The sequence below is a fragment of the Streptomyces netropsis genome (genome assembly GCF_014203545.1).
Taxonomy (GTDB): domain Bacteria; phylum Actinomycetota; class Actinomycetes; order Streptomycetales; family Streptomycetaceae; genus Streptomyces; species Streptomyces netropsis.
Genome location: NZ_JACHJG010000003.1, coordinates 737,115 through 793,806, shown reverse-complemented (window position 1 = coordinate 793,806; position 56,692 = coordinate 737,115). Strand labels below are relative to the sequence as shown.

Below are 56,692 nucleotides of genomic sequence, written 5' to 3'. Positions count from 1 at the left end.
CACAAATGGGCAGGGACACCCAACCCCAGTTCGCAGCAGGAGATCGCCATGACCCGCACTCCCGTCAATGTCACCATTACCGGCGCGGCCGGTCAGATCGGCTACGCGCTGCTCTTCCGCATCGCCTCCGGTCACCTCCTCGGCGCGGACGTGCCGGTCAAGCTGCGGCTGCTGGAGATCCCGCAGGGCCTCAAGGCCGCCGAGGGCACCGCCATGGAGCTCGACGACTGCGCCTTCCCGCTCCTCCAGGGCATCGAGATCACCGACGACCCGAACGTCGGCTTCGACGGTGCGAACGTGGCCCTCCTCGTCGGCGCCCGCCCCCGCACCAAGGGCATGGAGCGCGGCGACCTGCTCGAGGCCAACGGCGGCATCTTCAAGCCCCAGGGCAAGGCCATCAACGACCACGCCGCGGACGACATCAAGGTCCTCGTCGTCGGCAACCCGGCCAACACCAACGCGCTCATCGCGCAGGCCGCCGCCCCGGACGTACCGGCCGAGCGCTTCACCGCGATGACCCGCCTGGACCACAACCGCGCGCTCTCGCAGCTCTCGAAGAAGACCGGTGTCCCGGTCTCCGAGATCAAGAAGCTGACGATCTGGGGCAACCACTCCGCCACCCAGTACCCGGACATCTTCCACGCCGAGGTCGCGGGCAAGAACGCCGCCGAGGTCGTGAACGACGAGAAGTGGCTGGCCGACACCTTCATCCCGACCGTCGCCAAGCGCGGCGCCGCGATCATCGAGGCCCGTGGCGCGTCCTCGGCCGCCTCCGCCGCCAACGCCGCCATCGACCACGTCCACACCTGGGTCAACGGCACCGCCGCCGGTGACTGGACCTCCATGGGCATCCCCTCGGACGGTTCCTACGGCGTGCCCGAGGGCCTCATCTCCTCCTTCCCGGTCACCTGCAAGGACGGCAAGTACGAGATCGTCCAGGGCCTGGACGTCAACGAGTTCTCCCGCACCCGCATCGACGCCTCGGTGCAGGAGCTCTCGGAGGAGCGCGACGCGGTCCGCGGTCTCGGCCTGCTCTGACGCGTTCCGCGGTCCTGGTCTGCTCTGAGCTGAGCCTCATCTGATCAACCCGCTTTTCGTACGGGCGTACTGACGTACGTCCGTACGGGGTGCTTTTCGGCCCGTCATTTGCCTCCGGCAGGGGGTCGATGGCGGGCCTTCTGGCTTATTCTGGATTCTCCGAAAATCCGTCAACTCCTGCATATTCGTAGGTGAGTTCGACGATCGGGGGACGCATGACCCAGTCCGGTCCACATGACTCCCGCACGGAGGCCACGAGGCTGCTGTGCGCGGGTGTCTATCTCGACGCGGACTTCCGCCGCCGCGTCATCGAAGAGCTGGTGGAACACGAGGAAAGACCCATCGCGCCGTCGCTCGGCATCGACGTCGTGCCGGTGCTCGCCCACGCCTTAAGAGCCCGCGGGCAGGAGGTGCTGACCGCGCTCCTCCTGCTCGCTCTGTGGGTCGCCTTCTTCGCCGTCGACCTGACCACCGGCACCGGCGGGGTGCTGGGGGTGCCGGGGATGTGGGCGGCCATGTACGCCGTGGTCTGCCTGGGCGCCTGGGGCGCGCGGGCCGCCGCCGGGCGCGGGACGGCGGTGTACGTCGTCGACAAGTCGACCCTCCGCCAGGCCCTCAAGGGCAGCGGCGGCCTCAAGAGGCTGCTGCCGGTCGCCCCGCCCGTGCTCATGATCGGCTATTGGCTGCTCGCCGTCGTCGTGCTGTTCCAGGGCGGCGACGACTGGACGGCCGTGCTCTTCCCGCTGCTGCTGGTCCTTCCGGTGTGGCTGCACCGCTCGCGGGTCGCGGCCGTCATGCGGATGGAGCTGGGCCGTGAGGCCTTCCTGCACCGGCCCCGGGCCGTGCCGGCCGGACGCTACCGGCGCATCGGGGCCTCCATCGACCGCGAGCAGTACGCGGGGCTGACGATCTACGACCCCTTCCGGCCCTTCATCGGCATGGGCAGGCCGTACGAGCCGTGGTCGTTCGCCCTGGAGCTCAAGCGCAAGGGGCTCGCCAAGACCGACGACGACGAACCGTTCACGGGCCGCACGGTCGTGGAGCTGATCCGGCCCCGGCTGGAGGCGCTGCGCGACTCGGCCGCCGAGACCAGCCGCGACCGGCTCAAGGACCTGGAGGTCGAGGAGTTCGTCTATCTGCCCGTCGGCCCGCAGCGGCCCGCCGTGCGGTACGACGAGCCGACCGTCCAGGCGCACTTGCGGGAATCCGTCGACGAGGGCGGCGAGGCGCGGCGGCACTTCCTGCGGGTGCGGGTCGGTGCGTGGGACGAGCAGATCGTGGTGTCCGTGCTGGTCAGGGTGCACACCCAGGGCGGGATGCTGGTGCTGGAAGTGGTGCCGCACGTCCTGACGCCGATCAGTCCGGAGTTCCGCGCGGTCGATGTGATCGCGGCGCGCGGCGAGGAGGACATCCTGCGCGACGGCGCGCGGGCGCTGCTGACCGGGCCCGCCGCCGGCTTCGCCGCGGCCGTCTCGGCGGTCCGCACGGGCATCACGCTCTTCCGGACGTGGCTGGCCGACCCGCGGCGCGCGGTGCCGGACGGCCCGGCGGGGTCGGTGCGGGAGCTGGCCGGGGTGCGCAGCGTCTCGCTGTTCCAGGAGATGGACATCAGCCGCTACGTGAAGACGGTCCAGGACCGGATCGCGAGCGGTGTGCGGGACGCGCTGCGTTCCAAGGGGTATGAGACCGATCAGTTCGAGCAGCAGATCGTGCAGGTCAGCGAGGGCGGTGTCTTCATCGGCTCGATGAGCGGCGGTGCGGTGGCCACGGGCAGTGGCGCGCAGGCCAAGCACGCGACGGGAGGCGTCGGGGGATGACGGACGAACAGCGCGAGCAGCGTGCGCGCGAGGGACGCGGGAAGGCCGGCGGGGTGGCTGTGGGGCGGTTCTCCGGTGGCGCCATCGCCACCGGTGACGGCTCCCGTGCCGAGGACCGGTCGGAGCGTGTCGGGCAGGGCGCCGAGCGCGGGACGGGCCCTGTGGCCGTACCGCTGTCGGTGCCGGAGGACGGCGGGGTGGCCGTCGGGGAGATGACGGGCGGCGCGGTCGCCACGGGACCCGACGCCGAAGCGGTGGACTCCTCCCGGCAGTTGCTGTCCGCGTCACCGGAACTGCTGGCGGCCGTCCGGCTGCTGCGGCAGCAGTTGCCGCTGCTCGCACGGGCGGAGGGCGACGGGCTCGACGGCTGCGACGGGCAGTTGGCGGAGTTGGAGGAGGAGGTGGTGCGGACCGGCCGGGCCGAGCGCGGGCGGCTGGTCCGGCTGCGAGCGCTGCTGACCGGCGGAGCCACGACCGCCGGGGGACTGGCGTCGGCCATAGCCGTCGTCCAGGCGATCAGCGGGCTGCTCGGGTGAGGGGGCGGGGAACATGAGTTATTGGGACGCGGACCGGCAGCAATGGGTCGAGGGCTTACCGCCCACGCCGCTGCCGGCCCGCCCTGCGCGCCGGCCTTCGCCGGAGGCGGAGACCGAGACCGGGATGGGGCCGGTCCCCCCGGACGGGCTGCCCCCGGAGGAGCCGTACTACCCGGACGAGCCGGACGACCTGCCCAGAGGCCCCTCGCACGCGTCGATCCTGGCCGGGGTGATGGCCGGGGTGCTGCTGGCGGGCGGGATCGGCATCGGGGCCTGGGCGCTGCTGCGGGACGACGACGGCGACGATTCCCCGTCCGGTGATCCCGTGCCCAGCCTGAGCGCCCCGGAGACGCCGGGCCCGACGCCCTACGGTTCGAGCGTGACCGGGGGCACCACTACGGGGGGCACCACGACGGGCGGCACCGGTGGCTATCCGTACACCCCGTCGCCGACGACGCCCGGCACCCTGTCGGGCAGCGGAGCACCGCCCGGGTATCTGCGCACCGACGACCCGGCCGGGTTCCGCCTCGACGTGCCCCGGGACTGGCGGCGCAGCACGGAGGGCGCCAGCGTCTTCTACAAGACCCCGGACAACAAGAGCCTGATCCAGGTCTTCACGCTGAACGGCCCGGAGGGCACCCCGTACGAATCGCTGGTGGCGACCGAGAAGACGGTCTCCAAGAACAAGGACTACCGACGGCTGAGCCTGGCAAGGGTCAGCGGGAGGGTGGGTGACACGGCGGAGCTGGAGTACTCCTACGAGCGGGACGACGGCACCGTGCGGCACATCATCATCCACGCCTTCACCGGGCCCGACCGGCGGCAGTACGCGCTGCTGGTCGCCGGGCCCGTGTACGCCTGGGACGCGCACCTGGAGATCTTCAAGGTGCTCCTGGGGTCGTTCTGTCCGGCCGGGTACTGCCCGGCGTAGCTCACGGAGTGACCCGGGGCGGTGACGCAGCGTCCCTGCTCACGTGACTCGGGTCACTCTTTGTGAAAGAAGTGGCATAGGTTTTGCCCTTCCGGTTAGGGGCGTCCCGTTGCCGAGTCCGACTTTGCTCGGCCGGTAACGGGACGTTTCGGAAATCGGAAGGCAGAAGAGACATGTCGTCAGTCGAGACCATCCATGTGGACGGGGCGTGGCGCGCCGCCGCGTCCGGCGCGCAGCGGGAGGTCCTCGACCCCGCAGACGCCAAGACACTCGCCGTGGTGTCCGAGGGCGGCGCCGAGGACACCGACGCGGCCGTCGCCGCGGCCCGGCGCGCGTTCGACTCCGGCCCCTGGCCGCACACGCCCGTCGCCGAGCGCGCCGCGCTGCTGCGACGCGTGGCCGACCTCCTCCAGCGCGACCGCGAGACCATCGCGCTGACCGAGAGCCGTGACACCGGCAAGACCCTCGAAGAGGGCCGCACCGACGTCGACTGTGTCGCCGACGCCTTCCGCTACTTCGCCGACCTCGTCGTGGGCGAGGGCCCCGGGCGCGTCGTCGACGCGGGCACCGCCGACGTCCACAGCGTCGTCGTGCACGAGCCGGTCGGTGTCTGCGCGCTGATCACCCCCTGGAACTACCCGCTCCTCCAGGCCAGTTGGAAGATCGCCCCGGCGCTCGCCGCGGGCAACACCTTCGTCATCAAGCCCAGCGAGGTCACCCCGCTGACCACCGTGCAGCTGATCCGGCTGCTGGTCGAGGCGGGCCTGCCCGCCGGCGTCGCGAACCTCGTCACCGGCGCGGGCGACCCGGTCGGTGCCCGTCTCTCCGAGCACCCGGACGTCGACCTCGTCTCCTTCACCGGCGGACTGGCCAGCGGCACCAAGGTCATGCAGGCCGCCGCGCCGACCGTGAAGAAGGTCGCCCTCGAACTCGGCGGCAAGAACCCCAACGTCGTCTTCGCCGACGCCTGCGCCACCGACGAGGACTTCGACACCGCCGTCGACCAGGCCCTCAACGCCGCGTTCATCCACAGCGGCCAGGTCTGCTCGGCCGGCTCCCGCCTCATCGTCGAGGAGTCCGTCAGCGAGCGCTTCGTCGCCGAACTCGCCCGCCGCGCCGAGAAGATCAAGCTCGGCCGGGGCACCGCGGACGGCGTCGAGTGCGGCCCGCTCGTCTCCGCGCAGCAGCTCGACAAGACCGAGGCGTACGTCGCCTCCGCGCTGGCCGAGGGCGCCGCGCTGCGCTGCGGCGGGGCCCAGCCCGAGCCGAACGCCGTCCGCCCGGCGGCCGGTTACTTCTACTCGCCGACCGTCCTGGACCGCTGCGACCGCACGATGAAGGTCGTCCGCGAGGAGACCTTCGGCCCCATCCTCACCGTGGAGACCTTCCGCACCGAGGACGAGGCCGTCGCGCTCGCCAACGACACCGAGTACGGGCTCGCGGGCGCCGTCTGGACGAAGGACGCGGGCCGCGCGCGCCGCGTCGCCGGCCGGCTGCGCCACGGCACCGTATGGATCAACGACTTCCACCCCTACCTGCCGCAGGCGGAGTGGGGCGGCTTCGGCAAGTCCGGCATCGGGCGCGAGCTGGGGCCGTCCGGACTGGCCGAGTACCGCGAGGCCAAGCACATCTACCAGAACCTCGCACCGAAGCCGGTGCGCTGGTTCGGAGGCTGAGCCCCCGCGCAGCCGGTCGGTGACACCGACGGCCGACGACCGAAGCCACCGCCCGACCGGGCCGGTGCCGTACGAGCGAAGAACTTTCCCGCCCCCGAGGAGTACCCCCCATGCCCCCCGCAGTTGAGAAGATCACCGCCGACTACGTCGTCGTCGGTGGTGGCACCGCCGGATCGGTGATCGCCTCCCGGCTCGCCGAGGACCCGGGCCTCTCCGTGGTCGTGATCGAAGGCGGCCCGTCCGACGTCGACCGTCCCGAGGTGCTGACCCTGCGCCGCTGGCTCGGTCTGCTCGGCGGCGAGCTGGACTACGACTATCCGACGACCGAGCAGCCGCGCGGCAACTCCCACATCCGGCACAGCCGGGCGCGGGTGCTCGGCGGGTGCTCCTCGCACAACACCCTGATCTCCTTCAAGCCGCTGCCCGGCGACTGGGACGAGTGGGCCACCGCCGGGGCCGAGGGCTGGGACGCGGAGTCGATGGACCCGTACTTCGCCCGGCTGCGCAACAACATCGTGCCGGTGGACGAGAAGGACCGTAATGCCATCGCCCGCGACTTCGTCGAGGCCGCCCAGGCGGCGGTCGACGTGCCGCGCGTGGAGGGCTTCAACAAGAAGCCCTTCCACGAGGGCGTCGGCTTCTTCGACCTCGCGTACCACCCGGAGAACAACAAGCGTTCCTCCGCGTCCGTCGCCTACCTCCACCCCCACATGGAGGCCGGTGACCGCCCCAACCTCCGCATCCTGCTGGAGACCTGGGCGTACGAGCTGGTCCTGGACGGCACCCGGGCCACCGGCGTGCGGGTCCGCACCGCGGACGGCACCGAGATGATCGTCGAGGCGGACCGGGAGGTCCTGCTGTGCGCCGGCGCGGTGGACACCCCGCGACTGCTGCTGCACTCCGGCATCGGCCCCCAGGCCGACCTGGAGGCGCTGGGCATCCCCGTGAAGCACGACCTGCCGGGCGTGGGCGAGAACCTGCTCGACCACCCCGAGTCCGTCATCGTCTGGGAGACCGACGGGCCGATCCCCGAGAACTCGGCGATGGACTCCGACGCGGGCCTCTTCATCCGCCGCGACCCGGCGGCCGACGGACCCGACCTGATGTTCCACTTCTATCAAATCCCGTTCACCGACAACCCCGAGCGGCTCGGCTACGAGAAGCCCGAGCACGGCGTGTCGATGACCCCGAACATCCCCAAGCCGCACAGCCGCGGCCGGCTGTACCTGACCAGCGCCGACCCGGCCGTCAAGCCCGCCCTCGACTTCCGCTACTTCACGGACGAGGACGACTACGACGCCCGTACGCTCGTCGACGGCATCAAGATCGCCCGGGAGATCGCCAAGGCCGAGCCGCTCGCGAAGTGGCTCAAGCGCGAGGTGTGCCCCGGTCCGGAGATCACCTCGGACGAGGAGATCAGTGAGTACGCGCGGAAGGTCGCGCACACGGTCTACCACCCGGCGGGCACCTGCCGCATGGGCGCTGTCACCGACGAACTCGCCGTGGTAGACCCCCAGTTGAGGATTCGCGGCCTCGACGGCGTACGCATAGCCGACGCGTCCGTCTTCCCGACGATGCCCGCGGTGAACCCGATGATCGGAGTACTGATGGTGGGGGAGAAGTGCGCCGAACTGCTCGGTGCGGCCACGAGCCTAGGTGGTGATGCGTGATGAGCGCTGACGGTACACAGACCATGGAGGCCGGCAGCAGCACCGAGGCCCCGCCCGTCTTCTCCGTGCGCAACCTGTGGAAGGTCTTCGGTCCGAAGGCCGACCGCGTCCCGGACGGCCCGCTGGCCGAACTGTCGCCCGACGACCTGCGCAAGGAAGCCGGCTGCACGGTCGCCGTCCGCGACGTCTCCTTCGACGTCCGGCAGGGCGAGGTGTTCGTCGTCATGGGCCTGTCCGGCTCGGGCAAGTCCACCCTCGTCCGCTGTCTGACCCGGCTCATCGAGCCGACCTCCGGCGCCATCGCCATCGACGGCGAGGACGTCGTCGGCATGGACCGCGGCCGACTGCGCGACCTGCGCCGGCACCGCGCCGCCATGGTCTTCCAGCACTTCGGGCTCCTCCCGCACCGCACGGTCCTCGACAACGTCGCCTACGGCCTGGAGATCCAGGGCGTGGGCAAGGCCGAACGCCGCGCCAAGGCCATGGAGATGGTCGAGAAGGTCGGCCTCGCCGGCCTGGAGGGCCGCCGCCCCACCCAGCTCTCCGGCGGACAGCAGCAGCGCGTCGGCCTGGCCCGCGCACTGGCCGCCGACCCCGAAGTCCTGCTGTTCGACGAGCCGTTCAGCGCGCTCGACCCGATGATCCGCCGGGACATGCAGGAAGAGGTCGTCCGCCTGCACGAGGACGAGGGCCGCACGATGGTCTTCATCACCCACGACCTGTCGGAGGCGCTGCGCGTCGGCGACCGCATCGCGCTGATGCGCGGCGGCCGGATCGTGCAGTGCGGCACCCCCGAGGAGATCGTCGGCTCCCCGGCCGACGACTACGTCCGCGAGTTCGTCCGGGACGTCCCCCGCGAGCAGGTCATCACCGTCCGCCGCGCGATGCGCCCCGCCACCGGCGGCGAGGCCGAGTCGGGCCCCGCCCTGGCCCCCGCCACGACGGTCGCCGACGCGATCGAGGCCGTGGCCCGCACCGGCTCCCCGGCCCGCGTGGTGGACGAGGGCCGCTGCCTGGGCGTCGTCGACCACAAGAGCCTGCTGCGCGTCGTCGCCGGGCTGGACCGAGTGGAGAGGGCGGCGGCATGAGCGTAGGTACGTATCGCACGACGGCCCCGGCGGCCCCGCTCGCGGTGGCGCGCCCCACGGCCCGTCCCGCCCGACCGGACGGGAGGCTCGCATGAGTGCCGCCACGTCTCCGGCGAAGCCGACCCCGTCGGCCAAGCCCGCAAAGCCCGCCATGCCCGCCCGTCCCGGCAAGACCGCCGCGCCCGCGCCCGGTAGAGCCACCGACGCCGATGCGTCGGCGGCCACGGACGGCCGCAGCCTCCTGACCCTTCTGAACCGCTACCGCGGCCTTCGCAAGCTCCTGCTGCTCGCGGTCGCCGCGGCGGTGCTCGTGCCGCTCGCCGACGCCCGTTGGGGCAGCGGCAGCTGGCCGGGCGCGCTGACGGTGGGCCTGGACGAGCCGCTCGGCAAGGTCAGCGACTGGATCATCGACAACCGGGACAGCCACTGGGTGTTCCTGTACTTCTTCGGCCACATCAGCAACGCCATCGTCACCTCCGTGCACGCCGTCTACGTCGTGCTGCTCGCCCTCGGCTGGGCGGGTGTGACGGCGGCCGCGACGCTCCTCGCCTGGCGGGTCGCCGGGGTCAAGGTCGCCGCGACCACCCTGGCGTCGCTCGCCGTGTGCGGGCTGCTGGACATGTGGGTGCCGACGATGCGGACGCTCGCGCTGATGGCCGTGGCCGTCGCCGCGTCCGTCGTCCTCGGCGCGCTGCTCGGCCTCGCCGGCGGCCTGTCGGACCGGATGTTCCGCGTACTGCGGCCCGTCCTCGACACCATGCAGGCGCTGCCCGCCTTCGCGTACCTGCTGCCCATCGTGCTGGTCTTCGGCATCGGCGTGGCCCCGGCCGTGCTGGCCACGGTCGTCTACGCGGCCCCGCCGATGGCGCGGCTCACCGCGCTGGGACTGCGCGGCACCGACAAGGGGGTGCTGGAGGCCGTGGCGTCGCTCGGCGCCACCGGGCGGCAGCGGCTGCTGACCGCACGGCTGCCGCTGGCCCGACGCGAGCTGCTGCTCGGCGTCAACCAGACCATCATGATGGCCCTGTCGATGGCCGTCATCGCCTCCGTCATCGGCGCCGACGGCCTCGGTGACCGCGTCTACCAGGCCCTGTCGACCGTGGACGTCGGCAGCGCCCTGGCCGCCGGCGTCCCGATCGTGCTGCTGGCGATCGTGCTGGACCGGACGACCGCCGCGGCCGGCGAGCGCGTGGGCACCGAGACCCAGGGGAAGGGCGGGCAGCGCTGGGCGCTGGTGGCGGTGGTCACCGCGGCCGTCGCCGTCCTCAGCCGTGCCATGGGCGCCCTCAGCTGGCCGGACGGCTGGACCGTGGCCATCGCGGCGCCGGTCAACGACGCCAAGGACTGGATGGTCGACCACCTCTACTCCGGCGTCCCCGGCATCGGCGGCACCGCCGACTGGGCCGCGCACTACACCGGCTGGGTCCTCGACCCGCTGCGCGACGGCCTCCAGGGCCTCCCCTGGTGGGGCGCGCTGCTGATCGTCGCCGCCCTCGCTTGGCTGATCGGCACTTGGCGCACCGCCCTGACCGCCGTTCTCGCGCTGGGCGCGATCGGTGTGCTCGGCCGCTGGGAAAGCTCCATGGACACCCTGTCGCAGGTGCTCGCGGCCGTCGCCGTGACGCTCGTCCTCGGCTTCGCCATCGCCGTCGGCGCCGCGCGCAGCCGCCGCACGGAGCGGGTGCTGCGCCCGGTCCTGGACGTCTTCCAGACGATGCCGCAGTTCGTGTACCTGATCCCCGTCGTCGCCCTGTTCGGCGTCGGCCGGGCACCGGCGGCGGCCGCCGCGATCGTCTACGCGCTGCCGGCCGTCGTCCGCATCACCAGCCAGGGCCTGCGCCAGGTGAACCCGGGCGCCATGGAGTCCGCCCGCTCGCTCGGCGCGACCAGCGGCCAGCAGTTGCGGCAGGTGCAGTTCCCGCTGGCCCGCCCGGAGCTGCTGCTCGCGGTCAACCAGGCCGTGGTGCTGGTGCTGTCCGTCGTCATCATCGGCGGTCTCGTCGGTGGCGGCGCCCTCGGCTACGAGGTCGTCTTCGGCCTCGCCCAGGGCGACCTGGCCACCGGGCTCATGGCGGGTGTCGCGATCGCCTGCCTGGGCCTGATGCTCGACAGGGTCACCCAGCCGACGAAGGCCCGCGCCGGAAAGGGGGCCTGACATGGCTCGTAAGCGCATCATCACCATCGGGGCCGCCCTCGCGGGCACCCTCGGACTCCTCGCCGCCACCGGCTGCGGGGCGGCCGACATGACCAAGCAGGCCTCGCCCTACGCCAACGCGGCCGGTGCGAAGACCGTGACCCTGTCCGTCCAGTCGTGGGTGGGCGCCCGCGCCAACACCGCCGTCGCCCAGTACCTGCTGGAGCACGAGCTGGGCTACCGCGTCGACACCGTCCAGGTCGACGAGGTGCCCGCCTGGGACGCGCTCAGCCAGGGCCGCGTCGACGCGATCATGGAGGACTGGGGCCACCCGGACCAGGAGCAGCGGTACGTCAAGGACAAGAAGACGATCGCGCCCGGCGGCGACCTCGGGGTCACCGGGCACATCGGCTGGTTCGTCCCCAAGTACTTCGCCGACGCCCACCCGGACGTCCTGGACTGGAGGAACCTCAACAAGTACGCGTCGCAGCTGCGCACGGGCGAGAGCGGCGGCAAGGGCCAGCTGCTCGACGGCTCCCCGTCGTACGTCACCAACGACAAGGCGCTCGTGAAGAACCTGAACCTGGACTACCAGGTCGTCTTCGCGGGCTCCGAGGCGGCGCAGATCACACAGATCAAGCAGTTCGCCAAGAAGAAGCAGCCGTTCCTCACCTATTGGTACGAGCCGCAGTGGCTCTTCAACGAGGTGCCCATGGTCGAGGTGAAGCTGCCGAAGTACACGGACGCGTGCGCGGAGAAGGGCACGGCCGATCCGGAGACGATCGACTGCGCCTATCCGACGTCGTCGCTGAAGAAGTACTTCAACGCGGAGTTCACGGAGAAGGGCGGCAAGGCGGCCCGTTTCCTGAAGAACTTCAGCTGGTCGAAGAAGGACCAGAACGAGGTCTCGCAGATGATCGCCGAGGACAAGCTCCCGGCGGAGGAGGCCGCGAAGCGGTGGGTGCAGCGGCACCCGGACGTGTGGAAGGCGTGGATTCCTTAAGGCTCTGGAATCTCTAGGGCTTGAGGAAGACCGAGGTGTCGAGGTCGAGGCTGAAGGGTTCGGGGAGGTGCAGTTTCTCCCCGAACGCCACGCGGTGCACGTCCCGGTAGCGGCCTTCACCGTCCGGGTTCGAGTGCACCGTGGTGTTCCCGTCACCGTCGTGCGGGTCCACGAGAAGGTAGATCGGCACCTGGGAGTGGGCGTAGCCCCAGACCTTGGGCCCGCGGTCGCGCCGGGCGGTCGACGGCGAGGTGATCTCGGCGGCGAGCAGCACGTCCTCGGCGGCGAACCGCCACTCGTCGGGGTCCCGGAGCAGCGCGTCCACGGGGCAGACGAGGAGGTCGGGGATGTACCTCTCGTCGGTGGCGGGGAGGAAGACGGTGGCGGTGTTGGTGACCGCCCAGTCATCCGGCGTGCCCTGGCCGATCAGGTGGTGCAGGCCGCTGTACAGCCAGTTGTGGAAGTTCGTGGGTGACGGTGAGATGACGATCTCCCCCCCGATGAGTTCCGCTCGATGGCCTTCGGGCACCTCCAGGTGCTCGTAGGCCTCGAGCAGGTGTGCCAGCTCGTGGTCGGGCAGCGGCGCCGTCATCGCGAGACCTCCCATGTCGGGCCCCCTTCTCTGGCCGTGGATACATGTGCCGGACTGCCATGAGGGGCTTGCCACCATGATGCGCCACGGGCCGGTGCCGGACATGAGAAATCGCCCCCCGCACGGGACAACGAGCGGGGAGGCGATCGGTCACACTATGCGTTTGTCGTTCGGCTGTGCCCGCCGTCAGGCCTCGTACAGCCCCGGCGTCATGCGGGTGGTGACGCCGATGCGGTTCCAGGCGTTGATGGTGGTGATGAGGGCGATGAGCTGGGCCAGTTCCTGCTCCTCGAACTGCGCGGCGGCCCGGTCGTAGACCGCGTCCGGGACGAAGCCGTCGGTGAGGACCGTGACGGCCTCGGTGAGGGCGATGGCCGCCTGCTCCTTCTCCGTGTAGTAGCCGGCCGCCTCCTCCCAGGCGTTGAGGAGGTAGATGCGCTCCTCCGTCATGCCCGCCTTCCGGGCGTCCTTGATGTGCATGTCGATGCAGAAGGCGCAGTGGTTGAGCTGCGATGCGCGGATCTTGACCAGCTCGATCAGGGTGGGGTCGAGGCCCTTGCGAGCGGCCATTTCCAGGCCGTACATCGCCTTCTGGACCTCGGGGGCCAGCTTGTGGAAGTGCATCCGGGGACCGTGGCTGTGGGGGGTGGCGTCGTTCGTCATACCCATGACACTACGGTCGGGTTAGCCCACGGGTATGGTCCATTTCCATGCGGGAATCATGGGCCACTTCTCAGGACGCCACACCGCCCCCCGGCGGCGCCGATCTGCATCTGGACCTCACCGGGCCGGGTGGCGTACGGGCCAATCTGATCCGTGCCCTGCGCGACGCCGTCCGTACGGGCCGCCTCGTGCCCGGCACCCGGTTGCCCTCCTCCCGCTCGCTCGCCGTCGACCTGGGGCTGGCCCGCAACACCGTCGCCGACGCGTACGGCGAGCTCGTCGCCGAGGGCTGGCTCACCGCCCGGCAGGGCTCCGGCACCCGCGTCGCCCGGCGCGCCGCGCCCCGCGCCCCGGAGCGCCGCCCCGCCCGGCCCCGGCCGCCCGCCCGCCCCACGTACGACCTGCGCACCAACTCGGCCGACGTCTCCGCCTTCCCCCGCGCAGCCTGGCTCTCCGCCGCCCGCCGCGCCTTGGCCAAGGCGCCGAACGAGGCGCTCGGCTACAGCGACGGCATGGGCCGCCCCGAGCTGCGGGCCGCACTCGCGGACTACCTCGCCCGGGCCCGGGGCGTCCGCACGGACCCGGACCGGATCGTGGTGTGCGCGGGTTATATGCAGGGGCTCGCCCTGCTCAGCAGGGTGCTGCGGCAGCGGGGGGTGCGCGAACTGGGCGTCGAGGAGTACGGGTTGTGGTTCCACCGGGACGTCATCGCCCGCGCCGGACTGCGGGGCCGGCCGCTGCCGGTCGACCAAGGAGGCGCCGACATCGGTGCGTTGGACGCGCACAAGAACGTACGGGCGGTGCTGCTCACCCCGGCCCATCAGTTCCCGACGGGCGCGCCGCTCCACCCCGACCGGCGTGCCGCCGTCGTCGACTGGGCCTCGCGCACCGGCGGGCTGATCCTGGAGGACGACTACGACGGCGAGTTCCGCTACGACAGACAGCCCGTCGGCTCCCTCCAGGGCCTGAGCCCCGAACACGTCGTCTACTGCGGCACGGCGAGCAAGTCCCTCGCCCCGGGCCTGCGGCTCGGCTGGCTCGTGCTGCCGGAACACCTGGTCGGTGACGTGCTGGCGCTCAAGCGCACGGGGGAGTGGGGGTCGGGCGTCCTCGACCAGCTCACGCTGGCGGAGTTCATCACCTCGGGCGCGTACGACCGTCACGTCCGCGCGATGCGGTTGCGCTACCGCCGCCGCCGCGACCAGATCGTGGCCGCCCTCGCCGAACACGCCCCGCACGTCCGCGTCACCGGCATCGCCGCCGGACTGCACGCCGTGCTCGAACTCCCGCCGGGCACGGAACGCACGGCCCTGCAGGCCGCCGCGTGGAACGGCCTCGCCCTGGAGGGCCTGAGCCGCTTCCGGCACGCCGACGCCCCCGGCGCGTCCGATGCCCCCGACGCCCTGGTCGTCGCCTACGGGACCGCAGCGGACCACGCCTTCCCGTCCGTCCTGGAAGCCCTCCTCCGCTCGCTGCCGCCGGGGTGAGCGGCGGTCGGCCAGGAAGCCTCACTGTCAGCGCCCTGTGTCATCATGCGGACGCGTCCCAGGGGAGTGGGCTGCGGACTACTGATGGCCAGGGGGTTGGGGATGGGCGCGGGTACGGAGCCGGACGGCTCGTCCAGGTCCGACGAGGAGTGGGAGCGGTTTCTGCGCGAGTCGGTGGCGGGTACCGCCGACGCGCCCAAGGAGCCGTCGGCGCGGGCCCGCGAGGTGGCGAAGCGGCTGCGCGCGGAGCCCGACCGCGGCCCGGAGGGCTGGCGCAGCTACACGCCCGCGCGGCCCAAGCGGCGCACGGGCTGGTACGTGGCCGGGCTGCTGGCCTCGCTGGTGCTGCTGGTGGTGGCACTCGCGCCGGGGCGGGTAGTGGACCTGTTCGCCGGCGACGACTCCGAATCCCCGGCGGAGGCGGCCCAACGCCCCACCATGGACGAGCCGTTCCGCGGGTCGCCGGCGGCGGGCTGGGCGAGCGGAGCGGCGGGGATCACCGTGCCGAAGGCCGGGGCGGTCGGCTGGATGAGCGCGGCCGAGGTCGAGCGGGCCCTCGCCCGCAGCCGGGACTTCCTCGTCGCGTCCGGCCTGGACCGCGGGGTGCTGCGGGGCGAGCGCCCCGAGAAGGCGATTGCACTGATCAACCCGCGGCAGAAGGACGTCCAAGAACTTCTGCACACCGCTTTCCGAACCCCGAGCGAGAAGAACGACCCCCTCCTCCTCTTCAGCCGCTTCCAGCCCTCCCGCACCCACCTGGTCGGCGACGTCGTGAAGACCCGGGGCCGGCTCACCTACCGGGAGGGCGAGCGCGGCGCGCTCCAGGTGACCGCCGATGTCACCTTCGTCTACCCGGTCACCCGCGCGGACGCGGGCGGCGACGACGAGATCGTGCGCACGATCGTCCGGCGCGAGCTGGTCCTGAGCTGGGACGACCCTGACAAGGTGATCACCGAGCCGGGCACGTTCTCGATCGTCTCGCACAAGTACGACATGACCAACGGCGGCTGCGGCGCCCCCACGGGCTACTTCACCCCGCCCTTCGGCACGGACCGCCGGGCGGACGAGGCGGGCGCGGAGGTCGACCCGTACGACCGCAGCGCGCCGGTCGGGCGGGGCGAGTCCTCCGGGGACGAGTGCAGGAGGGCGACGCGGTCCTGACGGCCGGTCGACTGCGTGAACCCACATCGTGCCCGACCGGTGGGGACGAGTTCCGCCGGACGCTTGGTGCGTCAGGTGACGAGTCGGGTCGCTGTGAGGGAGGCGGCGTGGGCGGGGCCCGGTCAGACCTTGGCAGTCCTGGTCAGGCCCTTCCCGTCGCGAGGACCTCGTGTGCGAGGGCCACCAGGTCGGGGACGGCCGGGTGGCCCGGGCCCTCGCGCCAGGCGAGGACGACGGGAACGGTCGGCGCGTCCGCGAGCGGGCGGTAGACCAGCGCGGGGTGCGTGTGGTTGCTCGGGGTGGCCGATGTGGAGACCCCGAGGGCGCGGCCCGCGGCGATGACGATGAGCCACTCGTCGGTGTTGGTCACCTCGATGGTCGCGACGGGTCGGGCACCCGGCGGCCACAGGTCCGTCGTCGTGGTGCCGGAGACGGTGTTGACGGCGATCGGACGGTCGACGAGGTCGGCCAGGGTGACCCGGGGGAGGGCCGCCAGCGGGCTGTCCGCCGGCATGACCACCACCCTCGTCTCCGACAGCAGCGGCTCCGTGCGGAGTCCGGGCGAGGTGACCGCGCCGCGCAGCAGGGCCGCGTCGACCCTGCCTTGCGTGAGGCCCGCCGTGCGGTCGTCGATGCGGAGGAGCTCCAGCGGAGTGCCGGGGTGCGTCTCGTCCCAGCGGCGCAGCAGCGGGATGGTGTGGTCGCCGAGCGCGGCCCAGGTGTGGCCGAGGCGCAGGGGCCAGCTTCGTAGCCCCTTGGGGTCGAGGGCGGTCTCGACGGCGGCGAGGGCCGCGGTGGCCTTGTCGCGGAAGGTGTGGCCCTCGGCGGTCAGTTCGAGGTGGTGGGTGGAGCGGTCGACGAGGCGGGCGCCCAGGTGGTCCTCGAGTTGGCGCAGGGTCCGGGAGAGGGCGGGCTGGCTCACGTGGAGGCGGGCTGCGGCGCGGGTGACGTTGCCCGCGTCGGCGATGGCGAGGAAGGCACGCAGGTGCCGCAGCTCGATGGTCATGCTTCAGGAGCATAACCGTGCCGCGATCGGCATTTCACACCGTGTAGTCGGATGCCTAGCGTGAAGGGCATGACATCCACGGTGCACAACTCGTCCGCGACGACGGCGGCCGCCACGCCTGTTCTCCTTCGCCACACCCCGGGGCGCGGCACCCTCGGCGGCGTCGGCCTGGTGCTGGCCGGGGCGGTGTCCGTCCAGTTCGGGTCGGCCTTCGCCGCGCTGCTGTTCCCCCGGGCCGGGGCGCTCGGCACGGTCGCGCTGCGGGTGACGTTCGCCGCGTTGCTGCTGCTGGTCGTCGCCCGGCCCCGGCTGCGCGGGTACGCGCGCGCCGACTGGGCGGTGGCCGGCGGGTTCGGCCTGGCTCTCGGCGGCATGAACATCCTCTTCTACCAGGCGATCGACCGTATCCCGCTGGGGGCGGCGGTCGCCGTCGAGGTGCTCGGCCCGCTGCTGCTGTCCGTCGTCGCCTCGCGTCGTGCCGCCGGCCTGCTGTGGGCCGCTCTCGCGCTGGCCGGAGTCTGCCTGCTGGGCCGCGGCGGCTTCAGCGAACTCAACGTCGCGGGCGTGTCCTTCGCGCTGGGCGCCGGGGCGATGTGGGCGGCGTACATCGTGCTCAGTGCCCGTGCGGGCGCCCGTTTCCCACGGCTGGACGGCCTGGCGGTCGCGATGGCCGTCGCCGCGCTGGTCAGCCTGCCGCTGGGCGTCGAGGCGTCGGGCGGGGCGCTGCTGGAGCCGGGGGTGCTCGGTCTGGGCCTGGCGATCGCGGTGATGAGCTCGGGTGTGCCCTACACCCTGGAACTGCTCGCCCTGCGGCGGCTGCCCGCGGCGACGTTCGCGGTGCTGACGAGTCTGTCACCGGCCCTTGCCGCGACGGCGGGCTATCTGGTGCTGGACCAGGGGCTGTCGCTGTCGCAGTGCGCCGCGATCGCGATGGTGGTCGCGGCGAGCGCGGGCGCGGTGCGGACGGGCGGGCGCTGAGCTTGTTCTTCGAGGCCGGCCCGGGCCGGCGACCTCTCGACGGTTCTGCCCACGTCGTAGCGGGTGGCGGGCTGCTCCCTACGCGTGCGGCGTGAGCCCCAACGACCGGACCAGGTCCAGCATTTCCGCGCGGTAGAGCTTCGCCGGGTCGTGGGTCAGGGGGCGGAGGTGGCCGTAGATCTCCAGGGCCACCAGGCCGTGCATCCGGCCCCAGACGCGGATGGCGAGCGCGACACCCGCGGGCGGGAGTTCGGGGAACCGGTCCCGGATGTCGGCGGCGAAGGCCGGCTGGAAGTCGGACCACAGGTGGCCGTCCGCCGCCTCCAGGTTCTCGGCGCGGGGCCAGGCACCGGCGACGAGGGAGGTCAGGCCCGCGCACGCGCGCTGCGCGGCTTCGGCGGCCGGGCCGCCCTCGGGGGGCTGGTAGCCGGTGACGGGGTCGCCGTAAATGAGCCGGAAACCCTCGGGGTTGGCGACGGACCAGGCGCGGAAGGCCTGCGCCCAGGCGAGGGTCCGGCCCGCCACGTCGTCGACGGGCAGCGGTGCGACGGCCGCCTCCGCCTGGTCGACGAGCGAGGTGTAGACGTCGGAGATCAGCGTCGTGACCAGGTCGTCCCGGGTCGGGTAGTAGCCGTAGATGGCTCCGGCCGTCATGCCCATCTCGCGGGCGATGGCGCGCAGCGAGATCGCGTCCGGCCCGCCCTCCGACATGAGCCGCAGCGCGATCGTCTTGATCTCCTGGGCGGTTTCCGCCCGGAGCCTGGCCCGTCGGTTCTGCGTCTGGTCTCCCACGATTGACACCTTACAGCGTTACGTTACTCTTCGCCGTGCTGATACTGAACACCGTGTAGTAATTCTACGTCGTGCACGAGAGGCTCGTAACGTGGCCGTTCCGCCGTCCCCGCTCTCTCCCTCCTCCCCGCATTCCCCCAGGCCAGGGCTTCGCCTGGCGCTGCTCGCCTTCACCCAGTTCCTCCTCGCCCTCGACTACAACATCGTTTACGTGGCGCTGCCCGGCATCAGTGAAGGGCTCGGGTTCACCGCCCAGTCCCTGCAATGGGTCGTCAGCGGCTACGCCATCGGCTTCGGCGGTTTCCTGCTGCTCGGCGGCCGGGCCGTCGACCGGCTCGGGCAGCGCCGCATGTTCATGCTCGGGCTCGCCGTCTTCGCCGCCGCCTGTGTCCTCGGCGGCCTCGCCACCGGCCCCTGGGCCCTCGTCGCCGCCCGCGCCGCGCAGGGGTTCGGCGCCGCGCTCGTCTCGCCCGCGACGCTCTCCCTCGTCAACACGGGCTTTGCCGAAGGGCCACAGCGCGTACGGGCCCTGTCCGTCTGGGCGGCGGGCGGCAGTGCCGGCCTGGCGGCGGGCGCGCTCCTCGGCGGGGTGCTGACCGAATACGGCGGGTGGCGCTGGGTGCTGTTCGTCATGGCCCCGCCCGCGCTGCTCGCCCTGCTCGCCGCGCCCCGTCTGCTCGACGCCGACCCCGGCCGGGCGTCCGCACGCGGCGGCTTCGACCTCCCCGGGACCGCCATCGCCACTTCGGGCTCGGTCCTGCTCGTCTTCGGCCTGGTCAGCGGCCCGGAAGCGGGCTGGTTGTCCTGGCGCGGCCTCGGCGCGTCAGCCATCGGCCTGGCCCTGCTCGCCCTCTTCGTCCTCGTCGAGCGCCGCACCCGCGACCCGCTCGTACCGCTGCGGCTCTTCGCCAACCGCAGCCTCGCCACGGCGCTGCTGGTGATCCTCGTCTTCCAGAGCGCCCTCGGCGGCGCGTACTACATCTTCACCACCTACCTCCAGGGCGGCCTGCACTACGACCCCCTCCGAGCGGGCCTCGCCTTCCTCCCCGTCACGGTGCTGTCCCTGGTGGCGGGCCTGAAGATCGGCCCCGCGCTGCTCGGCCGCTGGGGCATCCGCCGGACGCTCGTCACCGGCATGGTCCTCAACGGCCTCGGCATCGCGGCCCTCGCCGCGGGCATGTCGGCCGACGGATCGTTCTGGGCGGAGCTGCCCGGCATCGTCGTCTGGGGCATCGGCGGCGGCATGACCTTCCCCGCGATGTTCGTGGCCGCCTCCTCGGGGGTGGACGCGGCGGAGGCGGGCATCGCCTCCGCGCTCGCCACGACCTCGCAGCAGATCGGCGGCGCGGTGGGACTGGCCGTCCTGATCGCCGTCGCGGGCCTGGGCACCGGCGCTTCGGGCGCGGCCGACCCCGCCGACCTCGTCGCCGGGCTGCGCACGGCGGGCCTGGTCGCGGGCGCGGCGGCGGTCGCCGGAGCGGGCCTCGGACTCGCCCTGAAGCGGCCGGACGCACGCACGGTCGGGGAGCCCGTGCCTGCGCCCGCGCGTGAACTCGTGGACCAGGCCACGTCCGAGGGCTCATAGCGCGGGATCGCCGGGGAGATGCACAAGGGGGCGGGACGGGCCAAGCAGGGGCTCATACGGGCCGGACCTGTCCGCTCTGTGGAGACCGGGCTCTGCGTGGCGGAGCATGTCCGTGCCATCCCGGTGTGCCGTGTTCGGAAGGCCGCCGGGGCATCTCCGAGGGAGAGTCATGATGAAGAACTCGACCAAGGTCCGGACGCTCGCCACTGCGGGCGCGATGGTCCTCGCGATGCTCGCCGGCGCGGGCCCGGTGTCCGCGACGGACGGCACCTCGCCCAGCACCACACCGGGCAGCGCCCGGTCCGTCCCCGCCCCCATCAACGACGCCGGTCCGGCGGCGGGGACCTACACCAGCTTCGCCGGCTGTTCAGGTCAGGTGCACAAGGGGTACGAGCAAGGCAGCGGTACCGCGTACGCCAGAGGTCAGTTCTCACTCGGCACGAGCACCCGCGGATATGCCTGCTGGGGATGGCTGGAGCGCCGCAAAGACTCCAGCTCCGCATTCGAACGGGTCTCCGACTACCACACGGCAAGTGACAGCACGGGCTGGTACTACAGCCAGGATCCCGTCCAGTCCCGCGTCTGCATCGGCGACTTCCTCTACGCGAACTCGTACTCGTGCGTCGGGTATTGGTAAGCGGCCTTTGACATCCCGTCCCGGACGAGGGGCCCGGGCGGCCTCCCTATGCCGACCGCCCGGGGTTGGCCCGGGCGGCTGATCGCCGTGTTGTGCAGGTGCGGTGACGACAATCGTGACTTCTGACGCCACGGATCACGTGGTCAGCAGTGCCCGGGTCGGGGTGGCCAAGCCGGACCGGAGGATCTACGAGATCGCGGCTGAAGGGGCGGCGGCTGCGGGATCTCCGACGGCCTGATCATCGCGTACGGCACCCCCCGGCCACGCCTTCACGGCAGCCCTGGACGCGCTGTGGCGGGCGCTGCCGACGGGGTGAGCGGCGGCCGGTGCATGCGTTGTCCCGGTCGCCGCGGTCGCATCGGATGGGTGGGCGTCTACGGCCAACCGGATCAACTGCGAATGACACCCGACGGGCCGCGTCATTCCCTGTGACTACCGGAACCGAATCCGGAAGGCACAACACCCTGAAGGAGCTCCTGTGAGTGCAATACGCTTCTCCGCCGCCGTTACGACGGGAATGGCGGCGGTTCTTCTCGCCGCGGGCGTCGTCCACGCGGCGCCTGTCGACGGTCCCTCGGCTGTGGAACCCTGCTCCGTCGTGCAGAAGGAAGGGATCGACAGCCGTAACTGCGTCCAGAGCGCCCCGGAGGCAGGGCAAACGGGCGGAGACAAGCACAAGGGTTTCTCCGGGTACGAAGTTGTCATCCAGGACAACCTCCCGGTGCCCGCCAATAGCGTTGCCCAGGCAATCGTGCCCTGCCCGGCAGGCAAGAAGGCGATCGGCGGCGGCTTCCTCGGCTTCAACCAGTCGGTGAAGCCCTTCAGGTCGTTCCCCCAGGGAGGGGGCTTCACGGCGTGGATCGTGGCCGTTGAGAACGGCGGAGCCCTCCCCAGCGCCTTTGACGCCTACGCCATTTGTGCAAAGGTCGGTAACTGACCCAGCAGGCGTACGGCCCCACCAGGGCAGGGGACTGGACGCGGCGGCTGATGCCCCGTGCTCAGTCCCCACCGCTTCGGGCGGTGCATGCAACTCTCTTGGCGAACCAGATCTGTGGTCGGTGCACCGCCTGGTGGGTCGACGCTTCCGTCACGTGGGGGAACCGTAGGTCCCTCGCGCGGCGGAAGCGTCGACCCGGAGGCCTCACCTGGCGGTGGACGCGTCTCGCTCGTGCGGGCGACGTACGAGGGATCGCCGATCGCGAGGATCGAGGGGACAGCACGTCACCCCTTGAATCCCCGAACGGGAGCATCCTCGTGATCAAGAAGGCCCTGCCGGTCGCCTCTCTTCTGGCTCTGGCCGCCGTAGCGATGCCTGTGGAGGCATCGGCAAGCGACGCCCCGACCACCACCGCCTCCATCAAGGGCTGGGGACGCATGGACTTCCCCGCACCCGGCAACGACGTCCAGGTCACCGTCGACGCCCACGGCACCTACACCAAGGACAGCCCGTTCTTCCCGACCCGTTCCTCGGGCACGTTCCGTGTGTACCACCGCATCGACCAGGGGAAGGACAAGCCTCCCTTCGTCAACTGGGGCGACTTCAAGGTCGACTGCCTGACCACCGGCGGCCCCACCGCGACCGTCACCGGAACCCTCGTCCGCACCGTCCCCGGCGGCCCCTGGCAGGAGCTCGCCGACCGGCACGCCCGCATGGGCGTCAGCTTCTACGTCGCGGGCAAGGGCGGCGGCCCCAGCCGGATCGGACTGTCCGGGATGCCGACGGCGGGGGAGGCACAGATCGCCAAATGCATGGCCCCGGCCGCCGATTCGGCCGTCATCAAGGGTGGCTACACCCTGAAGGGCAAGGGACCGCTGAACGGATAGTGGAGGTGTCCGAGGGATAGCCGCGGCTACCCACCGAACTGTCTCCGGGAGTGCCTCAGTGGATGCGGAAGGACGTCCCGGTCACGAGCGCGCCACTGAAGTCCACATAGGTGTTCGGGGGAAATGAGCGCTGGGCGCAGGCCAGCGTCCAGCAAGCGGACGCGGTGTACCGGCCGGTGTTGTAGGCGATGCGGTAGGGCCAGTTGCCGCGCGCGGTGCCTCGTGAGCCGTAGAAGCCCCGATGGGCGTAGGGGACGCGCCCGCTGAGGTAACAGCCGTCGCCCGAGTTGCAGCCGCTGCGCTGGCTGATGCCCTGGTCGGTCGACTGCGGCTTGACGGAGAGGATCCGGCCGGTGGCCGGGTCCAGCTCGACGGCCTTGGGGGCGCTGGAGTTGAGCAGAGCCTGCTCGGAAGCGGTCAGTGGCGGGATGGGGCCAGGGCCGGCCTGGGCTGGGGCGGCGAGGCCCAGGCCGATGGCGGCTGCGGTGGCGGTCAGCACTCCGACGCGGCGCAGGGCGGGGCGGGACATGACGTTTCGCACGAAAGGCCTCCAACGCAGAGACGGTGACGGAGTGTCAGAGTATGCGCCCGTCACTGTGGCGCGAAGGCAGAAGCAAGACACGTGCCGTGGCGACTCGGACAGGTCTGGAGGACGGTCCGACGGACCGCGTGGCCTCGCGCTCATCGCCAAGCCGGTGCCCGGGCGGTCGTTCACCGACCCGTGGAGGTGAGTCCGCCCGGGTAGGGCTCGACGTTCGGGCCTCGGCCTTTGTGGCTGCTGGCATGATCACCGGTCATGGGGAATTGGTTCATGCAGGCAGGTCATGGGGTGCGGTTCGAATGGGGCCCCGTCGGCGCGGCTCGTCTCGCGGAAGACGTCGCGTGTCTGGTCGTCGTCGACGTGCTCTCGTTCACCACGTCGGTGACGGTGGCGGTGGAGTCGGGCACGCACGTCATTCCCTACCGCTGGCGTGATGAGACAGCCGTGACGTTCGCCGACCGGATGGGCGCCAGCCTGGCCGTAGGACGTCGCGCGGCCACCGCGACGTCTCCGTGGTCGCTGTCACCGGCCGCGTTGCGCCAGGCGCCCTTCACTCCTCGTCTGGTGCTCCCCTCGCCCAACGGGTCCACCATCGCCGCCGCTGCCGGAGAATCCACCGTGGTCGCCGCATCCCTGCGGAACGCAAACGCTGTGGGGCAATGGCTGGCAGATCGGGGCTATGGAACGGCTGAGCGGCCCGTCGCGGTGATCGCCTCGGGCGAGCGCTGGCCCGACGGAAGCCTCAGGCCGGCGCTCGAGGATCTCCTCGGAGCCGGAGCTGTGATCGCCTCACTGCGCCGACACGGCAGAGACCGGCTCTCGCCGGAGGCAGTAGTGGCAGCGGCAGCCTTTTCAAGCGTTGCGGACGTCGGCACGACAGTCGCAACCAGCGCATCTGGGCGGGAACTCATCGGCGAGGGCTACGCCGACGACGTCGCCATAGCGACGGAGCTGGACGCCTGCGGGGTGGTCCCCGTCCTCACGGACGGAGCGTTCGCCGCCGCTGAGTGACGGGCGGTGCCCAGGGGCGCTGTGGCCGCCCCGCACGCCCACCGGACTGCTGCCCGTAGAAGGGCAGAGGCCCACTGCGCTGACCCTGCCCATGGGGCCCACGATGTGTCCGTCGTCACGCACTTGCCCAGCACTATTCGGGGAAGGAGCCAGGAAGTTGACGAAGCATGACGGGACTCGGCGGTGAACCGGTCGTCTCGTTGCTTGGAGGAGATGGAATGTCAAAGGCCCCCTTCGCTGCCTTGTCCAGCGCGATCGCGGCGCTCGGGACCGCGCTGGCCTTCCTCGCGGCCGAGTTGCGCGCGGACGGCTACGAGCAGTACGTCGAGTCCGTGTCCAGCGCCGCCGCCGTCATGTTCGTGACCGCGGGCCTGGTCGTGATGACGTGGGTCCGTGACGGTCAGGCGCGCTCCGACTGAGGAGGAGACCGGCGGCTCGGTCGGACAGGGAAGGCGGCAAGCCGTCAGTCGTGTCGGGGCGCGGCCGGCTTGTGGCCGGGGTAAACGTGATCGGGGCTCACGATGCGCGTGACTGCCTCGCCGAACAGCGTGCTGGGCTCTTGACCGTCGTGCAGGGCGTCGGTGTTGAGGATGATGACCATGGTTGCTCGCGCCTGCGGCAGGTAGACGGTCAGCGATTCGTAGCCGGGCAGCGAGCCGTTGTGGCCGATCCAGCCCTGGATGTTGAAGATGCCCAGCCCGTAGCCGTCACCCGGAATGTCCATCGGCGTGGTCTTCAGCCGCTCCGCCTGGGTCGCGGGTGTCAGCAGCGTGCCGGTGGCGAGGATGCGGGCCCAGCGGCGCAGGTCCTGAAGGTCGGAGATCATCGCTCCGGCGGCCCAGGCCCAGGAGGGGTTCCAGTCGGTCGCGTCCTCGATCTTTCCCGAGGCCGTCTGGTTGGTGTAGCCGTGCGCGTGCGGATCCGGGATGTCCCCGCTCGTGGGGAAGAGCGTGTGGTGCAGCCCGGCCGGCTTCAGGACGTCCCGCTCGATGACCTCGTGGAGCGGACGGCCGGTGACCTTCTCCACCACCAGGCCGAGCAGGATCAGATTGGTGTTGGAGTAGTCGAACTGTGCGCCTGGCTGGAACTGCACGGGGTGCTTGAAGGAGTAGTCGAGCAACTGCTGTGGTGTGAAGAGATGGTCGGGGTCGGCTTCGAGCGCCTTGTCGAAGTCGTCGTCCTCGCTGTAGTTGAAGAGCCCGCTGCGCATGCCCGCCAGTTCGCGCAGGGTGATGCGGTCTCCGTTCGGAACACCCTTGACGTACTTGCCGATGGGGTCGTCCAGGCCGGCCTTCCGCTGGTCGACCAGCCGGAGGAGGGCGGTGACCGTGAACGTCTTGGTTTCGCTGCCGATGCGCGTGTAGAGATCGGTCGCCATGGGGGCGCCGGTCGCCTTGTCCGCCACTCCGAAGGTCCGCACGTAGCGTCCCTTGTCGGGGGTCCACAGCCCCACGGTCACGCCCGGCACCTGCGTCTCGCGCATGACCTGGCGTATGGCCGCGTCCAGTTCCGCCGCGACGGCCGGGGTGAGCTCCGCGAAGTCCGTGTCATTGTGCGTGGAGGGTGCTGCGGGGACGGACTGCGCAGGAGTGGCCGCCCCCTGCGCGGCGCCCTCCGCAGCCGGGGCGACGAGCACCCCTGCGGCGGCAGCGGCCACACAGGCCCGGCACAGCCGAATGCGGGTCGGTCTCACGGCATGGCCTCCTGCCGTACGAGGGCAGAGCAGTATCACCAGCCTAGGCCCGCGCCACCCCGGTCGCGAGGTGAGCGATTCGGCTCCTGCCCGGTTATGCGCAGGTCGGCGGGGGCATGGCCACGGTGGTCACCGCTGCCCGCCCCGCAGCGCCGCCCGTACCAGGCTTCCGCCGCGCAGTGCGGCGCCGATCGCGCCGGAGGTGTCGTCCTGGGCTTCCTCGGCTTGCTCCTGTCGGCATGCGCGGCACAGTGTCTCCCCGTCCACCGGCCGGAACAGGCACGGGTGCGTGTGATCACCCCGGCACTCCCGCATGTCCGCCACGCGGGGCGCGGCGGGCGTTGCGGCACGCTGGTCGGTGAACGACGGCGGTTCGGGCATCTTGCGCACCAGCCGGTCACGCGTCAGGCCCGCCGGGGAGTTGATCCGATCCGGAAGCCCGGAGGTCAGCGCCTCGCGCAGCTCCCGCAACGTCGCCCCGCGCAGCAGCCATTCCGCTGCGAGCGGGGCGAGTTGCGCGATGTCACGGGGTGCCAGCCGCAGTCGGCGTTCGCCGCGCGCGACGGCGACGAGGGCTTGAGCGCCCCGCTCGGCCAGCGGGTGGGGAGGGTGGGGAGTCTTGGCGCCCGTTGTTTTCTCTTGGGAGCGGCCGACGGACGGACGGGTCGGCTCACCGACGGCCGGTACGGGTGCCGTCGGTCGGGCCCCCTTCCGTGAGGCCTTTGCTTCCTCCGCCGTCAGGGGCCCGTCGGAGATGAGCTGAACGGTCACCCAGCGGCCCCTCGCGCCCTGCTCGCGCCACTCGTGCACGTACCCCTCGGCGATCAGTTCGCGCTTGGCACGGATGAACGCCGTCTTCTTGATACCGGCTCGGTGGGCCGTCTCCGACAGTGACACGTCTGCGCTGTCGGGGAGGGAGAGCTGCCAGGTCAGGAGGCGTACGGCCTCGGCCGAGAGGCGGGGATGGCGGATGATCTCGTTCGATACCTGCGTGAAGAAGCGCGTGGGAGCGCTAGCATGCTTGAGCATTCTCGGGGAGCCTCTAGATCCTCGCGGGTGTAGACCCCCCTCACCGGTTGCCTCCGGCGTCGGGGGTCGCTTCGTTTACGGGACGCTAGCCCTGCGGGAGGGGCCGGGAAGCCGGATTCGGTGCTCCAACACTCGTTCAGGGTGGTTGTCCCGATTTCGGTTACGGGCTTCGGACTCCAGAGCTACGCTCGCCAGGAGTAGCTGATTCCGGCACTTCAAAGTGAAACCTGGTGGCAACAGTGCCTCCACCAAAGGAACTTGACCCGTCGCGCTCACTCGCGGCTCTGTACGGGGTGAAGCTGCGCAAGCTGCGTGTGCGAGTCGGCTGGACGCAGCGGGAGCTGGCCGAGAAGATCCCGCTCAACCACAGCCAGATCGCCAAGTACGAGCTCGACAACGAGACGCCCCCCGAGGACATCAATAACCTGCTCGATGGACTTCTGGGCGCTGACGGGGACCTGTCGGACCTATGGGTCCACGTCAAGCGCCAGCCGTTCCCGGACCGGCTGCGCAAGTACCTGGAGTACGAAGCCAAGGCAACAGCGACGGCCAGGAAGACTGCCTCGAAATCGCCGAAAACATACCCACCGGCATCGTCGCCGTCCGTGACAGCAAACGCCCCCACCACCCCGCCCTCACATTCCGTCCCACCGCGTGGCACACCTTCGTCACCGCCGTCCGGAACGGCAGCGGCTACGCCTCGGGAATCCGCTTCAGGTAGCGGTCCCAGATCTGCGCCCCTCGGAACGGGCCGTCCCCGCTGCTGTCGTACTGTGGCTCGTCGAACACGACCCAGTACTCCAGCTCGCCCTCCCGGGCCATGGAATGCCGCACAGGTCCGGGGGCGTAGAGGTCGTCAATCGTCCCTTGGAACGCAAGCTGCCACGGCCCGTCCCAAGAGCTGTCCCGGATGACCGTGACGCGAGTGCCGACGGCCATGGCACCCGTCGGCCAGCCAAGTGAATGCTGGGTGTCTTCTCCTCCAGAACCAGACTGTTTCGGCCCTGAGTCAATCGTCATGGACACACCCTTCCACACTCAGGTTCGGCAACCTCGTTGCCTGCGTGGCTTCTGACCTGTGTGATCACCCGTTGCGGTCATCACTCCTGGGAGTGATGCCACTATCCGGCGGCGGTCCTCCCCCCGGTGGTCCACCCACGCCTGAGCCGCTTCGGCCACGTCCGCGAGCCACGCCTCACCCGTGTTTTGTTCGGCAAGGCGACGATGCATGCGCAGATGGGCCACAGCGAAGACGTCGATCGCCTTCGGATCGGCACTCGACCATGCCGTGCAGTCGGCGGCCCAGGACTCGGCGGACGCGGGGCTGTGGCCGGCGGAGATCAGTTGCACGACGAAACAGGCCGGGTCGATGAAGCCGGGCCCGCGCGTGGGCCACGACCAGTCGATCAACCACGCGCCCGCTTCTCCTACCGTCAGGTTGGACGGGTTGATGTCGGTGTGCAGTAGGGCATCACCACGGAGAAGCGCCAACTCGTCTTCGCTGCTCGCGTAGGCGTCCCACCGATCTCCCCGCCAGTCCCGGGCGACGTCGGGCAACCCCAGGCTCGCAGCTCGGTTGAGGAGGTCAACGGCGAGTGGGAGGTCCGGTGAGCCCGGCTCGAAGGCAAGGCCGCGCTCCTCGATGGCTTCGAAGCCGAGGATGATCCACCCAGCGTCGTCTCCCTCAACGTTCCACAGCAGTTGGGGCGAGAGGGGCTGTACGTAGGGGTTGATTGCCCGTTCCCGGAGGATGGAGTCCTTCCGCCCTCCGGGGTTGTTGAACATGGCCTTGACGAAGAACTGCCCCTCCTGGCTGTCGATGATCGCAGCGAAGTCGGAACTGAACCCCCGGGCCGGAACCCGAACGTGGGTGACCTTGCCGGTGTACGGCAGGATCAGATGCCTGAAGTGGCCGTCTGGCAGGTCATCCACGTCGGGGCTCCTCGGTTACATCAGTTCCTGGGCTTGCAGTCGCTGCCCGGTGACCCCGGTCGGCACGCATCGTTCGGGCTGCACCTCGGGTCGCATGGGTTCTTCGGTACGCAGTCAGGGTTGCAAGGCTGGTTCTGCCCCTGGTCGTTGTCCTTGTCTTTCTTCCCCCAGTCGACTCGGAGGGAGTCAAGGGCCTTCGACAGAGCGGGGCCGCTCAGGATGTCGACGCAGGGGGTGTGGTTCGCTGTTCGTTAATGGCGACCCGCAAGGAACGGCAACAGCCCCCTTCCCGGCATAGCCGGAAAGGGGGCTGCGTAGCGTTCGTCCCCAGAGGGGCTATGCGGGCGAACTCAGCCAGTTCATACCCTCAGTGCGCTCGTGCGGAGGCGCCTTCGGGTGGGTGCTGCGGCGCTCGACGTAACGAGTGATCGTCTCCACCCGTCGAGGGTGAGGCAACGCCACCAGGCCGATGGATCCGTTGCCCCAGACGGTTACCCGCAGGACGAAAGTTCCGTCAGTGGACATCATGACGAATTCCGGGAACCCTGCCGATCCGAAGATTTCAGACCCGGCATCGGAGTGGTTACCAAAAATATCCCAGCTGTCCATGAGGCTTACCCTCGCCCACTGCGTTCTGGACGCCTTGTCTCCCGGTCCGCCCGGTACGGCGAGGAGGAACTCGCCGTTCTCGTCGAACAACCCCTCGTCCTCGGCCATGCGAAACCACGCAGAATTCGCGGAGTCCAGGAAGTCGGGGTCGTCCTTGGTGACGACGACGCCCCACCTCCCCTCGTCGGGGCGGCAGCCGGTGGCGACGAACGCGCCCCACGTGGGTAGGTGTGTACCCGGCTCTTCCATCCCGCACAGCCGCAAACCCGAAGCGGTCAGATTGCGCGAAATCTCGGCAACCTCCACGAAAGTTCCTCTCTCTACGGGATCATCGAGGCTTGTACGGGGTGATCTTGTTGTAGTTGTGGTTGACCACCCAGCCGATGTCCCCGTGCTTGTTGATGAGGATCCGGTACGAGTTCCCGCCGTTCTCGATGTCGTAGATTTCGGCGCCGCCCCACTTCCTTGCGATGGAAGGCGGAGTCGGATTATTTCCCCCTGTGCGTACCTCGAAGAAGTCGGGGTTCCCGTTATCGTCGAGGCGTTGGGGACGGCCCCTTTGGACGATATCATCGACGCCGTCGTGGACGATGTTCGGAGTTTCCGGCTCCTTCTTGGCACCGCCGCCGCCCTTGTTGCGAGCGTTACGGAGTGCCGTTCCGACGCCCTCGTCGATACGGCGGACTCCGTCGCCGATGGTGAACCCGCCGCCGACGATGAGACCGGTGCTGACGGCAATGGCCGGGGCTCCGGCCAGGCAGCCGATGCCGGTGAGGCAGAGGGCGCCGCCGGCGATGTCACCCGAGCCGCCGACTCCCATCATGAAGATGCCGAGAGCCGTTTCGCCGGCGCCGACGATGACGTCGGGGTTCAGGAGCTCCGTGGCGTAGTTTCCGACCGTCTTGGCGCCGTTCTCCAGCCAGTCGGGGATCCAGCCGTCGTCCTTGTCCTTGGCGGCCTTCTCGGCTTCGGCGTACTTCTTCTTCCACGCCTCCAGCAGCTTCTGGCGCCGCTCGATCTCTTCCTTCTGCTTGACGACGGCGATCGTGTAGGCCTCGGCGGATGCCTTGTCGGCGGCCTCCGAGTCCTTTCCGGCGGCGGTGGCCGAGCTGCGTGCCTGGTTGGCGGCGGTCCATGCCACGTCCGCGGAGCCACGTGCCGAGTCGGCTGAACTCTGCGCGCGGGCAGCGGAGTCGATGGCGTCGGCGGCGGCGCGGTTGGCGTCGTCCTCGGCCTGACGGGCGGACTTCGCCGATTCCTTGGCCTGGGCGGCGGAGGCTTCGGCCTCGTTCGCCGACTTGTTGGCGTCGGCGGCGTACTTCTTGGCCTGGCCGGCGGACTCGTCGGCCTTCTTCGCCCAGTCCTTGGCCTCGTCCGCGGCCCTGCGGGCAAGGGCGGCGACCCGGGCGGCCTCGGCGGCGTTCTTCTGCGCCCCGGCGGCGATGCCGGCGGCGCCGGCGATCAGGTGCTGGACGTCGGCGATGTGCGCCGCCGCGAGCATGTCCTTGCGCTTGGCCTGGTACTGGCCGGCCGCGATGAACCGGTGCAGCTGCTGCGGCGGGCCTTCGAGGGCGATGCGGGCCGCGGCCTTGAGCTCGGGGCCCCCGCCGCTGAGCTGGGTCGCCTGGACCTTCTCGTCGGTGGTGCGGGCGGTGTACTGGCCCGTGGTGAAGAACTCGCGGAGCTTGTCGGCGCTGCCGTCCTTGAGCGCGGCCATCGCCGCTTCCTTCACGCTGCGGCCGCTGGAGGTGGCGATCTGCGTGACGCGCACGCGGTAGTCGTCCAGCATGATCTTGTCCGCGCCGGACTCCAGGAAGGCGCGGACCTGCTGGGCGTCGCCGGTCAGCGCCTGCTGGGCCGCCGTACGGAGCTCGACCGTCCGGGGCTCGACCGCCAGGCGCTGGACGCGCGCGCGGTCGTCCTGCTCGGGGGCCTTCTTCCAGCCGGTGCGGAGGTAGTCGATGACGGTCCCGTCGGAACCGGCGAGCGCCACCTCGGCGGTGGCACGGCTCCAGGGACCACGGGTCTTCATCGCGATGACCGCGATCCGGCGGGCCTTCTCAGCGACCTGCTTGGTGTCCGCGCCGGACTTGGTGGCCTCGTCCGCGAGGCGTGCCGCCTCGGCGTCGAGGTCCTTGGTCTCTTGGGCCGCCTTGGCGGCCTTGGCGTTGCGCGCGTCGTCCTCGGCCTTGAGGTCCTTGGCCCGCTCGATCTCGGCGGCGGTGCGAGCGGTGAGCTCCTCGGCCTCGGTCTTGCGGGTGATCTCGAAGATCTTGTTGGCCTTGGCCACCGCGTTCGTGGCGGTGTCGGCGGCCTTCTTGGCCTCGACGGCGTGGGCGGTCGACTCCTTGGCCGCCTTGTCCGCCTCGCCGGCGTGCTTGGCTGCTTCCTCGGCGGCGTCGGCTGCCTTCTCGGCGTGCTCGGCGGCCTCGTTGGCCGCGTCCCGCGCCTCGTAGGCGGCAGCGGACGACTCCCGGGCCAGCGCCTCGGAGGCGTTGGCCGCACGGGTCGCCTCGCGTGCGTGGCGACGCGCGGAGGCCGCAGCGGCTGCTGCCTCGGCGGAGTGCGCACCGGCCGCGTCGGCGTAGCCACTGGCTTCGCCGGCCGCGTTGGCCGCGTCGTCGGCGTTCGCGCCCGCGGACGCGGCAGCCTTTGCCGCACCCGAGGCGGCGTCGGCGGCGACACCGGCTTGTGTGGCGGCCTGGGCCGCCATGCGGGCACCCTTGGCCGCGTTCCGCGCTTCTTCCGCCGCCTTGCGTGCGGTGGACGCCTGGCCCGCGTCGAAGGCAGCGGCGGCTGCGGCACCACGTGCCCGGGAGGCGGCTTCGGCCGCACCGGCGGCGGCGGATGCAGCCTGGGAGGCGGCGGACGCCGCTACCCGTGCGGAGTGGTTCGCGGAGCGGGCCGCGCTGATGGCCTGCTGCGCGGCGGCTGCCGCGCCACGGGCGGCTTCGGCGGCCCGGCCTGCGGCGTTCGCGGCGCGCTTGGAGTCCTTGCGGGCCTCGTCGGTTTCCTTGGCCGCCTTCAGGGCGGCTTCCTTGGCCAGCTTTGAGGCCTCGACGGCACGCGCGGAGGCTTCCTGCGCGGCTTCGGTCTCCCGCTTGGCCCGCGCGCCTGCGGCCTTGGCCTGCTCGGCCAACTCGGCGACGGAGGCGCGCTCCTGGTCCCGGGCGCGGGCCACGTGCTGGCCCACCGCGAGGAACTCGCGGACGTCCTCGATGGTGCCGCTGAGCGCGAGCTTCGCGGCGGCCTTGGTGGCCGGGCCGCCCGTGGTCGCGATCTGGGTGAGCTCGACCCGGTCGTCGGACTCGCGAGCCGGGTACTGGCCCTCCTCGAGGAACTCCTGCACCTGCTCCGGGCCGCCGTTGAGCGCGGCCCGGCCGGCTTCCTTGGTGGCGCCGCCGTTCTCGCTGACGATCTGCATGACGCGGACCTGGCGGTCCTGCTCCAGCGGGGCCTTCCAGCCGTCCTTCAGGAACGTACGCAGGTCATCGCGGCTGCCGTTGAGCGCCGTCTTGGCGGCCTCGCGCACGCCCCGGCCGCTGACCTCGAACAACTGCGTGAGAGCGACCCGCTCGTCGTGCAGCTGGACGATGTCCTTCTCGCTGCTGAGGAACCGGCGTACGTCCTCGTCGGTGCCCATGAGCGCGACTTCCGCCGCCGCCCTGACACCCGGGCCGCCCGACCTCCACAGCTCGACCACACGTCCGCGGTCGGTAGCGGGGATCGGGCTGTCCACGGCGGCCTCGTCGGCCGCCGCCGGGCTCGCGCCCAGCGCCCCCGCGGCAATAGAGAGCGAAAGGGCACCCGCGCACAACGTGCGTATGCCGCGCCCCCATCTCCCCCCAGATCTGTTCACGTTGATGCTTCCCATCGAATGCAACCCGCACGGTCAGGTCGGGTTCGCCGAATTTCGGCCGACAGAGCATAACTATGGCTTGATTCGACAACTGGAAGGCGATTAACCGGAGTTATTCGCTCCAGATTGAGCGAGGTGGTGGGGTGTATGTCATGAGCCCGTCATTCGGTTACTTGCGGTAGGTCGCCAAGAATCACGGAAGTGTGGTCTGAGTAACCGTCAAGATAAGGCAAAGTCAAGGCTGGTGGTAGATTGTGGGCGCCGCCTTTATGTCGCTCTTACGCGCGGTCCTGCCCGGCTGCCCGCGTTTTCGCTTCGGCGCCCCGGATTTTTTTGCCGTAAATTTTTTTCACGCCGTCGCCGAAGGCCCCACCCGCACCCCTAACGGCAACAGTCCCCGGCAAAGCCGGAAAGGGGCGGCGTTCGCCGACGGTGTCGGGGTACGCCGCCCTCGGTCGGGACGCGTTGCGGGAGGTGGTCCGCGCTGTCACGGCGGGGCCGGTGGGTCAGAGGCTGCGGGCGGCGATGTCGCCGTGGGCGGTGGTCGCGTGGATGTTCAGGGCGGCGTCGCCCTCGGCGTTCTTGAGCGAGTTGTGGATCCGGCCGTAGCCGGTGCCGGCGTCCAGGGAGGCGGAGACACCGCGGGCGGCGCCGACCGAGATGTCGCCCTGCTGGGTGCTCAGGGTGACCGTGCCGCTCATGGCCTCGGCGATGTGGATGCCGCCCCGCTGGGTGCTGATCTCCGCGGGACCGCCCAGGCGGCCGACCGAGACGTCACCGTCGAGAACGGTCAGGCGGACGCTCGCGGCCTCGTCGAGCTTGACCGGGCCCTGCGCGCCCTCGAAGACGACGTCGCCGAGCCGCCCGACGCCCCGGAACTCGGCGGCGGCCGCCTTCGCCTCGACCCGGGAACCCGCGGGCAGCTGGACCGTCACCTCGACCGACCCGGACGGGCCCAGGATCCGGTTCTTCGTCTCCGCCGTGGCCGTGATGCGCAGGACGCCGTCGCCGTACTCGACCGTGGTCTGCTCGGCCAGCTTCACATCCCGACCCTTGGAGGGGTCCGCGGGCCGGACCTCGACGACGGTGTCGGCGCGGTCGGCGGCGATGACCTGCACCCGGCCGGCCTGGATGTCGAGGACGGCGGCGATCGGGGCGGTGGTGGCGAACTTCTGCATCGTGCTCTCCTGTGACTCGTTGTCTGCGGCTCGTCGTTTCTGACGAAGGAAAAGCTACGTTGCTTTCCATCGCGCGGCAACAAGTTCGTTGCGCTAAATCAGCATCATCGCAGGTAGAAGCCGCAAGATCGTTGCGACGGCCTCGCGTTAAATGCAACGGGAGCCCCTCAGTTCGTTGCAATGGGCTGGGAGTGAACGCCATGCTCGAGGCGTCATGGACCACGAGGCGACCCCAGGCGGCACTGCCGAGCCGAGTTCGGGCGGAAAGCAGTGAGCCCGAGCAGCAACTGCTCGGGCTCACTTCGATGATGCGGTGGTGCCGCCTAGGCGCTCAGCGTCCGGAGGATCGCCGTCAGGCGGTCGTCCGGGTCGTCCGCGACGACGACGCCGGAGCGGTCGATCCGCCACCACGTCTCGTCCGGGACGAACGGCGCGCACTTCGTCGCGCCGTAGCCGTCCTCGGCCAGTCGGGCCAGGGCCTCCGACAGGCGGGGGACCCGCTCGTCGGAGAACGTGCCCCGGTCACCGGGGACGGAGGCCGTGTCCCCGTCGGGCTCGACCGCGATGTGGTTGAGCGAGCCCTCGGCGGAGAACCCCAGCTGTACGTCTCCGTACAGGCAGAAGACGGGGTCCTCGCTGGCGATGCCGTCCGGCTCTCCCCAGAGCGCGACGATGTCGCGGTAGTCGGTGCCGGGGACGGCCGCGCCCAGCTCTCCCGTGCGCATGAAGCGCAGGAGGGCGTTCATCAGGGTCGCTCCTCACTCATCGGTTCGTCGCTCACGGGGTGGTGAGCTTCTTCAGTGTCTCCACCAGGCGCTCCAGGCCGGGGATCTCATTGCTGAAGCTGTGATTCTCCTTGAGGTACTTCAGCCCCTTCTCGGCCGCCTCCAGGGCCTTCTTCTGGAACGCGGCATTGCCGAAGCTCCGCTTGGCCGCTGCCAGCGCTTCCTTGCCCGCCTTGCCGGAGAACGTGGACCGGTAGGTGATCGCACCGGACTTGTCGGCGGAGACGGAGACCTCGCCGGCGCTGCCCTTGCCCGGCAGCTTCACGTGGAAGCCCTTGGCGGCCCAGTCGTTGGCGATGGTGTCGATCTTGCATTCGGCGTTGTGGGCGAGGACCGGGGTCCGGCCCGCGAGCACGTAGTACGTGTGGATGGAGTTGACGGTGAGGTTGAAGACCTGCTGCGTCGCCGTCCGCGCGTCCGTGGCCGTGACCTTGACCGTCGTACCGGTCGGGGTGCGCAGCTCCCCGCCCGGCTTGATGTCGCCGGCCTTGACCCAGGCGCGCTTGTCGGCGAGCCAGAAGGGGTGGCCCGCGGTCGCGGTGACCGTGCCGGTGGCGTCGCCCTTGTCGCCGTCGGTGTCGACGGTGAGGTTCACCAGCTGCTTCACGCCGTTGCCGACGATGACGCCGTCGACGGGCTGTGATTCCGTCCGGCCCGTTTCGGGGTCGGTGGACAGGACGTTCTCGCCGGTCCGTACGTCCTTGATGGGCTTGACGGAACCGTCGGCCATCAGCACGGGCGTGCCCGGGGTGAAGCTGTTCTTGCAGGCCTTCCGCAGGCCGTTGATGAACCCGAGACCCTTGTCGCCGTACTTGGCGAGCTTGGCCGCCGTGGCGGCCTCACCGGCGATCGGGATGGCGGCAGCACAGGAGAGGGCGGCGTTGCCGTAGTCGCCCTCGGCCCCGTACCAGGCGCAGTTGACGCCGTTGGCGATGGAGCCGATGCCGGGCACGGCGCCCACGACGTCGAGGGCGAGGTGACCCCAGTCGCCCCAGCCCCAGCCGTCGTCCTCCTTCTCGGCCTGCTTGCGGAGCTCCTCCTCGCGCTCCTTGCGGAGCTGCTCCTCGCGGCGGCGGGCCTCGTCCTCGGCGCGCTGCTTGGCGACGGCGATCTCGTAGGCCTCGTCCGCGGCCTTGCCGGCGGCCTCGGAGTCCTTGCCCGCGGCCGTGGCGGAGGCACGGGCCTCGTCCGCGGCGGCGTAGGCCTCGTCGGCCGACGAGCGGGCCCAGGAAGCGGAGACGGCCGCGCGGGCGGCGGAGTTCTCCGCGTCACGGGCGTCGCGCTTGGCGGCGGCCTCGGCCTCACGGGCGGTCTTGGCCGACTTGGCCGCGTCCAGCGCCGACGCCGCGGCCTGCTTGGCGGAGTTCAGCGCGTCCGCCGCGTAGCCCTTGGCCTGCTTGGCGGAGTCCGCGGCCTGCCTGGCCCAGCCGTCTGCTTCCTCGGACGCCTTACGGGCGAGGGCCGCGACGCGCGCCGCCTCCGCCGCGTCCTGCTGAGCCGTCGCGGCGACCACGGAGGCCCCGGCGATGAGGCTCTTGACCTCGGCCACGTGGGTGGCGGTGAGCTGGTCCTTGCGCGCGGCCTTGAACTGGCCGTTCTGGATGAACGCGTGCAGCAGCAGCGGCGGCGACTCCAGGGCGACCCGGGCGGCCGCCTTGACCTCGGCGCCACCGGTGCTCAGCAGTTGCACGGCCTCGACGCGCTCGTCGGCCTCGCGGGCCGCGTACTGCCCCTCGTTGAGGAACTCGCGCAGCTTCGTCGGGGAGCCGTCCTTCAGCGCCGCCTTGGCCGCCTCCTGGATGCCCCGCTTGCTGTTGTTGGCGATCTGGACCACGCTCACGCGGTAGTCGTCGACCGCCGCCTGGTGCTGGCCGGTGCGGAGGAACTCGCTGATCTTCGCGGCGTCGCCCTTGAGGGCCTCCGCCGCGGCCTTGCGCACGGACTCCGAGTCGGCCTCGTCGACCAGTCGCTCGACGCGGGCGCGCTCGTCCTGCTGCGCGGCCGTCTTCCAGCCCGACCGCACGTAGGCACGGACCGCGTCGTCCGAAGCGGCGAGCACCGTCTCGGCGGCGGTGCGGCTCCAGGGGCCACGGGTCTTCATCGCCAGCAGCGCGACCCGACGGCCCTTCTCGGCCACCTGCTTGGTGTCCGTACCGGGCTTGGCGGCCTCGGTGGCGAGACGGGTCGCCTCCTCGTCCAGCGCCTTGGCCTCCTTGACGCCTTCGGCGGCCTTCGCCTTGCGCTCGTTGTCGGCGACCTTGAGGTCCTTGGCCTGCTCGATCGCCCCGGCGGTACGGGACTTGAGCTCCTCGTCCTCGACCTTGCGGGCGATCTCCTGGACGGTACGGGCCTTGTCCACGGCGTTGGACGCCACGTCGGCGGCCTTCTTGGCGGCCTCCGCGTGGGCGGTGGACTCCGAGGCGGCCTTCGCCGCCTCACCGGCGTGCTTCGCGGCCTCCTCGGCGGCTTCCGCCGCCTTCTCCGCGTGCTCGGCCGCCGAGGTGGCGGCGTCGCGCGCCTGGTAGGCCGCGCTCGCGGCCTGCTGGGCGAGCGACTGGGCCGCGTTGGCCGCGCGGGTCGCCTCGCGTGCGTGGCGACGGGCGGCGGCCGCGGCGGCCCTGGCGACGGCGGACTGCGCACCGGCGGCGTCGGCGTAGTTGCCGGCCTCGTCGGCCGCGTCCGCGGCGGCGGTGGCGTTGGCGCCCGCACCGGCCGCGGCTGCCGCCGCCTCACCGGCCTGGGTCGCCGCTTCGCCCGCCGCTACCGCTGCGTCGGCAGCGAGCCGTGCGCCCTTGGCGGCGTTGCGGGCGTCCTCGGCGGCCTTGCGGGCGGCCGAAGCCTGACCCGCGTCGGTCGCCGCGTTCGCCGCGGCGCCACGTGCGCGCGCGGCGGCCTCGGCGGCACCCGCGGCGGCCTCGGCCGCCTGCGACGCGGCACTCGCCGCGATGCGGGCCGAGGTGTTGGCCGCGCGGGCGGCGCCGATGGCCTCCTGGGCGGCCTCGGCGGCACCGGTCGCGGCTTCCGCCGCCCGGCCCGCGGCGTTCGCCGCCCGCTTGGAGTCCTTACGGGCCTCGTCGGTCTCCTTGGCCGCCGTCTGGGCGGCTTCCTTGGCCAGCTTCGCGGCCATCACCGCACGCTCGGAGGCTTCCTTCGCGGCGTCGGTCTCCCGCTTGGCGAGCTTGCCGGCCTCCTTGGCGCGCTCGGCCAGCTGGGCGACCGTGGAGCGCTCCTCGTCCCGGGCGCGGGCCACGTTCTGCCCGACCTCCAGGAACTCCCGGATGTCGTCGATGGAGCCCGCGAGGGCGACCTTGGCGGCCTCCTTCGTCGCGGGGCCGCCGGCGCTCATGATCTGCATGAGCCGTACCCGGTCGTCGGCCTCCCGGGCCGGGTACTGGCCCTCGTCGAGGAACCTGCGGATGTCCTCCGGCGTGCCCTTGAGCGCGGCCTTGCCGGCTTCCTGGACGCCGCTGCCGCCCGCGGTGACGATCTGCATGACCCGGACCCGCTGGTCCTGCTCCATCGGAGCCTGCCAGCCGCTCCTCAGGAACGTCCGCAGCTCCTCCCGGGAGCCGGCGAGGGCCTGCTTCGCGGCCTCGCGCACCCCACGGCCGCCCAGGGTGAACACCTGGACCGTGGCCACGCGGTCGTCGTGCAGTTCGGCGAGTTCCTTCTCGCTGTCGAGGAAGCGGCTGACATCCGCGTCACTTCCCAACAGGGCCGCTTCCGCGGCGGCCTTGACGCCGGGGCCGCCGGTCTTCCACAGGTCGACTATTCGGCCGCGTTCGGTCGCCGGGACGGGGTTGACGATGCTGACGTCGTCCGCCGCGTCGGCCGTTGCGGGGCTCGTGCCGAGCAATCCCGCGACAAGGGCCAGGGACACCACTGTCAGGCACGCACCGCGCATGCCGGTATTCGTCTGCCTTCTCGCTCTCGCGGAGTAGACACTTCTCTTCACCGAGTCGGCCCTTCCAACGTGCTTGGAGATGCCATGTATTGGCTGGCTGAGCATAAGCGCTGGTGAGGGACCGTCAACTCGCTTTATATGGAAGGCGAAATTCCGTCCGGGGAAAGGGACTTGATTATGCGTCGGGGCAGCCGGGTGATACGTTGCGACCGGGCCCTTTATTCGATGCTTATGCGCGGCGACGAGGCCGCGCGGCGATTAGGTGACTGCTGAAATAGCCGTCATTCGAAAAGGCGTGTCCGGGTAATGGGTGGGCGCCCTTCGTGCGTCCGCCGCCATCCGGCCCCCTTCTCGTCCGCGGCGAGATGTGACGCGAAGGCGTCATATGCCCTCTTCGTCCCCACTTGCCAGTAGCTTGGTGGCGGCGTCGGAGACGAAGGGGCACGGCATGGACCGCACGCGGTGGGCAGCGCTGCTGGCCCACCCGGCGCGGGTGCTGGTCGGTGCCTTCGTCGTGGTCATCGTGATCGGGGCCGGGCTGCTCATGCTGCCCGTGTCGGCGGAGAGCGGACGGGCCACGAGCGCGCTGACGGCCTTGTTCACCGCGACCGGCGCGATGTCCGGAGGGCTGTCCGTCGTCGACACCGGCCGGCACTGGAGCACGTTCGGCGAGGTCGTGGTGCTGAGCCTGATCCAGCTCGGCGGCTTCGGCATCATGACCCTCGCCTCCCTCCTCGGACTGCTGGTCTCCGGCAGACTCCGGCTGGGCCTCCAGCTGACCGCCCAGGCCGAGACGCAGAGCCTCGGCATCGGGGACGTCCGCAAGGTCCTGCGCGGGGTGGCCGTCATCACCGCGGCCGTGGAGATCACGATCGGCGTCTGGCTGACGCTGCGCTTCCACTTCGGCCGTGGGCAGCCCATCGGGGAAGCGGCGTACCAGGGGCTGTTCCACGCGGTGTCGGCGTTCAACAACGCCGGATTCGGGCTGCGCCCCGACAATCTCGTCGGCCATGCCCAGGACATCTGGGTCATGCTGCCGATCGCCCTGGCCTGCGTCCTCGGCAGCATCGGCTTCCCGGTGCTCCTCGAACTGCTGCGCAGCAGCCGCTCGGGCGCCTTTCTCCGGTCCGCCCGCCGCTGGTCGCTGCACACGCGGCTCACCCTCCTCACCACCGCCGCCCTGCTCGCCGCCGGAGGCGCCTTCACCCTGCTCCTGGAGTGGGGCAACCCCGGCACCCTCGGGCCCCTGTCCTGGCCCGACAAGCTCACAGGCGGCTTCTTCAACGCCGTCACCGCCCGCACGGCGGGCTTCAACAGCGTCGACGTCGGGGAGATGGAGCCCGCGACCCTGCTCGGCACCACCGTGCTGATGTTCATCGGCGGCGGCAGCGCGAGTACCGCGGGCGGAATCAAGGTCACCACCTTCGCCGTGCTGGCCGCGGCGATCCTCGCCGAGGCGCGCGGCGACACCGCGGTGGAGGTGATGGGCCGCCGGGTCGCGCCCTCGGTCCTGCGCGAGGCGCTGACCGTCGCGCTGCTGGGCGTGGGCGCGGTCATGCTCGCCACCATCGTCCTCCTGACCATCGGCGACGAACCGCTGGAAGCCGTCCTCTTCGAGGCCACCTCGGCGTTCGGCACCTGTGGGCTGAGCACGGGCATCACCGGCGACCTGCCCGCGGCCGGGCAGCTGATCCTGATCGCGCTGATGTTCCTCGGCCGGCTCGGCCCGATCACCCTCGCCTCCGCGCTCGCGCTGCGCGTGCGCGGCCGCCGTTACCAGCTGCCCGAGGAGCGACCCGTCATTGGCTAGTCACATGGACCGACTCCGCCGCGGCCCGCGCCGCATCCGCCGTACGTCCCGCCGGGGCGCCGCCGTCGGCCCCGGCGCCGACGACCTGCGGGTCGCGGTCATCGGGCTGGGACGCTTCGGGATCTCGCTCGGCACCGAACTCGTGCGCCGCGGCTGGGACGTCCTGGGCGTGGACAGCGACGCCGCCCTGGTGCAGCGGTTGCGCGACGAGCTGACGCACGCGGCCGCGGCGGACTGCACCGACCCCGAGGCCCTGGCGCAGCTCGGGGTGGCGGAGTTCCCGAGGGCCGTGGTGGGCATCGGCGACGATCTGGAGGCGAGCATCCTGGTCACCTCCAACCTCACCGACGCGGGCGTCCCGCGCATCTGGGCCAAGGCGGTCAGCCGTCAGCACGCCAGGATCCTGGAGCGGGTCGGCGCCCACCACGTGGTGCTGCCCGAGCAGGACATGGGGGAGCGGGTGGCGCATCTCGTCACCGGGCGGATGCTGGACTTCATCGAGTTCGACGACGACTACGCCCTGGCCAAGACCGTCGCACCCGCGTGCGCCACCGGGCGGCCGCTCGGTGAACTCAAGGTCCGTTCCACGTACGGGATCACGGTGGTCGGCATCAAGCGCGCCGGGGAGGACTTCACGTACGCCACCGCCGAGACGGTCGTACGGCCCGGGGACATCATCATCGCCACCGGGCGGACCCAGGCCGTGGAGACCTTCGCCGAAATGATGTGAGGCTCCTCGTAGGCAAGGCCCGTCCGGCGGATCCACGACCGCGGGCCGTGTCGTGCGCACTGCCGCCGTGCGGCGGTGTCCTCGACGCCGGACGGGCCGGAACGGGCTGAGGCCGGCCGAGATCAAGCCCGTCCGGCGCTTGAGGACGAGCCCGTGGGGCGTTCGCCGACGTCGGCGGCCGGCGCCTCCCCGAACCGTGCCAGCGCCAGCGCGCCCAGCACCGCCAGGACGAAACCCGCCACCGCCAGCGGGGCCATCCCCGGCCGGGTGCGGTCGCCGAGCCAGATCACGCCGACCAGCGCCGGGCCGAGCGTCTCCCCGATGACCATGCCGGCGGTGGCCGCCGTCACCGAGCCGCGCTGCAGCGCGGACGTCAGCAGCAGGAAGGCCGCGCCGCCGCCGAGGAGTACGGCATAGGCGGCAGGATTGGTGACCAGTGCGCCCGGTGAGACGTCGTCGACCAGGCGGACCGCCACCTCCACCACCCCGAAGCCGATGCCCGCGCCCAGGCCGAGGGCCGCCGCCCGGGCCCGGCCGGGGAGCTGCCCGGCCAGCGCGCCCAGGCCCAGCACCCCGGCCGCGACGCACAGGGTCCCCAGGCGCAGGGCCAGGGAGCCCGTCTCGTCCCCCTCCGCACCGGAGGACAGGCCCAGCATCGCGAGGCCCCCGCACACCACGCCCACCGCCGCCCACTCCACCCCGCTGAGCCGCACCCGCAGCACCCGGGAGGCCACCACCGCCGTCACCGCGAGGCTCGCGGCGAGCGCGGCGCCGACGGCGTAGATGGGCAGGGACCGCAGGGCGACCAGCTCCAGCGCGAAGCCGAGGCCGTCGAGGGCCAGGCCCACCAGATAGCGCCACTGGCGCAGCACGCGCATCAGCAGCACCGTGTCCACGCCCGAGCCGCTGCCGGGCGCGGTGGCCCGGGCCGCGACGGCCTGGAGGACGGACGCGGTGCCGAAGCAGACCGCCGAACCGAGTGCGCAGATCATCCCCAAAAGCACATACCGACTGTAGAACGCCCTGAGTTCCGATGCCGGGACGCGCCCCTTAGGGTGAACGGACTTCAATCGGTCCGAGTTGACGGGGGTCAGCCACATGGCAGCGAAGGCACGACGACGACTTCGGTCCAGTACGGTCGTATTGGGCGGAATGGGAGTGCTCGCCACCGCCCTGACGTCCTGCGGTTCCGAACCCGACAAGCGCTGTGTCGACCCGAACAGCTACGACGTCTCGCGCGGCTACAAGGTCGTCGACTCCAAGGCCTGCGGCAAGGGCGGCGGCAGCAGCAGCGGCGGAAGCGGCGGCAGCTCCTCCTCCGGACGCTGGTACTACGACGGCAACAAGTCCGGCGGCTTCTCCGACCGCGGCACGTTCAGCAAGAGCCAGGCCGTCGACCGCGGCGGCTTCGGCTGCTCCGGCTCCGGCTCGGGCGGTGGCTGAGCGAGCATGCGCCGCCATCGCACAGAGCCCCGGCCCGGCTGGCAGACCACCGTCGAGGAGCAGGGGCTCGTCTATCCCCTGACCCGCTACCCGGACGGCTCGCTGCGGCCCTACTGGGACGAGAGCGCGTACTACTCCTTCGCGCTGGAGGAGATAGAGGAGCTCGAGAAGGTCGTCGAGGAACTGCACGGCATGTGCCTCGCGGCCGCCGCGCACATCGTGGACACCGGCCGCTTCGCCGACCTCGGCATCACCGACCCGCGTCTCGCCGGCCTGATCGCCGAGTCCTGGCGGCGGCGCGCGGAACTGCCCTCCCTCTACGGCCGGTTCGACCTGCGCTACGACGGCGACGGCCCGGCCAAGATGCTGGAGTACAACGCCGACACCCCCACCTCGCTCGTGGAGGCCGCGAGCCCGCAGTGGTTCTGGATGGAGGACCGCTTCCCCGACGCCGACCAGTGGAACTCACTCCACGAGCGGCTCGTCGACTCCTGGAAGCGGCAGGCCCCCCTGCTGCCGCCCGGCGCGCCGCTGTACTTCGCGCACTCGGCCGACGACGAGCTGGGCGAGGACCTGATGACGGTCGCCTACCTGCGCGAGACCGCCGAACAGGCGGGCCTCGACACCCGGGCCGTCTCGATGGAGGACATCGGCTGGGACCGGCTCTCCGGCCGCTTCGTCGACGAGCGGTACGGCTTCGTGCGGGCCTGCTTCAAGCTGTACCCGTGGGAGTGGCTGGCCACGGACCGTTTCGGCCCGCACGTCCTCGACACCCTCGACAACGGCGGCGGCACCGGCTCCACCCTGTGGATCGAGCCCGCCTGGAAGATGCTGCTGTCCAACAAGGCGCTGCTCGCGGTGTTGTGGGAGCTGTACCCCGGCCACCCGAACCTGCTGCCCGCCTACCTCGACGGCCCCCGCGAGCTGGCCCACGGCCGCGGCTACGTCGCCAAGCCGCTCCTCGGCCGCGAGGGCGCGGGCGTCACCGTCCACGAACCGGGCTCCGCCGCGCCCGTCCGCGACGAGGCCTGCTGCTACCAGGAGTTGGCGCCGCTGCCCGACTTCGACGGCAACCGCGTGGTGCTCGGCGCGTGGGTCGTCGAGGACGAGGCGGCGGGCCTCGGTATCCGGGAGTCGTCCGGCCTGGTCACGGACGGCTACGCGCGCTTCCTGCCCCACGTGATCCTCTGACCGCCCCCGGGCGTCAGAACAGCTGCTGCTGCCCAGGCGTCGGCGGCTCGTCCGGGTCGAAGAGCCGGGGGGCCGTCGACAGCAGGGGCGCGGACTTGCGCGACCCCGGGCAGGAGATGAGCTCGAACGAGGAACGGCGGCCCGGCGGATCGTGCCGCGCGAAGCGACCGCCGACGACGGCGATCTCGCGGGCACAGACGGGACACGTACGGCGGGGAGAGGACATGACACCAGTGTGACGCAGCGCGCCCCCACCCCCGCGGGCCGGCGGCCCCGCGCCACCCGCGCGGGGTGCGTCAGAACGACTCCGTCGGCACGTGGGTGCCCCATACCTCGCGGAGCGCGCCGCACACCTCGCCGATCGTCGCCCGTGCGCGCAGGGCCTCCTTCATCGGGTAGAGGACGTTGTCTGTGCCCTCCGCCGCCCGCTTCATGTCCGACAGCGCCGTCTCCACCGCCCGCCCGTCGCGCCGGTCGCGCAGCTCCGCCAGCCGTCGGGTCTGGCGGGCCTCGATCGCCGGGTCCACGCGGAGCGGCTCGTACGGGTCCTCCTCCGCGAGCTGGAAGCGGTTGACGCCCACGACCACCCGCTCGCCGCTGTCGGTCTCCCGGGCGATGCGGTAGGCGTTGCGCTCGATCTCGCCCTTCTGGAAGCCGTGCTCGATGGCGGCGACGGCGCCGCCGAGGTCCTCGACACGGGTCATCAGGTCGAGCGCGGCCCGCTCGACGTCGTCCGTCAGCGATTCGACCGCGTACGAGCCCGCGAAGGGGTCGACCGTCGCCGTGACGTCGGTCTCGTGGGCGAGGACCTGCTGGGTGCGCAGGGCGAGGCGGGCGGACTTGTCGGTGGGCAGGGCGATGGCCTCGTCGAAGGAGTTGGTGTGCAGCGACTGCGTGCCGCCCAGGACGGCGGCGAGGCCCTGGACGGCCACCCGCACCAGATTCACCTCGGGCTGCTGCGCCGTCAGTTGCACCCCCGCCGTCTGGGTGTGGAAGCGCAGCATCAGCGACTTGGGGTCGCGCGCGCCGAACTCCTCGCGCATCACCCGCGCCCAGATCCGCCGGGCCGCCCGGAACTTCGCGACCTCCTCCAGGAGCGTCGTCCGGGAGACGAAGAAGAAGCTCAGCCGCGGGCCGAAGTCGTCGACGTCCATGCCCGCCGCCACGGCCGTGCGGACGTACTCGATGCCGTCGGCCAGGGTGAAGGCGATCTCCTGCGCGGGCGAGGCGCCCGCCTCGGCCATGTGGTACCCGGAGATCGAGATCGTGTTCCACCGGGGGATCTCGGCACCGCAGTACCGGAAGATGTCCGCGGTCAGGCGCAGCGACGGCTTCGGCGGGAAGATGTACGTCCCGCGCGCGATGTACTCCTTCAGGACGTCGTTCTGGATGGTGCCGTTCAGCCGCCGGGCCGGGACGCCCTGTTCCTCGCCGACGAGCTGGTAGAGCAGCAGGAGCAGGGCCGCCGGGGCGTTGATGGTCATCGACGTGGAGACCTTGTCGAGCGGGATGCCGTCGAACAGCGTCCGCATGTCCTCCACGGAGTCGATCGCCACCCCGACCTTGCCGACCTCGCCGCTCGCGAGGGGGGCGTCCGAGTCGTGGCCCATCTGGGTGGGCAGGTCGAAGGCGACCGACAGGCCCGTCGTGCCGTGGTCGATGAGCTGCCGGTAGCGGGCGTTGGACTCGGCGGCCGTGCCGAAGCCCGCGTACTGCCGCATGGTCCAGGGGCGGCCGGTGTACATCGTCGGGTAGACGCCGCGGGTGTAGGGGAACGCGCCGGGCTCGCCCAGCTTCTCGGCGGGGTCCCAGCCGTCGAGCGCCCCGGGCCCGTAGACCGGCTCGACGGGCAGTCCGGACTCGGTCGTCCGCGTGCCGTCCGACTCGCGTGCCATGCGTTCACGCCTCCCGCCGCCGTCACCGGCAACCACCAGAGCCTGTGCAACGGACTGTAGCGGCGGGGGAGCGGGCCGGGGCGGGGGCGCGCACGGGCACCCCGAGCGGGGGGAGGAAGGGGGGCGCGGGCAGAGCCGGGGGAAAGAGCTCCGCCCGCGCCGGGTGCGCAGAGCCGGCTGTTGGGGGAACTCCAGCTCATGCGCGGCCGATGACCAGTCGGCCCATTTCCTTCAGCGTCACCGGGTCGAAAAACGTCACACCGAACGTCACACCGTCGGAAGAATCCGGCGGAATGCCGTGGGGGACGGAGTGCGTCAGCGGGCCAGGACGTCGAACAGCGGCGTCGCCGGGGTGGGTGCCGGGAGCGCCGGCGGCAGGGGGACCGGGAGCGTCGGCGGCCGGGTGTGCGAGCCGCTGCGCGAGTGCGGTACGGGCCGTGAGCTGCGGCGGACGTCGTCCCAGTCGGGGACGGCGCCGCCCTTGAGGATCCGCTCGCAGAGGGCGCGCAGCTGCGCCGCGCCGCCCTGGGCGCGCTCCAGGGTGCGGACCTCGTCCTCGTCGACGCGCTGACGGGCCAGCAACAGACGGCACACCCGGGCGTACGCCTTGGGGTCCTGCTTGGCGCCGCCGTCCTTGTCGGTGCCGGTGCGGTCGCCGCCCTGGCCGGAGGTGGCCGAGGGGCTCTCGCCGGGGCCGTCGTCCTTGCCGTCCCGCCCGGTGGCCGAGCCGGGGCCCGGCGTCGCGGAGCCGGACGCCGAGGGTCTCTCGCTCGGCCGCCGGGTGCCGGTGGCGCCGGGCGAGGGCGTGCCGCCGTGGTCCCCGAGGCCGGGGGACAGGGTCCGCGTGTCACGGTCCTCGGCCGCCGACACGCTGGTGGCGGGCGCCGGTGCGCTGCCCGTGCTCCCGAAGGGACCCGGCAGCACGCCCGTTCCGGCGGCGACCGCGACCCCGCCGAGCGCGCACCCGGCCAGGGCCAGGGCCAGCGCGCCCTTGACGGGGCGGCGCAGGAACGAGCGGTTGCGGGCAGGGGTGGTGAGCCGCACGACGGGCTCGTCGGCAGCCACGGACGCACCGGAGGCACCGCCGCGCACCGAGCGCAGGGACGCCCGTGCGCCCGGGGCGCCTTCGGCCCGGGCCGCGCGGAAGGCGGCGAGCGCCGCTTCCTCGCCGGGCATCGGCAGGTCGGCCCCGGCTCCCGGCAGCGCCGGGGCGCGCAGGTCGGCGAGGCTCGCGGCCAGCCGCTCGGCGGCGGGCCGGGTCTCTTCGTCCAGAGCTGCGGAGTCGACCGTTCCGCCGCGCAGCAACCGCTCCACGGCGTCGTCATCCAGCCAGTCGTACCGGTGGTCGTCCGCCATCACATGTCCTTCTGCGTCCGCGGCCGCAATTGCGTCACACCCGCAGAACCGTTGGCTCCGGGGGGCGACTGCCGCTGTCCGGGGATCTGGTCGGCCGACTGCTGGCCGGTTCCGGCCGTGACCAGCTCGGCCAGCCGCCGCAGGCCCCGGTGCGCGGCGGTGCGCACCGCGCCGGGGCGCTTGCCGAGCACGCCCGCGGCGCTCTTCGCGTCGAGTCCGACGACGACGCGCAGCACGACGGCCTCGGCCTGGTCCTGCGGGAGCTGGGCGATCAGGGCGAGGGTACGGCCGGTGCCGAGGGACTCCAGGGCCTCGCCCGCGGTGTCCGCGTCGGCGGGGCGGCTCGCGAGCTCGCTCTCGTCGCCGCCGACGGCCGGGCGCCGCCCGCGCATCCGGATGTGGTCCAGCGCGCGGTTGCGGGCGATCCGGGCCGCCCAGCCGCGGAAGCGGTCGGCGTCCCCGGAGAACCGGGCGAGGTCCCGGGCTATCTGCAACCACGCCTCGGACGCCACGTCCTCGGCGTCCGCGTCACCGACGAGCGATCGCACGTATCCGAGCAGCCTGGGGTGCACGGACCGGTAGACGGTACGGAAAGCCGTCTCGTCCCCGTTCTGCGCCGCACACACCGCGACGGTCAGCTCAGCGTCGTCCCCCTGCACGCCCTCATCCTGCCCCACTGACGAAAACCGAACTTCAGTAGCCCGCCGGACCGCTGCCGAAAGGATTCTGCGCAGGGCCGCCGGGGCCGTACGGGGAACCGGGCTGCGGACCGGGCTGTGCGGGCGGGTATCCGGGGAAACCGGCCTGGGGATGTCCGGGCTGCGCGAAACCGGCCTGCGGGTATCCCGGCTGCGGGTAGCCGGGCTGGGGGAACCCGGCCTGCGGGCCCGCCATCGCGCGCTGCTCCTGCATCTTCGTCAGCTGCCCCACGAGGAGCGCCGCGAGTACCGCGGCGACGAGGAACAGCAGCCGGGAGAAGACGGTGAAGGAGACGCCCGTCATCAGGGTGTGGATGTCGTCCTCGACCGCGGAGGCGTCGTAGCCCCGGGCCCGGATCTTCACGTCGGCGCCCGAGTAGGTGGCCGACCCGACGAGGCTGAACGCCATGCCCGTGACCCACAGGGTCCACCAGGAGTTGAGCAGCCCCTTGCGGACGTTGTGCGGGCCCGCCGGGGAGCTCGCCCGGTAGATGTCGTTGGCGATCTGCTTGGGGAACCAGAGGTTGACGACCGGCGTGAACCACGCGCCCGCCGCCCAGCCGGCGCCGAAGCGGTGCGTGCCCGGTGCGAAGTACTCCGCGTTGAGCCGCGCCCGCCGGAACCAGATCACCCAGAGCACCGCCGTGGCGGCGATCAGCAGCAGGTACAGGAAGTCCACCCCGACGGCGAAGGCCTCCGCGTCGTCGACCTCGCGCGCGGCCGACAGCGACAGGCCCGAGTCGAGGAAGTCCTGCAACGCCGCCCGGTGCCTGCCGCGCGCGCCGATGACCAGCAGCAGCATCGGCACGTTCACCCACAGCAGCACGGTCAGCGCGATGCGCACCCCGCGGCGCAGGTCCACGCCACCGACGGGCAGCGCCCCGGCGTACGGGTACGGCGGGGCCGGCACGCCCATCGGCGGCGCCTGCTGGTACGAGCCGCACGCCGCGCAGCGGCCGTCCGGACCGACGGCGACAGCGCGGCAGTGACCGCACGGATACATCTTCTTCAGCCCCCAGGGGATGTGGCCGTAACCCCGGCCACCGGGAAAAGGCAGTGACGATCGCGCCCACCAGGGGCGGAAGAGGGCACGTTACGGGCTCGGGCCCGGCCGCGTCCACACCGCCCCCCGCCACCCGGGCACAACGGATTCCGATCGCGGGTGTGACGCAATCGCGGGTCTTGGCGCTGTAGGAAGTGCGGGCCACTCCATGGTTCGCACCGGACGGCGGCCGGGGCCTCTCCTGTGGGGGGTGGCGGCCCCGGCCGTCCTCCGTCCGGAGCCGCCCCCGGCTATTCGGCCGCTTCGTCGGCGACGTCCTTGACGGTGATCGTCAGGTCGTTGGTCACCGTGAAGTACGGGCGCAGCCGCACCTCCCCACGGGTCGCCGCCGGGAAGGTGTCGATGCCCTTGCGGTCCGCGAAGTCCCCGCCGATCCGGCCGACGCGCACCAGTGCGGCCCCCGCCGCCGGGCGCACCCACAGGTCCCACAGATCCTGCTCGTCACCGCGCCGCGTCTCCATCGGCCCGTACGGCAGGCAGCCCGTGCCGCCCGCGAGCGGCGCGCGCACGTCACCCACCGAACCGTCGCCGCCGCGCAGCCGGGCGACCAGCTCGGCGCCCTCGCCGAACGCCGTGCCGTGGGCGGCGAGGGTGAGCGTGACGCCGTCCGCGCCGACCCGCACCTCGGTGACCTCGGCGTGCTCGGCGCGCAGCCAGGTGCGCACGGCGAGGAAGCCGTCGCTCGTCCCGTAGGGGACCCGGGCGGCGACGCCGTCCGCCGTCGCCGCGAGGGGCAGGGTCAGCAGCGCCTTCTGCTCGACGAGCCCGGCGGCCAGCCGGCGCCGGGACTTGTCGCCGGAGCGCTCGACGTAGCTGTCCCAGCGGCCCTCGGGCAGGGCCGCGTGCTCGAAGCGGGCCTCCGCCCAGCCGCCCGGCTCCCGGCGGCCCGTCAGCTTGGCGCGCACGCTCTCCTTGCCCTTGGTGCCGCGGTGACGGAGCAGGAGATGGGTGTCGGCGTCGGTGAGCTGCTCGGCGCGCAGCCGCACGGTCAGGGTGCCGTCGGCCTCGACGGCACAGCGGGCCACGGGGTGGGCGATCTCGGTCTGCGGGGCGGGGGCCGGGGCGCCCTTGGCGCGGCCGCCGCCGAAGAGACCGCGCAGCAGCCCCTTCTTCTTCTCGGCCGTCGATCCCGGGCGGAGCTCCTCGAAGAGTTCCTCGTAGCGCTGGGCGATCCGCGCGGGCTCGTAGCGGTGGGCGGTCTCGCGCGCGGCGGCGCCCAGGCGGCGGCGCTGCTCGGCGTCGCCGGTGAGCTTCAGCAGGGCGTCGGCGTAGGCGTCGACGGCATCGGAGTCGTCGAGCGGGACGAGCACGCCGTCGGTGCCGTCGGTGAGGATCTCGCGCGGGCCGTAGGGGCAGTCGGTGGCGATGACGGGCAGGCCCGCGTGCATGGCCTCGACGATGGTCATGCCGAAGGACTCGGCGTCGGAGGCGACGGCGGCGACGGAACCCTTGGACCACTCGGTCTCGATGGGCGAGCGGGCGCCCATGAGCGTGATCCGCTCGTACAGGCCCAGCTCCTCGATCTGCTTGCGCAGCTTGGCCTTGGCGGGGCCGCGGCCGTAGATCCGCAGATTCCACTCGGGGCGCTCGGCGGCGACCTTGGCGAACGCGGCGATGAGCCGGTCGTAGCGCTTGACGGCCACGAGGCGGCCGGCCGAGACGATCGTGTTCGAGTCGCCGGTGGAGGGCTCGGCGGCCGGGGCCGGCACGGCGTTGGGGATGGAGAGGATCTTCGCGTGGGTGTCGGGGAGGGCGTCCCGGTAGTGCCCGGCGTCGGCCTCGGAGACGGTGGCGAAGGCGTCCAGCGCGGCGATCGCCGGGTCCATCACGGCGTGCAGCTCGGGGACGTGCGCCTCGTGGGTCAGGTGCTCCTGGCCGAGGCGCAGATAGCGGTCGCTGCCGTACTTCGCGAGGTAGCCGATGAGCTTGGGCCGGGTGGCGATGACGACGTCGGCGTCGGTGGCGGCGAGGTGGGCGGCGACGCGGTCGTCGGTGAGGGCGGTCGAGGCCATCCGGCCGTTGTCGATGCGCTCGTCACGGAAGATCTCGCTCGGCAGCTGGTTCCGCGGGGCCGCGTACTCGTCGCCCTCGGTGCCCTCGCGCAGATCCACGAGGGGGGTCAGGCGCACCCGTGGGTCGATGGTCAGCTCTGGGTCGTCCACGGGGCGGTTGACGCTGACGATCCGCACCTCGTGCCGGTCCGCGAGGGCGGCTGCGAGGTTGACGGTCGAGCGGATCGTGCCGCCGATCCCGTACGCGTTGTGAAGCAGGAATTCGATCTTCATCGGGCCCTCGTTCAGATGCGCGGGCGCGCGTGCGCGCACTCCGCCGTGGAGAGTACGCGGGCATCCCGAATCTGTCCTTCCGTATCCGCGTGACGAGGGGACGGCCCACGTGGTTCACCCCCGGAGGCTAAGCCCCCGGCGCCCGGACACGCCCGGCGAGTGCCGAGAAGTCCCTCCACGGCAGGGTCGGCGGGCGCGGATCCCACAGCCGCTGGGCGAGCGCGGCCAGCGGCAGCCGGATGCCGTTCGCCACCTGCTGCGGGGTCTGCGCGCCCGCCCGGTCGCACCAGACGGCGAGCCGGCCGCCGAGGATCCGCGAGGGCCCGGCGAGGTTCGCCGGGACCGCGGCCCGGCCGCGCAGCACCGCCGGGGACCACTGCTCGTAGATCCGCTCACCGGTGGGGTAGCGGAACTCGTTGGGCTCGCCGAGGACGTAATAGAGGTACTCGTCGTTGAGATTGACCACCGGGCGTCCCTCGTTCAGGTACTCCACCGGCTCGCGGGCCCCCAGCTCCTTGCCGGTCCAGTACTCGACCTCGATGTCCTTGTCGGCGGTGACCACGCCGCCGCGGAAGAAGCCGTCGTTCCAGGCCTTGGCCTTCTTGCCGAGGGTGCGCAGCACGGCGGCCCGGTCGTTCAGCCAGCCCGCGGCCAGGTCCTGGACGCGGGCCTGGGGGCCGTACTTCGCCCGCGCCTGCTCGGCCAGGCGGGGGTAGGAGGCCTGCGGGTCCTTCGCGAACAGCGCGCGGTACTCGTCGGCTCCCAGGTGCCAGTACGGGCCGGGGAAGAGCGGGGCGTACTCGCGCAGCAGGTCGTCCACGATGCGCGCGGCCTGGGGGTCGGTGACGTCGACCGCGCCCTCGGCGGGGGTCCCGGCCCGGTTGCGCAGCTCCAGGGCGGGATGGGCGTCCGTCACCGCGCCGAGGTGGCCGGGGGAGTCCAGCTCGGGGACGACGGTGATGTGCAGCTCCCCGGCGAGCGCGACGATCCGGCGGACCTCGGCCTTGGTGAGGTGCTGCGCGGAGACGACCTCGGGGTGGGAGTCGCTCGCGATGCGGAAGCCCTGGTCGTCGGAGAAGTGCAGACCGAGCATGTTGAGCTTGAGGTCGGCCATCTCGCGCAGCCTGGCTTCGATCCACTCGGCGGGGAAGTGCTTGCGCGCGGTGTCGATGTTGAGGCCGCGCTGCGGCCGGTCGGGGCTGTCGCGCACGACGCCCTCGGGGACGCCGCCGCCGGAGCGCACGGCCTGGACGACGGTCCGGGTGCCGTAGAAGACGCCCGCCTGGGCCGCACCGGTGATCAGGACCTTGCGGTCACGGGTCGTCAGCTCGTACCCCTCGGAGCCGCCGCTCTGGCCCGGGCGCAGCGCCAGCTCGATGTCGCCCGGGCGGGCGGGGCCGCCGGAGGAGGCGAGATTGAGGTCCTGGGCGAGCCGGCGGCCCTCGTCGGCGAGCGGGCCGCCCGGGTCGGTGACGACCCGGGCGCCGGTCGTGGGCCGCCAGCCGGGGCCGCTCGCGGCGGTGAAGGACCGTACGGAGGGAATGGTGCGCGGCGGCCCGGCCGGGACGGCGGCGAAGGCCGGGGCGGAGGACGTCGCGGCGGCGGAGGTGCCGGGGGAGGTCGCCGCGCCGGACGGGGACCGGGAGTCGAGCCGGGTCGGGGTCGGGGCGTCGCCCGCGCCGCCGCCCCCCGGGCAGCCCATGAGGCTCATGGTGGCGACGAGCGAGAGGCTCGCCACGATTCCCCGGGCGATCGGCGTGCGGGTGATCGGAGCGCGGGTGATCCTGCCAGGTAGTCCCATGGAGCAAATCTCCTATTTGGTGCGACTCTGGGGCGAAGGTATTGCCCTTTGCCCCTCCCGGCGTCGACTACGCGCCCGAAACCCCTCTCGTCCGAATGAAATTCGCGCATCCGTCGGACAGTGGCTGAGATGCATCGTTACCGTGGCGTACACCTTGACGTCGTGACGTCTCGTGTCGGCGTCGATGACGTCTCAGCTTGGCTTCCCGGCCGCCGCTCCCGCCGCAGTTCGTCACTCCCGCCCCGTACTGCCCGGTCCTGCCTTTTTCTGCCGCTTTCTCGTTACTCCTCTTCTCCGTCCCTTTCCAGCCCTCTGCCGCTGTCCGTTTCCACCCGTGCCCCGTCCGTGCCCCGTCCGTCCCTCTTCGCCCGTCCCCCGAGGAGCCCACGCTGCACGACCTCGCCCCCTTCGACCGGCTCGACGGCCTCGACCGGCTCAACGCCGCGGACCCGGACGATGCCGAGGCCGCCCTCCTCGTCTGCTGCGGCAGCCGCCGCTGGGCCAGGCGGCTCGCGGCCCATCGCCCCTACCCCGCCCCGGACGCCCTGCTGGCCGCCGCCGACGCCGCGGGTCACGCCCTCGGCCGTGCCGACCTGTCCGAGGCGTTCGCCGCGGAGGCCGCCGGTGCGTTCACCCCCGCGCAGACCCGTGCCGTCGGCGCACTGCGGGCCGCGCACGCCGCGTACGAGCGGAGATTCGGCCATGTTTTCGTGATCTGTCTGGACGGCTGCCGCCCCGAGGAGGTCCTCGGCCGGCTCCTTTCGGCCCTCCGCGCCCGCCTCGCCGCCCCCCTCCACGAGGAGCACGCCACCGCCGCCGGGGAACTGCGCCGCATCGCCCGCGGCCGCCTCACCCGGCTGGCCCAGGGCACCCTCGCGCCCCGCGGCGGGGGACCTGCGTGGGGCGTACGGGAGTGCCAGGGGAGCCGTCAGTGACGTTTTGGTCGCGAGATCGGACTCGTATGAGCGGCAGGCCGAAGTCGCACCTATCCTGACAAAAGCCCCATCCGTATCGGACACGCTGGGACGGACCGGACGCCTTGCCGAGGCTGCGGCCCCCCGATAGCTAGGCCGTACGTGCCTGTTTGATCACACCTGACATACCCCGCGAGACCGAACCGACAAGGCGTCGCTACGATGGCCAGGGCCGGTGGACCGTACCCGGCCGGGCCCGCTGACAGTGAAGCCGGCAGGCCCCAATCCCCGCTCCCGGAGGGTTTTCCGTGCCGGCTGGAACGCTGTACCGCGGCCGGGAAGGCATGTGGTCCTGGGTGGCTCATCGAGTCACCGGCGTCCTCATTTTCTTCTTCCTGTTCGTGCACGTCCTCGACACCGCGCTCGTCCGTGTCTCTCCCGAGGCATACGACGACGTCGTCGCGACGTACAAGACACCGATCGTCGCCGTGATGGAATACGGCCTCGTCGCCGCCATCCTCTTCCACGCGCTCAACGGCCTCCGCGTCGTCGCCGTGGACTTCTGGTCCAAGGGCCCGAAGTACCAGAAGCAGATGCTCTGGACCGTCATGAGCATCTGGATCGTGCTGATGGCCGGGGCTATCTACCCCGTCCTCGGGCACGCCGCACGCGAACTGTTCGGGAGCTGACGTCTGATGTCCGCTGACACCTCTTCCGCGGTCGATCCCGTCGAGGGCGTGAGCCTGTACGACGTGGACAATCCGGCGCCGGTCATCGAGCCGCCCCGCAAGCGCACCAAGAAGACGCCGAAGTCGACCCGCACCAACTTCGAGCTCTACGGCTGGCTGTTCATGCGGCTGTCCGGCGTCGTGCTCGTCGTCCTCGTGCTGGGCCACCTGCTGATCCAGCTCGTCCTCGACGGCGGCGTCAGCAAGGTCGGCTTCGCCTTCGTGGCCGGCCGCTGGGCCTCGCCGTTCTGGCAGGGCTGGGACCTGCTCATGCTGTGGCTGGCCATGCTGCACGGCGCCAACGGCCTGCGCACGGTCATCAACGACTACGCGGAGCGGCCCAAGACCCGCTTCTGGCTGAAGAACCTGCTGTACGCGGCCACGGTGTTCACCGTCCTGCTGGGCACGCTGGTGATCTTCACCTTCGACCCGAACATCCGCTAGAGCCCGGGGCTGACGCGACCATGAAGATCCACAAGTACGACACCGTCATCGTCGGCGCCGGTGGCGCCGGCATGCGCGCGGCCATCGAGTCGACCAAGCGCAGCCGCACCGCGGTCCTGACGAAGCTCTACCCGACCCGCTCCCACACGGGTGCCGCGCAGGGCGGCATGGCCGCCGCGCTGGCCAACGTGGAAGAGGACAACTGGGAGTGGCACACCTTCGACACGATCAAGGGCGGCGACTACCTGGTCGACCAGGACGCCGCCGAGATCCTGGCGAAGGAGGCCATCGACGCGGTCCTCGACCTGGAGAAGATGGGCCTGCCGTTCAACCGCACCCCGGACGGCACCATCGACCAGCGCCGCTTCGGCGGTCACAGCCGTAACCACGGCGAGGCCCCGGTCCGCCGGTCCTGCTACGCCGCGGACCGCACCGGCCACATGATCCTCCAGACGCTGTACCAGAACTGCGTCAAGGAGGGCGTGGAGTTCTTCAACGAGTTCTACGTCCTGGACCAGCTCATCACCGAGGTCGACGGCGTCAAGAAGTCGGCCGGCGTGGTGGCCTACGAGCTCGCCACCGGCGAGATCCACGTCTTCCAGGCGAAGGCCGTCATCTACGCCTCCGGCGGCACCGGCAAGTTCTTCAAGGTGACCTCCAACGCCCACACCCTGACCGGTGACGGCCAGGCCGCGTGCTACCGCCGTGGTCTGCCGCTGGAGGACATGGAGTTCTTCCAGTTCCACCCGACGGGCATCTGGCGCATGGGCATCCTGCTGACGGAGGGCGCCCGTGGTGAGGGCGGCATCCTCCGCAACAAGGACGGCGAGCGCTTCATGGAGAAGTACGCGCCGGTCATGAAGGACCTCGCGTCCCGTGACGTCGTCTCGCGCTCCATCTACACGGAGATCCGCGAAGGCCGTGGCTGCGGTCCCGAGGGCGACCACGTCTACCTCGACCTCACCCACCTGCCGCCGGAGCAGCTCGACGCCAAGCTCCCGGACATCACCGAGTTCGCGCGCACGTACCTCGGCATCGAGCCCTACACGGACCCGATCCCGATCCAGCCCACCGCGCACTACGCCATGGGCGGCATCCCGACCAACGTCGCGGGTGAGGTGCTGGCCGACAACGACACCGTCGTCCCCGGCCTGTACGCCGCCGGCGAGGTCGCC

General features: G+C 71.5%; 49 protein-coding genes and 2 pseudogenes (1 of these 51 running past the window's edge). 29 read left to right on the top strand and 22 right to left on the bottom strand.

Annotation, left to right across the window (positions count from 1 at the left end; translation table 11 throughout):
• Positions 1-48 precede the first annotated feature (48 nt).
• The 9 genes from FHS38_RS11405 to FHS38_RS11365 all read left to right on the top strand — a co-directional run bounded on the left by FHS38_RS11405 (position 49) and on the right by FHS38_RS11365 (position 11,893).
• Positions 49-1,038, top strand: a complete 990-nt coding sequence (locus FHS38_RS11405) for a malate dehydrogenase (RefSeq protein ID WP_184733345.1) — start codon at positions 49-51, stop codon at positions 1,036-1,038.
• 215 nt (positions 1,039-1,253) lie between these two features.
• Positions 1,254-2,855: an AbeC-like domain-containing protein gene (locus FHS38_RS11400; RefSeq protein ID WP_184733344.1), complete on the top strand. Its 1,602-nt coding sequence runs from the start codon at positions 1,254-1,256 to the stop codon at positions 2,853-2,855.
• The gene (locus tag FHS38_RS11395; protein ID WP_184733343.1) at positions 2,852-3,391 is read left to right on the top strand and encodes a hypothetical protein; all 540 of its coding nucleotides are present in this window, start codon (positions 2,852-2,854) and stop codon (positions 3,389-3,391) included. Before FHS38_RS11400 ends, FHS38_RS11395 begins: the two co-directional genes overlap by 4 nt.
• Positions 3,392-3,404: 13 nt before the next feature.
• Positions 3,405-4,322 carry a serine/threonine kinase C-terminal domain-containing protein gene (locus FHS38_RS11390; RefSeq protein ID WP_184733342.1) on the top strand — a complete coding sequence of 306 codons (918 nt, stop codon included), beginning with the start codon at positions 3,405-3,407 and terminating at the stop codon, positions 4,320-4,322.
• A 173-nt stretch (positions 4,323-4,495) separates the two neighbouring features.
• Positions 4,496-5,998, top strand: coding sequence for an aldehyde dehydrogenase family protein (locus FHS38_RS11385; protein WP_184733341.1), 1,503 nt, complete (start codon positions 4,496-4,498; stop codon positions 5,996-5,998).
• Positions 5,999-6,108: 110 nt separating this feature from the next.
• Entirely contained in the window at positions 6,109-7,668 is a 1,560-nt protein-coding gene (locus FHS38_RS11380; protein WP_184733340.1) for a GMC family oxidoreductase, read from the top strand.
• Positions 7,668-8,756: a quaternary amine ABC transporter ATP-binding protein gene (locus FHS38_RS11375; RefSeq protein WP_184733339.1), complete on the top strand. Its 1,089-nt coding sequence runs from the start codon at positions 7,668-7,670 to the stop codon at positions 8,754-8,756. The genes FHS38_RS11380 and FHS38_RS11375 overlap by 1 nt, the downstream gene beginning before the upstream one ends.
• 151 nt (positions 8,757-8,907) lie before the next feature.
• Positions 8,908-10,911, top strand: a complete 2,004-nt coding sequence (locus tag FHS38_RS11370; protein ID WP_184733428.1) for an ABC transporter permease — start codon at positions 8,908-8,910, stop codon at positions 10,909-10,911.
• 1 nt (position 10,912) lies between these two features.
• The gene (locus tag FHS38_RS11365) at positions 10,913-11,893 is read left to right on the top strand and encodes an ABC transporter substrate-binding protein (protein WP_184733338.1); all 981 of its coding nucleotides are present in this window, start codon (positions 10,913-10,915) and stop codon (positions 11,891-11,893) included.
• A gap of 13 nt (positions 11,894-11,906) precedes the next feature.
• Here FHS38_RS11365 and FHS38_RS11360 read toward each other — a convergent pair whose 3' ends face one another.
• Positions 11,907-12,500, bottom strand: a complete 594-nt coding sequence (locus FHS38_RS11360) for a Uma2 family endonuclease (RefSeq protein ID WP_184733337.1) — start codon at positions 12,498-12,500, stop codon at positions 11,907-11,909.
• A 171-nt stretch (positions 12,501-12,671) separates the two neighbouring features.
• On the bottom strand, positions 12,672-13,148 hold the full coding sequence (locus FHS38_RS11355) for a carboxymuconolactone decarboxylase family protein (protein WP_229822197.1): 477 nt from the start codon (positions 13,146-13,148) through the stop codon (positions 12,672-12,674).
• 47 nt (positions 13,149-13,195) lie between these two features.
• Between FHS38_RS11355 and pdxR the strand changes: the two genes are divergently transcribed.
• Positions 13,196-14,635, top strand: coding sequence for a MocR-like pyridoxine biosynthesis transcription factor PdxR (gene pdxR, locus FHS38_RS11350; protein WP_184733335.1), 1,440 nt, complete (start codon positions 13,196-13,198; stop codon positions 14,633-14,635).
• 102 nt (positions 14,636-14,737) lie between these two features.
• Positions 14,738-15,796 carry a hypothetical protein gene (locus FHS38_RS11345; RefSeq protein ID WP_184733334.1) on the top strand — a complete coding sequence of 353 codons (1,059 nt, stop codon included), beginning with the start codon at positions 14,738-14,740 and terminating at the stop codon, positions 15,794-15,796.
• Positions 15,797-15,938: 142 nt separating this feature from the next.
• Here FHS38_RS11345 and FHS38_RS11340 read toward each other — a convergent pair whose 3' ends face one another.
• Positions 15,939-16,802 (bottom strand): LysR family transcriptional regulator, encoded by an 864-nt coding sequence (locus tag FHS38_RS11340; protein ID WP_184733333.1) that lies wholly within the window; start codon positions 16,800-16,802, stop codon positions 15,939-15,941.
• Between the two features lie 69 nt (positions 16,803-16,871).
• On the opposite strand from FHS38_RS11340, the gene FHS38_RS11335 reads away from it, so the two are divergent.
• Complete coding sequence (locus FHS38_RS11335) at positions 16,872-17,780, top strand: EamA family transporter (protein WP_184733332.1); 909 nt, start codon at positions 16,872-16,874, stop codon at positions 17,778-17,780.
• A gap of 78 nt (positions 17,781-17,858) precedes the next feature.
• Here FHS38_RS11335 and FHS38_RS11330 read toward each other — a convergent pair whose 3' ends face one another.
• Positions 17,859-18,572 carry a TetR/AcrR family transcriptional regulator gene (locus FHS38_RS11330; protein ID WP_184733331.1) on the bottom strand — a complete coding sequence of 238 codons (714 nt, stop codon included), beginning with the start codon at positions 18,570-18,572 and terminating at the stop codon, positions 17,859-17,861.
• Between the two features lie 91 nt (positions 18,573-18,663).
• Between FHS38_RS11330 and FHS38_RS11325 the strand changes: the two genes are divergently transcribed.
• The 5 genes and pseudogenes from FHS38_RS11325 (at position 18,664) to FHS38_RS11310 (ending at position 22,618) form a co-directional block, all read left to right on the top strand.
• Positions 18,664-20,157 (top strand): MFS transporter, encoded by a 1,494-nt coding sequence (locus FHS38_RS11325; RefSeq protein WP_184733330.1) that lies wholly within the window; start codon positions 18,664-18,666, stop codon positions 20,155-20,157.
• Between the two features lie 169 nt (positions 20,158-20,326).
• On the top strand, positions 20,327-20,794 hold the full coding sequence (locus tag FHS38_RS11320; protein WP_184733329.1) for a hypothetical protein: 468 nt from the start codon (positions 20,327-20,329) through the stop codon (positions 20,792-20,794).
• A 121-nt stretch (positions 20,795-20,915) separates the two neighbouring features.
• Positions 20,916-21,014: pseudogene (locus tag FHS38_RS36315) on the top strand (HAD family phosphatase); the annotation flags it as partial.
• 258 nt (positions 21,015-21,272) lie between these two features.
• A complete protein-coding gene (locus FHS38_RS11315) occupies positions 21,273-21,731 on the top strand; it encodes a hypothetical protein (RefSeq protein WP_184733328.1) in 459 nt (152 codons plus the stop codon).
• A 317-nt stretch (positions 21,732-22,048) separates the two neighbouring features.
• Positions 22,049-22,618, top strand: a complete 570-nt coding sequence (locus FHS38_RS11310; protein WP_184733327.1) for a hypothetical protein — start codon at positions 22,049-22,051, stop codon at positions 22,616-22,618.
• Positions 22,619-22,673: 55 nt separating this feature from the next.
• On the opposite strand, the gene FHS38_RS11305 is transcribed toward FHS38_RS11310, so the two are convergent.
• The gene (locus tag FHS38_RS11305; RefSeq protein ID WP_184733326.1) at positions 22,674-23,159 is read right to left on the bottom strand and encodes a hypothetical protein; all 486 of its coding nucleotides are present in this window, start codon (positions 23,157-23,159) and stop codon (positions 22,674-22,676) included.
• Between the two features lie 255 nt (positions 23,160-23,414).
• Between FHS38_RS11305 and FHS38_RS11300 the strand changes: the two genes are divergently transcribed.
• Entirely contained in the window at positions 23,415-24,170 is a 756-nt protein-coding gene (locus FHS38_RS11300; RefSeq protein ID WP_184733325.1) for a 2-phosphosulfolactate phosphatase, read from the top strand.
• 218 nt (positions 24,171-24,388) lie between these two features.
• Positions 24,389-24,589, top strand: a complete 201-nt coding sequence (locus FHS38_RS11295; RefSeq protein WP_184733324.1) for an SCO3870 family protein — start codon at positions 24,389-24,391, stop codon at positions 24,587-24,589.
• 44 nt (positions 24,590-24,633) lie between these two features.
• Here FHS38_RS11295 and FHS38_RS11290 read toward each other — a convergent pair whose 3' ends face one another.
• Together FHS38_RS11290 and FHS38_RS11285 are read right to left on the bottom strand one after the other, a co-directional pair.
• A complete protein-coding gene (locus tag FHS38_RS11290; RefSeq protein WP_184733323.1) occupies positions 24,634-25,863 on the bottom strand; it encodes a serine hydrolase domain-containing protein in 1,230 nt (409 codons plus the stop codon).
• Between the two features lie 129 nt (positions 25,864-25,992).
• A complete protein-coding gene (locus tag FHS38_RS11285) occupies positions 25,993-26,892 on the bottom strand; it encodes a hypothetical protein (RefSeq protein ID WP_184733322.1) in 900 nt (299 codons plus the stop codon).
• Between the two features lie 230 nt (positions 26,893-27,122).
• On the opposite strand from FHS38_RS11285, the pseudogene FHS38_RS35240 reads away from it, so the two are divergent.
• Both FHS38_RS35240 and FHS38_RS11275 read left to right on the top strand, forming a co-directional pair.
• A pseudogene (locus FHS38_RS35240) lies at positions 27,123-27,350 on the top strand (helix-turn-helix domain-containing protein); the annotation flags it as partial.
• Between the two features lie 11 nt (positions 27,351-27,361).
• Positions 27,362-27,613 (top strand): DUF397 domain-containing protein, encoded by a 252-nt coding sequence (locus tag FHS38_RS11275; RefSeq protein ID WP_184733321.1) that lies wholly within the window; start codon positions 27,362-27,364, stop codon positions 27,611-27,613.
• Here FHS38_RS11275 and FHS38_RS11270 read toward each other — a convergent pair.
• From FHS38_RS11270 to FHS38_RS11240, 7 genes are all read right to left on the bottom strand, one after another.
• A complete protein-coding gene (locus tag FHS38_RS11270; RefSeq protein WP_184733320.1) occupies positions 27,586-27,831 on the bottom strand; it encodes a ferrous iron transport protein A in 246 nt (81 codons plus the stop codon). The two genes, FHS38_RS11275 and FHS38_RS11270, sit on opposite strands and share 28 nt — an antisense overlap.
• A gap of 99 nt (positions 27,832-27,930) precedes the next feature.
• Positions 27,931-28,824, bottom strand: coding sequence for a protein kinase (locus FHS38_RS11265; RefSeq protein WP_184733319.1), 894 nt, complete (start codon positions 28,822-28,824; stop codon positions 27,931-27,933).
• A 336-nt stretch (positions 28,825-29,160) separates the two neighbouring features.
• Positions 29,161-29,739 carry a hypothetical protein gene (locus FHS38_RS11260; protein ID WP_184733318.1) on the bottom strand — a complete coding sequence of 193 codons (579 nt, stop codon included), beginning with the start codon at positions 29,737-29,739 and terminating at the stop codon, positions 29,161-29,163.
• A 22-nt stretch (positions 29,740-29,761) separates the two neighbouring features.
• Complete coding sequence (locus tag FHS38_RS11255) at positions 29,762-33,172, bottom strand: ALF repeat-containing protein (RefSeq protein ID WP_184733317.1); 3,411 nt, start codon at positions 33,170-33,172, stop codon at positions 29,762-29,764.
• 626 nt (positions 33,173-33,798) lie between these two features.
• A complete protein-coding gene (locus tag FHS38_RS11250; RefSeq protein ID WP_184733316.1) occupies positions 33,799-34,470 on the bottom strand; it encodes a DUF4097 family beta strand repeat-containing protein in 672 nt (223 codons plus the stop codon).
• A 323-nt stretch (positions 34,471-34,793) separates the two neighbouring features.
• Positions 34,794-35,216, bottom strand: coding sequence for a hypothetical protein (locus FHS38_RS11245; RefSeq protein WP_184733315.1), 423 nt, complete (start codon positions 35,214-35,216; stop codon positions 34,794-34,796).
• Between the two features lie 31 nt (positions 35,217-35,247).
• Positions 35,248-39,159 (bottom strand): polymorphic toxin-type HINT domain-containing protein, encoded by a 3,912-nt coding sequence (locus FHS38_RS11240; RefSeq protein WP_184733314.1) that lies wholly within the window; start codon positions 39,157-39,159, stop codon positions 35,248-35,250.
• A gap of 448 nt (positions 39,160-39,607) precedes the next feature.
• On the opposite strand from FHS38_RS11240, the gene FHS38_RS11235 reads away from it, so the two are divergent.
• Both FHS38_RS11235 and FHS38_RS11230 read left to right on the top strand, forming a co-directional pair.
• Positions 39,608-40,969, top strand: coding sequence for a TrkH family potassium uptake protein (locus FHS38_RS11235; RefSeq protein WP_184733313.1), 1,362 nt, complete (start codon positions 39,608-39,610; stop codon positions 40,967-40,969).
• A 4-nt stretch (positions 40,970-40,973) separates the two neighbouring features.
• Positions 40,974-41,699, top strand: coding sequence for a potassium channel family protein (locus FHS38_RS11230; protein ID WP_184733312.1), 726 nt, complete (start codon positions 40,974-40,976; stop codon positions 41,697-41,699).
• Positions 41,700-41,821: 122 nt separating this feature from the next.
• On the opposite strand, the gene FHS38_RS11225 is transcribed toward FHS38_RS11230, so the two are convergent.
• Positions 41,822-42,691, bottom strand: coding sequence for a DMT family protein (locus tag FHS38_RS11225; RefSeq protein WP_184733427.1), 870 nt, complete (start codon positions 42,689-42,691; stop codon positions 41,822-41,824).
• A gap of 106 nt (positions 42,692-42,797) precedes the next feature.
• On the opposite strand from FHS38_RS11225, the gene FHS38_RS11220 reads away from it, so the two are divergent.
• Positions 42,798-43,142 carry a hypothetical protein gene (locus FHS38_RS11220; RefSeq protein ID WP_184733311.1) on the top strand — a complete coding sequence of 115 codons (345 nt, stop codon included), beginning with the start codon at positions 42,798-42,800 and terminating at the stop codon, positions 43,140-43,142.
• A 6-nt stretch (positions 43,143-43,148) separates the two neighbouring features.
• Complete coding sequence (locus tag FHS38_RS11215; RefSeq protein ID WP_184733310.1) at positions 43,149-44,333, top strand: glutathionylspermidine synthase family protein; 1,185 nt, start codon at positions 43,149-43,151, stop codon at positions 44,331-44,333.
• A gap of 13 nt (positions 44,334-44,346) precedes the next feature.
• On the opposite strand, the gene FHS38_RS11210 is transcribed toward FHS38_RS11215, so the two are convergent.
• The 7 genes from FHS38_RS11210 to FHS38_RS11180 form a co-directional block, all read right to left on the bottom strand.
• Entirely contained in the window at positions 44,347-44,559 is a 213-nt protein-coding gene (locus tag FHS38_RS11210; protein ID WP_130879522.1) for a hypothetical protein, read from the bottom strand.
• A 70-nt stretch (positions 44,560-44,629) separates the two neighbouring features.
• Entirely contained in the window at positions 44,630-46,228 is a 1,599-nt protein-coding gene (locus FHS38_RS11205) for an acyl-CoA mutase large subunit family protein (RefSeq protein ID WP_184733309.1), read from the bottom strand.
• A 315-nt stretch (positions 46,229-46,543) separates the two neighbouring features.
• Positions 46,544-47,584, bottom strand: coding sequence for a hypothetical protein (locus FHS38_RS11200; RefSeq protein ID WP_184733308.1), 1,041 nt, complete (start codon positions 47,582-47,584; stop codon positions 46,544-46,546).
• Positions 47,584-48,243, bottom strand: coding sequence for an RNA polymerase sigma factor (locus FHS38_RS11195; protein ID WP_184733307.1), 660 nt, complete (start codon positions 48,241-48,243; stop codon positions 47,584-47,586). The genes FHS38_RS11200 and FHS38_RS11195 overlap by 1 nt, the downstream gene beginning before the upstream one ends.
• A gap of 34 nt (positions 48,244-48,277) precedes the next feature.
• Positions 48,278-49,198, bottom strand: coding sequence for a DUF4328 domain-containing protein (locus FHS38_RS11190; protein ID WP_184733306.1), 921 nt, complete (start codon positions 49,196-49,198; stop codon positions 48,278-48,280).
• Between the two features lie 377 nt (positions 49,199-49,575).
• A complete protein-coding gene (locus FHS38_RS11185) occupies positions 49,576-51,630 on the bottom strand; it encodes a glycosyltransferase family 4 protein (RefSeq protein ID WP_184733305.1) in 2,055 nt (684 codons plus the stop codon).
• A 127-nt stretch (positions 51,631-51,757) separates the two neighbouring features.
• Complete coding sequence (locus FHS38_RS11180) at positions 51,758-53,431, bottom strand: beta-N-acetylhexosaminidase (RefSeq protein WP_184733304.1); 1,674 nt, start codon at positions 53,429-53,431, stop codon at positions 51,758-51,760.
• Between the two features lie 197 nt (positions 53,432-53,628).
• Between FHS38_RS11180 and FHS38_RS11175 the strand changes: the two genes are divergently transcribed.
• The 4 genes from FHS38_RS11175 to sdhA form a co-directional block, all read left to right on the top strand.
• Positions 53,629-54,366 (top strand): 2-oxo-4-hydroxy-4-carboxy-5-ureidoimidazoline decarboxylase, encoded by a 738-nt coding sequence (locus FHS38_RS11175; protein WP_229822216.1) that lies wholly within the window; start codon positions 53,629-53,631, stop codon positions 54,364-54,366.
• Positions 54,367-54,653: 287 nt separating this feature from the next.
• A complete protein-coding gene (sdhC, locus tag FHS38_RS11170; RefSeq protein WP_184733303.1) occupies positions 54,654-55,034 on the top strand; it encodes a succinate dehydrogenase, cytochrome b556 subunit in 381 nt (126 codons plus the stop codon).
• Positions 55,035-55,040: 6 nt separating this feature from the next.
• The gene (locus FHS38_RS11165) at positions 55,041-55,517 is read left to right on the top strand and encodes a succinate dehydrogenase hydrophobic membrane anchor subunit (RefSeq protein ID WP_184733302.1); all 477 of its coding nucleotides are present in this window, start codon (positions 55,041-55,043) and stop codon (positions 55,515-55,517) included.
• A gap of 20 nt (positions 55,518-55,537) precedes the next feature.
• Positions 55,538-56,692, top strand: the 5' portion of a protein-coding gene (sdhA, locus tag FHS38_RS11160) for a succinate dehydrogenase flavoprotein subunit (RefSeq protein ID WP_184733301.1). It continues 600 nt past the right edge of the window; only the first 1,155 of its 1,755 coding nucleotides appear in the window; it begins with the start codon at positions 55,538-55,540; its stop codon lies beyond the right edge, outside the window.

Bases quoted from the DNA above. Each gene is read 5' to 3' on its own strand.
- FHS38_RS11405 (WP_184733345.1), top strand. From the start codon at position 49: ATGACCCGCACTCCCGTCAATGTCACCATTACCGGCGCGGCCGGTCAG.
- FHS38_RS11400 (WP_184733344.1), top strand. From the start codon at position 1,254: ATGACCCAGTCCGGTCCACATGACTCCCGCACGGAGGCCACGAGGCTG.
- FHS38_RS11395 (WP_184733343.1), top strand. From the start codon at position 2,852: ATGACGGACGAACAGCGCGAGCAGCGTGCGCGCGAGGGACGCGGGAAG.
- FHS38_RS11390 (WP_184733342.1), top strand. From the start codon at position 3,405: ATGAGTTATTGGGACGCGGACCGGCAGCAATGGGTCGAGGGCTTACCG.
- FHS38_RS11385 (WP_184733341.1), top strand. From the start codon at position 4,496: ATGTCGTCAGTCGAGACCATCCATGTGGACGGGGCGTGGCGCGCCGCC.
- FHS38_RS11380 (WP_184733340.1), top strand. From the start codon at position 6,109: ATGCCCCCCGCAGTTGAGAAGATCACCGCCGACTACGTCGTCGTCGGT.
- FHS38_RS11375 (WP_184733339.1), top strand. From the start codon at position 7,668: ATGAGCGCTGACGGTACACAGACCATGGAGGCCGGCAGCAGCACCGAG.
- FHS38_RS11370 (WP_184733428.1), top strand. From the start codon at position 8,908: ATGCCCGCCCGTCCCGGCAAGACCGCCGCGCCCGCGCCCGGTAGAGCC.
- FHS38_RS11365 (WP_184733338.1), top strand. From the start codon at position 10,913: ATGGCTCGTAAGCGCATCATCACCATCGGGGCCGCCCTCGCGGGCACC.
- FHS38_RS11360 (WP_184733337.1), bottom strand. From the start codon at position 12,500: ATGGGAGGTCTCGCGATGACGGCGCCGCTGCCCGACCACGAGCTGGCA.
- FHS38_RS11355 (WP_229822197.1), bottom strand. From the start codon at position 13,148: ATGACGAACGACGCCACCCCCCACAGCCACGGTCCCCGGATGCACTTC.
- pdxR (WP_184733335.1), top strand. From the start codon at position 13,196: ATGCGGGAATCATGGGCCACTTCTCAGGACGCCACACCGCCCCCCGGC.
- FHS38_RS11345 (WP_184733334.1), top strand. From the start codon at position 14,738: ATGGGCGCGGGTACGGAGCCGGACGGCTCGTCCAGGTCCGACGAGGAG.
- FHS38_RS11340 (WP_184733333.1), bottom strand. From the start codon at position 16,802: ATGACCATCGAGCTGCGGCACCTGCGTGCCTTCCTCGCCATCGCCGAC.
- FHS38_RS11335 (WP_184733332.1), top strand. From the start codon at position 16,872: ATGACATCCACGGTGCACAACTCGTCCGCGACGACGGCGGCCGCCACG.
- FHS38_RS11320 (WP_184733329.1), top strand. From the start codon at position 20,327: ATGATGAAGAACTCGACCAAGGTCCGGACGCTCGCCACTGCGGGCGCG.
- FHS38_RS11300 (WP_184733325.1), top strand. From the start codon at position 23,415: ATGGGGAATTGGTTCATGCAGGCAGGTCATGGGGTGCGGTTCGAATGG.
- FHS38_RS11295 (WP_184733324.1), top strand. From the start codon at position 24,389: ATGTCAAAGGCCCCCTTCGCTGCCTTGTCCAGCGCGATCGCGGCGCTC.
- FHS38_RS11285 (WP_184733322.1), bottom strand. From the start codon at position 26,892: ATGCTCAAGCATGCTAGCGCTCCCACGCGCTTCTTCACGCAGGTATCG.
- FHS38_RS11275 (WP_184733321.1), top strand. From the start codon at position 27,362: ATGGGTCCACGTCAAGCGCCAGCCGTTCCCGGACCGGCTGCGCAAGTA.
- FHS38_RS11270 (WP_184733320.1), bottom strand. From the start codon at position 27,831: ATGGCCGTCGGCACTCGCGTCACGGTCATCCGGGACAGCTCTTGGGAC.
- FHS38_RS11250 (WP_184733316.1), bottom strand. From the start codon at position 34,470: ATGCAGAAGTTCGCCACCACCGCCCCGATCGCCGCCGTCCTCGACATC.
- FHS38_RS11245 (WP_184733315.1), bottom strand. From the start codon at position 35,216: ATGAACGCCCTCCTGCGCTTCATGCGCACGGGAGAGCTGGGCGCGGCC.
- FHS38_RS11240 (WP_184733314.1), bottom strand. From the start codon at position 39,159: ATGCGCGGTGCGTGCCTGACAGTGGTGTCCCTGGCCCTTGTCGCGGGA.
- FHS38_RS11235 (WP_184733313.1), top strand. From the start codon at position 39,608: ATGGACCGCACGCGGTGGGCAGCGCTGCTGGCCCACCCGGCGCGGGTG.
- FHS38_RS11230 (WP_184733312.1), top strand. From the start codon at position 40,974: ATGGACCGACTCCGCCGCGGCCCGCGCCGCATCCGCCGTACGTCCCGC.
- FHS38_RS11225 (WP_184733427.1), bottom strand. From the start codon at position 42,691: ATGATCTGCGCACTCGGTTCGGCGGTCTGCTTCGGCACCGCGTCCGTC.
- FHS38_RS11220 (WP_184733311.1), top strand. From the start codon at position 42,798: ATGGCAGCGAAGGCACGACGACGACTTCGGTCCAGTACGGTCGTATTG.
- FHS38_RS11215 (WP_184733310.1), top strand. From the start codon at position 43,149: ATGCGCCGCCATCGCACAGAGCCCCGGCCCGGCTGGCAGACCACCGTC.
- FHS38_RS11210 (WP_130879522.1), bottom strand. From the start codon at position 44,559: ATGTCCTCTCCCCGCCGTACGTGTCCCGTCTGTGCCCGCGAGATCGCC.
- FHS38_RS11205 (WP_184733309.1), bottom strand. From the start codon at position 46,228: ATGGCACGCGAGTCGGACGGCACGCGGACGACCGAGTCCGGACTGCCC.
- FHS38_RS11200 (WP_184733308.1), bottom strand. From the start codon at position 47,584: ATGGCGGACGACCACCGGTACGACTGGCTGGATGACGACGCCGTGGAG.
- FHS38_RS11190 (WP_184733306.1), bottom strand. From the start codon at position 49,198: ATGGGCGTGCCGGCCCCGCCGTACCCGTACGCCGGGGCGCTGCCCGTC.
- FHS38_RS11185 (WP_184733305.1), bottom strand. From the start codon at position 51,630: ATGAAGATCGAATTCCTGCTTCACAACGCGTACGGGATCGGCGGCACG.
- FHS38_RS11180 (WP_184733304.1), bottom strand. From the start codon at position 53,431: ATGGGACTACCTGGCAGGATCACCCGCGCTCCGATCACCCGCACGCCG.
- FHS38_RS11165 (WP_184733302.1), top strand. From the start codon at position 55,041: ATGTCCGCTGACACCTCTTCCGCGGTCGATCCCGTCGAGGGCGTGAGC.